This is a genomic window from Nonomuraea sp. GTA35 (genome assembly GCF_041950525.1).
Lineage (GTDB): Bacteria > Actinomycetota > Actinomycetes > Streptosporangiales > Streptosporangiaceae > Nonomuraea.
Genome location: NZ_JBGNUV010000006.1, coordinates 164,964 through 218,733 on the forward strand (window position 1 = coordinate 164,964; position 53,770 = coordinate 218,733).

A 53,770-nucleotide genomic window follows, 5' to 3' on the forward strand; every position below is an offset into this window, starting at 1 on the left:
ACGTCGTCGTGCGGGCCCGCGACCCCGGCACCGGCCGCGAGCGGGAGCTGACGCTGCCCGTCCAGCACATCTTCGAGGCCACCGGGCAGCCGGTCGAGTCGATCGCGCGGGCGGCGATGGAGACGGTGGAGCGCTGCCCGGCCGAGCTGGCCGCCGACCTCGGCGAGCACGGCGCGGTGCTCGTCGGCGGCGGATCGCTGCTGCGCGGGCTCGGGCGGCGGCTGCGGGAGACGCTGGGCATGCCCGTGCGCAGGGCCGAGCGCCCGCTGGAGTGCGTGGCGCTGGGGCTGGGCCGGTGCGTGGACGAGCTGGGCCTGATCGGGAGGCTCCGTGGCGGCCGTACATGATCGACGACCTGTTCCACAGCGGGGTCTCGCTCGCCGACAAGGCCGTCAGGACCGTCGCGGTGTACGTGACCGTGGCGGCGCTGCTGCGCATCGGCGGCAAGCGGGGCATCGCCCAGCTCAACAACTTCGACTTCGTGGTCATGCTGCTGATGAGCAACGTCGTGCAGAACGCGATCATCGGGCCTGACGACTCGCTGGCCGGCGGCCTGGCCGGGCTGGTGATCCTGATGGCGGTGAACGCGGTCGTGGTGCGGCTGGCGGCGACGGTGCCGGCGATCGGCAGGCTGGTCGAGGGCAGCCCGATCGTGCTGGCCCGCGACGGGGGATACGTGCACGCGGCGCTGCGGCGGCTGGGCGTGCGGCAGGCCGATGTCGACGTGGCGATCCAGCTCAGAGGCGGCACGAGCGTGGCCGACACGAGCCTGGTGCGGCTGGAGCCCGGCGGCGCCGTGCTCGTCAGGCTGCGGCCCGACGAGGAGACCGCCGAGCGGGGTGACGTGGCGGAGCTGCGTACCCGGCTCGACCGCATCGAGCGCAAGCTCGACGCCCTGGCCAGAACAGGAGGCAGCGCATGACCGTCCGCGGCATCGACCACGTCGGGGTGACGGTGCCCGACCTCGACGCGGCCACCGAGTTCTTCGCCCGCGCGTTCGGCGCCGAGGTGCTCTACGACACCCTCCCCCGCGCGCAGGGCCCCAAGGGCGGCTGGGCGACCGAGCGGCGGCTCGGGGTGCCGCAGGGCACGGCCGAGGTCGCGGTGCGCATGCTGCGCCTGCCCAACGGGCCGGGGATCGAGCTGTTCGAGTTCAGCGGGCCGCGGCAGGGCGGGGCCGCGCTGCCGTGCGACCTGGGGTGGCAGCACGTCGCCCTGTACGTGGACGACCTGGACGAGGCGTTGCGCCTGGTCGCTGAGGCGGGCGGGGTCCGGCTGTCGGAGCCGGTGCCGCTGCCGGGGCCCGAGGCGGGCGAGCGCAACCGGTTCGCCTACTGCCGGATGCCCTGGGGCGGGACGGTGGAGCTGCTGACGTATCCGGACGCGCAGCCGTACGAGAAGGAGACGGACCAGCGACGGTGGCGGCCCTGACCCAGGGTCAGAGGCGAACGCGCAGGCCGGGAGCCTGCTCCCAGCCGGTCAGGGAGAGGACGCGGCGGACCACGGGCGAGATCGGGTCGAGGATCAGCTCGCGGTCCGCGGGTAATCGCGCGGCGGCGACGATGATGAGGCGCATGCCCGCCACGTCGATGAAGGTCAGGCCGGACAGGTCGAGGCGGATGTCGTGGCTGCCCGCCAGGAGGGCCCAGCCGAGGGCGGCGGCGAGCAGGTGACGGTTGCCGCGGTCGATCTCGCCGGTGATGCGCAGGCCGAAGGGGTGCGGAACGAGGGTGACGCGTGCTCGCTCATCTGTTTCGAAGGTCATCCGGCTCCGGGGGCTGCCTGCCATACAAGGTGGCAATCTGCCCTGAAAGGACCGGTTTATGCCGATGCGAGGTGACACTGCCGTGCTTTTTGCGTGATTCACTCGTTAGCTAGCGGTGATCTTCGATAGGGTCCCCTCGTGCGCGCCCGCCGACACGCCCTGTCCGCGATGCTCTTCTGTGTCGCGGCGGTTACGGCGTGCACGGCCGCGTCCGAGCCGCCCACTCTGGAAGCGGCCAGCAGGCAGCTCGACGCCGACGCCGGTGAGCTGGTCAGGGCCACCGAGCTGCATCTGTCGTCCGTGCGGCGGGCCGATGACGACACCTGCGTCCCTGGGCAGTTACGGCATTTCGTCCAGGCGGAAAGCGACCTGGCCGAAGCGACGGACGGGCTGCTGGAACGGTTGCGGGCACTCGGCTACGACAAGGTCGTCGACGATCTCGACCTGCGGGACCACGACCAGGGCGTGGCGGTGCTGCGCAACCCCCGGACCCGGCTGGAGTTCGAGCTGACCGTGCTCTCCGGGGAGAAGGCCGGGGTCCGGGTGGTGGGCAAGACGACCTGTTACGCGGCCGAGTAGCCGCCCGGGCGGCTACTCGGCTCCCTGCGGCTACGGCGTGGACAGGGCCTCGGTCGGGGACAGGCGGGAGGCGCGGATGGCCGGGTAGAGTCCGGCGACGGCGCCGATGAGCAGGGTCGCGGCCAGGCCGCCGACCGTGGCCCAGGCCGGCACGACCGAGGGCCAGCCGCTGTAGAGCGCGTACCCCATCGTCACCGCCGTCCCCAGCAGGACGCCGCCGGTGCCCCCCAGCGCCGACAGCAGCAGCGACTCGGCCAATAACTGCGTCCTGATCTGCCCCCTGGTCGCCCCGAGCGAGCGGCGCAGGCCGATCTCGGCGCGGCGCTCCAGGACCGAGATGACCATCGTGTTGGCCACGCCGACCCCGCCCACGAGCAGGGCCACCGCGCCCACGCCCAGGAGCAGGTTGGCGAACGCCTGGCTGGTGGCCTGCTTGGCCGCCAGCGCGTCGGACGGGCGGGAGATGTCCACCTCGTTCGGCGCCTCCGGGTTGGCCGTGCCCGCCAGCACCTGGCGTACCGACTCCAGCTTGGCCTCCTCCGAACGCGTGTAGAGCGTGGTCGGGTGGCCGTCGAAGCCCAGCCGCTCCTCCGCCACCGGCCAGCCGACGAGCACGCCGCTGTCCAGCTCCGTGGCCAGCGCCACGGGCTCCAGGACGCCGACGACCGTGAACCGCACGCCGCCGACGACGATCTGGGTGTCCGGGCCCGCCGCGCCGATGCCGAGCCGCTCGGCGGTCAGCGCACCGATCACGGCGGCCGGGTAGCGTTCGGTGGCCGCGTTCAGCCAGGCCCCGCTGCGCAGGGTCGCGCCCACGGTGGCGGGCAGGTCGAGGCGGGCCGCGTACGCGGTGAGCCCGCCGGTCTGCGCCTCCGGGATCTGCTCCGAGCGGTAGACCTTGGCCTCGCCCACCTTGCCGATCGACGAGACCGCCTCCACCGGCCCGATCCGCTCGATCATCGCCTCGGCGTCCTTCGGCATCTGGGCGGCCTCACCCGTGATCGTGGACCCCGAGGAGAGGGTGAGCAGGTTCGTGCCCAGCGCCGACAGCTGGCGGTCGAGCTCGGCCCCCGAGGACGACGAGAGCCCGACCACGCCCACCATGGCCGCGATGCCGATGGCGATGCCCAGCGCCGACAGGAACGCCCGCAGCGGCCGGGTGCGCAGGCCGACCGCGCCCACCCGCATCACGTCGGCCGACCGCATCCGGGCCGGGGACAGCCGGGGCCGCTCGACGGGCCGCTCGACGGGAGGCTCGATGGGCCGCTCGGTGACCGTCATCACGCCACCCCGGATTCCGCGGGCTCTCGCGCCGAGTCGGAGATGATCTCGCCGTCGCGCATCCGTACCTGCCGGGGCAGGCTGGCGGCGATCTCCCGGTCATGCGTGATGATCACGATGGTCGTGCCGCCCGCGTTCAGCTCGTGCAGCAGCTCCATCACCCCCGTGCCCGAGACGGAGTCCAGGGCCCCGGTGGGCTCGTCGGCCAGCAGCAGCGGCGGGTCACCCGCCACCGCCCTGGCGATGGCCACGCGCTGCCGTTCACCACCTGACAGCTCGTGCGGCTCGTGGTCCATGCGATGCTCCAGCCCCACCCTCTTCAGCGCCGCCGCCGCGCGGCGGCGCCGCTCGGCCCTGCTCAGGCCGGTGTAGATCAGGCCGTCCGCCACGTTGTCCAGCGCCGGCACCTTCGCGGCCAGATGGAAGGACTGGAAGACGAACCCGATCGTGGTCGCCCGCAACGCCGACAGCTGGTTGTCCGACAGCTTCGACACGTCGTACCCGTCGATGTGGATCGTCCCCGACGACGGCCGGTCCAGGGTGCCGACGACGTTCAGCATGGTCGACTTGCCCGACCCGGACGGGCCCACGATCGCCACCAGCTCGCCGTGGCCGATCCGCAGCGACACCCCCTTCAGCGCCGCCACCCCGCCCGGATACGTCCTCGACACCTCCTGCAGAGCGATCATGGGATAGCCGGTCATTTCGGCATCCCCACGGTCATGCCCTCACGCAGCCCGTCCCCCGACACCTCGACCTTGCCCCCGGCGAACAGCCCCGTCTCGACCGCGACGTACCGGGACGTGCCACCCTCGACGACCTCCAGGCCGAACCCGCCCTCCTGCAGCGCCACCAGCGCCGCCACCGGCACCGTCAGCACGTTCTTGCGCTGCGAGGCCGTGAACGTCACGTCCACCGACGCCTTGTCCAGCCCCTTGGCCGACTTCGCGTTCCCGATCGAGACCAGCGCCTCCACCCGCGTGTCCGGCTCCTCCTGCCCCTCACCCGGCACGATGACCGTGGCCACCTCGGTGACCTTGCCCTTCACGCTCTTGCCGTCCGGCAGCGTGACCTCGACCCTGGCCCCCTTCCTGGCCATCCGCTGATCCTCGGCCTCCAGCTGCACCGTGATCACCTTGGACGTGCCCGTGTACGTCAGCACCTTCTGACCCGGCTGGGCCGGCTGGCCCTCCTCGGCCTCGATGCTCTCCACCCGCACCTTGCCGGGAGCGAAGACGACCTGGCCCAGCTTGACGACCCCGGTCTCCTCCAGGCCGCGATCCTCCTGCCACTCCACCACGGCCTCGTAGGTGTCGTAGGTGAACTCGTCGTCCACCGTGAAGCCGTCGTAGCCGAGCTTGCTGAGGTTGCGCTCCAGGTTCTCCACGTCCTTGCCCTCCACGCCGATCTTCAGATCGCGGTAGGCGGGCGTGTCGCCGTACATGAGGGTCACGGGGTCGTTGTCGAGCCGGTACAGCGACTTCCCGCGCGTGACCGTCGCGCCGCTCTCGGGCAGCCACGTGATCGTGCCCGGCGCGCGGCTCACGGCCGTGGTCACGGGGCCGTAGCCGAGCTCGCCGTCGGCGTCCCTGGTGTCGTTCAGGGTCTGCCTGGCCACCGTGGCGGTGGCCGGGGGCAGGGCGCTGGCCGATCTGGTCGGGCCGGCGCCGCCCTCCAGCAGGCCGGTGCTGTTGAGCGCGACGAACCCGCCGCCCGCCGCCGCCACTGCGATCAGGAGCCCGGCCACCAGCTTGCCCCTGCCGCGGCGGCGGCGCTGCCGGGGAGGCGTGGCCTCCGGCTCCGCCTTTCCGTCGATGGTGGCCATACCCATCAAGAACCTCCCATGCCGGCCTCAGCGGACTCCTTCTGGCACTTCTCCTGCGCGGCCTTGAAGTCGGGGTCCTCGCCGACCTCGGGGGTGATGCGCATCATGTTGCCCTCGGGGTCGGGGTAGGCCTCGACGCCGTTGTCGCGCATGCACTGGGCGAGCTTGCGCATGTTCTCGGCCTGCTTGGGGTCGCCGCCGCCCTGGCGCGTGCCGCTCGGGGCGTACTGCTTGCACGCCTCCTGGGCCGCCTGGACCTTCTCCTGCGGCGTGTTCTTGTCGAACTTCATCATCACCCTGCCGTCGGGGTCAGGGTCCGGCATGTCGATGCCGTTCTCGCGCATGCACTGGGCGAACTTGAGGCCCTTCGCCTGCGGATCCTCGCTCGGCTTGGCGCTGGCGGCCTGGCTGCCGGTGCCGGTGCCCGTCACCGAGGCCACGTCCGACCCGCCGCCGTCGCCCGAACCGCAGCCGGTCAGGACCAGGGCGAGCGCGAACGGTGCCGTGACCAGCGCGCTGAAGACTCGTCGTCGCATGAAGCTCTCCTCGTCGAATGAACCGTCGGATGAACGTCGTTCGATGGGAGATGCAATAGGGGGCGGTGTTTCCTCAGCGTTTCCACATCCACGGCCGTCGCGGGTTCATGTCGCGGGCTTATTCGGAGCAAATGCCGCCTCCGTCACACTCGGCTCTGTAAGCGGATGGAAAGGCCTGGGGTGCGCGATGCGGGTGCTGGTGGTTGAGGACGAGCCGATGCTCGCCGACGCGATTGCCGAGTGGCTGCGCGAGGAGACGCACGCGGTCGATCTGGCACACGACGGCGAGGCGGCGCTGGAGCGGATCGCGGTCAACGACTACGACGTGGTCGTGCTGGATCGGGACCTGCCGCGCGTGCACGGCGACGAGGTCTGCCGGGAGATGGTGGCCTCCGACTGCGACGCGCGGGTGCTGATGCTCACCGCCGCCGCGCAGCTCGACGACCGGGTCACCGGGCTGTCCATGGGGGCCGACGACTACCTGACCAAGCCGTTCGCCTTCCCCGAACTGGCCGCCAGGGTGCTGGCGCTGGGCCGGCGCTCCCGGCCGGCCGCGCCGCCCGTGCTGCGGCGGGCCGGGATCACCCTCGACCCCGCGCGGCGGGAGGTGTTCAGGAACGGGCGGTTCGTCCCGCTGTCGAAGAAGGAGTTCGCCGTCCTGGCCGAGCTGCTGCGGGCCGACGGCAACGTCGTCTCCGCCGAGCAGCTCCTGGAGAAGGCGTGGGACGAGAACGCCGACCCGTTCACCGGAGCGGTCCGGCTCACCATCCTCAAGCTGCGCCGCAAGCTGGCCGACCCGCCGATCGTGGAGACCGTCGCGGGAGTGGGGTACCGGATCGCGTGAACCTCCTGCCGTCGTCACTGCGCAGCCGGGTGCGGCCCACGCTGCGGCTGCGGCTCACGCTCGTGTACGGGGCCGTCTTCTTCCTGGCCGGGCTGGTGCTGCTCGCTGTCACGTACCTGCTGTTCAACCAGCAGCTCGTACGGACCTTCGACGACCGGTACGCCACCCCGGCGGAGCCCGGCCGGTTCAAGCAGCTCTTCATCAAGCAGGACGGGGTCACGCTGTACGGCGACGCCGCGGTCGAGTGGCTGTGGCAGCAGCAGCAGGAGCTGCGCGACCTCGCCCTGACCTCGCTGCTCGTCCAGGGGGCGATCGCGCTCGTCGTGGTCGGCGGCGCGGCCGTGGCGCTGGGCTGGTGGGTGGCCGGCCGGGTGCTGGCCCCGCTGCACCTGGTCACCGCGACCGCACGCAAGATCGCCGCCGCTCCCATGGCCGAGCGCGGCCTGCACGAACGGATCGCGCTGCGCGGGCCCGCGGACGAGGTCAAGGACCTGGCCGACACGTTCGACACCATGGTGGAGCGGCTCGACCACTCCTTCGACGGGCAGCGCCGCTTCGTGGCCAACGCCTCCCACGAGCTGCGCACGCCGCTGACGCTCAACCGGGCGCTGGTCGAGCTGGCCATGCACCGCCGCACGGCCTCCCATGACGTCAAGGAGCTGGGCGAGAGCCTGCTGGAGATCAACGCCCGCCACGAGCGCCTCATCAGCGGCCTGCTGCTGCTCGCCAGGTCCGAGCAGGAGATCGCCGACCGCTCGCCCGTGGACCTGGCCGACATCGTCACCCACGTGGCCGCCCAGGCCGCCGACCAGGCCGCCGACGCCAAGGTCACCGTGTACGAGGTCGTCGCCCCCGCCCCGACCACCGGCGACGCGCTGCTGCTCGAACGGCTCGTGCACAACCTGGTGGAGAACGGCATCCGGTACAACCTCGACGACGGCACCGGGTGGGTGCGGGTGGTCAGCCGTACCGTGTCGGGGGACAAGGTGGAGGTGGAGGTCAGCAACACCGGGCCGGCCGTGCCGCCGTACGACGTGCCGCTGCTGTTCAAGCCGTTCCACCGGCAGGCGGGCGAGCGCGCCGTGACCGGGACCAGCGCCGGGCTGGGGCTGTCGATCGTGCGGTCGGTGGCCGTCGCCCACGGTGGCGACGTGCGGGCGCGGCCCCGGGAGGGCGGCGGCCTGATCGTGGCCGCGTCGCTGCCCCGGGTCACCGGCCCTTCGTGGTGAGCAGCTCGCGCAGGTCCTCGTGCAGCCGCCCCGGGTCCACGGTGACGATCTCGTACGCCGCCACGCCCGCCACCGCGAACGGGTCACCTGCCGCCACCCGCTCCACCCGCTCCCGCGGTCCGGTGGCCAGGATGACGCCGCCGAGATCGTCGGGAACCGTCTGGCCCGACAGCAGGAACGTGCCGTCGGCGTGGTGCCGCTCCAGGTAGGCCACGTGACCTGGCACGTGCGGGGTCACCTCGTCGGGAGGGGCGGTGTAGCGGACGAGGAGCACGTGCAGCATGTCGTCATTTCTCCTTATATATAGAGGTGGCCGGGAAGGGTCCCGCGCTCGTGCTGGCAGGGTTCGTCGTGACAGACGGTACTCCCATCGATGCGCAGGAGAACGAGGCCATGCATCTCACGCTTTCCTCCCGGTACGGTGCGGCGCTGGTGGGGGTCGGGGCAGGGGTCGTGCTGCTGGTGGCGGGCTGCGGCAGCGGGACGCCGGCGGCATCCACGACGCATCCGCCCTCCACCTCCCGCCCCCCGGCCACCACCACGTCCCCCACCTCCTCCCCCTCCCCCTCCTCCACCTCCTCCCCCTTGACGCCTTCGGCTTCGGCTTCGGCTTCGGCTTCGGCGAGCCCCAAGGTCACGAAGGCCGCGGACGGGCGGAAGCTCTCGGCGTGCCAGGACCTCCGGTGCGAGGTCGAGGTGAAGGGCGGGGACACGATCCGGTTCACCGCCAAGTACGACATCAAGGCGTTCCACGTGCAGCGGGTCGCCAAGCGGACGCTGTACTTCGCCACCGCCGACGGCGACGGCGGGATGCACGGCTACGTGGGCGGCTCAGGATCCGTCAGCACGGCGGACGTCCACATCGAGATGACGCCGCTGGGCAGCAAGCGAATGATCCTCAAGATCCGCCCGAGGTGACCCCGCGCCCGAAGACGGACCCTCTGCCGGAGCCGGTGCGGCCGGTCGGGGGTCCGCGCGGATGCGCCAGACGGACGGCACCGACAGCGTGGCCACGCTCAGCAGCACGGTGAACGCGGCGCACACCACCAGCACGGGGCGGCTGCCGAACGCGGCCGCCGCCGGGCCGGCCAGGCCCATGCCGAGCGGCGCGGCCACCAGCGAGCCGAGCAGCATCACCGACGTCGCCCGCGCAACGAACTCCTCGGGAACGTGCCGCTGGACGACGGTGGTCTGCAGCACGTTGTGGACGACGAGCTGCAGCCCGGCCGCTGCCCCCGCCATCACCAGCAGCCACAGGCCGGCAGGCACGGCCAGCAGCGCCGGAAGCGGCGCCATGAGGAGGAAGAACAGCAGGGCCGCAGCCATGGGACGCGCGGGGCGCCACCGGGCGACGAGCAGGCCCCCGGCCAGCCCGCCCACGGCGTACGCGATGCCGGTCGCCGACCACGCCGGGGCGCCGCCCAGTTGCCGGTCGGCGACGTAGGGGCCGAGCACCAGGATCGGGGAGATCACGATCATGTTGCCCAGGGCCACGTGCACGATCCACACCCACAGCCAGGTCCGCCGGCGTACCTCCGCGAAGCCACCACCGATGCTCGCCAGCAACCCGCCACCCGCCCGCGACCCACCGCCTGACTGCGACCCGCCGTCCGGCTGTGACCCACCGTTCGGCTGTGACCCACCGCGCGACTGCGGCCGGCCGCCGGCGATCGTGCGCGGTAGTAAGCGCAGGTAGCCCGCGCTCACCAGGAACGTCAGCGCGTCGATCAGCACCGCCCAGCCTGCCCCGACCAGCGCCACCAGTGCCCCCGCCACCGCGAGCGCCGCGATCGAGGCGGCGCTGCGGGAGATCGAGATGAGGGAGTTGGCCGCCTGGAGGTGCTCCCTGCCGGCCAGCGAGCCGATGAGCCCCACGGCCGCCGGGTTGAAGAACGCCGACCCCGCGCCGGCGACGAGCTGCAGGACCACGAGCATCCAGATCTCCGCGGCGCCCGTGAGCAGCAGCACCGCCGTGACGCCGTGCGCCGCGAAGCGGAGCAGATCGGCGACCAGCATGATCGTACGCCGCGAGAACCGGTCACCGGCCGCGCCGCCCACCAGGGTCAGCACAATGACGGGCAGCCGGGTGCTGAGCACGACGATCCCGAGGTCCGCCGGGGACCCTGTGAGGTGCAGGACCGCGAACGCGAGCGCGAGCGGCGTCAGCGAATCACCGAACGCGGAGGCCGTCTGTCCCAGGTAGTAGCGGCGGAAATCGCGGATCGTCAGTGGCGAGAAGATGTCGGCACACCCCTTTCCGGCTCGCGGCCTTCCGGCCCACGCCCCTGCGGGAGGGGACGCGGGCCGAAGAAGGCCACCTTGCCAGGAGCCACCGACAGAATCGGCTCACGGGCGGTCACGGACGTAGTAGTGGCCGAGGGTGTCGTCGTAGCGGCCGGTGGGGCGGCAGCAGCGGCGGAAAGCGGCGCCCGGAGCCGCAGGGGCACGGGTCGTTGCCGCCGAGCTTCTCGATCAGTTCCTTGCCGCGGCCGGTGCTGCGGTCGCCGCGCTTGACGTGCGTCTCGCTAAGGGGAACCCCTTGCGGCGCTTGCTGGTCAGCTCAAAAGGACATCTCGTCGCGGTGCATGGCGGGCCTCCTCGGTCCGTGGCGAACGGAGGTCACGATAGGTCGCCGGTGCGCCGGGGCGCGACCGGTTTTTCCGGTGCGTAGTAGGAGTCGACGGCGGGCTGGCCGGTGTAGTTGGGGCCGGCCTGGTCATCGGCGCCGAGGTAGCGGTAGGGGAGGTCGAGGGTGCGGGGGCCGGTGCAGCGGATTCTCTTCGTCCGCGCGTCGTACGCCAGGCCCTGGGAGCGGAGGGCGGAGGTGAGGCGGCGGCCCGCCGGGGTGCCGTCCGCCAGGCGGACGCTGCCGGCGTCGAAGCCGGCGACGAAGAGGCCGTCCTCGGCCAGCCAGGTGGTGATCCTGGCCAGGAGGGTGAGCTTGTCACCGATGTAGTGGAGGCCGTGCACGCAGGTGATGAGGTCGAAGGGGGCGTCCGGGTGCCAGGCGGTGGCGGAGGCCGTGACGAGGCGGAGGCGCGGGGGGTCGGGGCGGCAGGCGAAGAAGCCGACCAGGTCCACGCCGACGATCTCGGCGTCCCGGCCGAGGAGGTGGGTGGCCTCGCCGAGGGCGTACGCGGCGCCGCAGCACAGGTCGAGCCAGCGGGCGGGTCTGGTGGTCGCGGTGCGGTGCAGGACGGCCGGGACGTCGATGCCGAGCTCGCGGTTGTAGCCGGGGAGGCGGCGTTCGCGGTTCATGAGGTTGTTGGCGACCACCGTCGACCGCTCCAGCTCGGCGTCCGTGGTCAGGTGCATTTCTGACTCCTCGCTGCCGAACTACCGGGAGGATTTTGGACAAGTACTCGACTTCACTACAAATCCTGATACGGGTCGCTATCGTACGTAAGATCCACCGCACCCGTCTCAGGAGTCACTTCTCTCATGGCGCATTTGGAACCGCTGCGGGAGGACGACCCGGCGGCGGCAGGGGCCTATCGACTGCTCGGCCGGCTCGGCTCCGGCGGGCAGGGCACCGTCTACCTCGGGCAGGCGCCCGACGGGCGGGCCGTGGCGGTCAAGGTGCTGCGAGAGGGGCAGGCCGGGTTCGGCGAGCGGCTGGCCAAGGAGATCGAGGCGGCCCGGCGGGTGGAGCCGTTCTGCATCGCGCAGGTGCTCGACGCCTCGCTGAGCGGGCCTCGGCCGTACATCGTGACCGAGTACGTCGAAGGGCCGTCCCTCCAGCAGGCCGGCCGGCACACCGGGGCCGACCTGCAACGCCTGGCCGTCGCCACGGCCACCGCGCTGGCCGCCATCCACCAGGCGGGCATCGTGCACCGCGACTTCAAGCCCGCGAACGTGCTGCTAGGGCCCGGCGGCCCGCGCGTCATCGACTTCGGCATCGCCAGGGCCCTGGACGACGGCGTCACGCACACCAGCGGCGTCGTCGGGACACCCGCGTACATGGCGCCCGAGCAGCTCGCGGGACAGCCGGTGGGGCCGGCGGCGGACGTGTTCGCGTGGGCGTCCGTGATGGTGTGGGCGGGCACGGGGACGCCGCCGTTCGGGCAGGACACGTTGCCCGCCATCATCAACCGGATCCTGCACAACGAACCTCAGCTCGGTGAGCTGGCACAGCCGCTCCGGTCGGTCGTGTACGAGTGCCTGGCCAAGGACCCGCACCGGCGTCCGGGCATGCGCGATGTGCTCCTGCGGCTGCTGAGCGGCCAGAACGCGGGCCCTGGGCCTGGGCCGGGGCCGCGGCATCCCGGCGCGGCCTTCGGGGCGGGGCCCGGCTCCGCCGCCGCGGCCGGTCCGGCCGCAGGAGGCCCGCTCGGGCCGACGGGGATGCCTGGGCACGGCTCCGGGTTCCCGCTCGGGCCGACGGGAGCGCCCGCGCAGGGCACCGGGTCCCCACTCGGGCCGACGGGGGTGCACGCTCAGGGACCTGGGCCTGTGCCTGGGTCGATGCGCGAGGCGGGTGCCGGGCCGGGATCCGCGCCGGGTGCCGGCCTGGCGCCGGGACCGCACGCCGGGCCCATGCCGGGACCGCACGCCGGCCCGATGCCGGGACCGTACCCGGGGCCGATGCCGGGTGGCGGCGGGCCGGTGGTGCCCGGGCGGCGACGGCGGGCCTCGCGGGGAGCGCTGGGGCGGATCGGTGTGCCGGTGGCCGTCGGCGTGGCCGTGATCATGGTGGTGGCGCTGGTAGGCGGGGCCATCTGGCTGGCTCCGTGGACGGGCGAGCCGGGCTCCGAGTCGCTCGCCGCCGTCTCCCCCGGCTCGTCCTCCACCGCGAGCTCGTCCCGGAGCCCGTCGGCCTCCCCCACGGAGAAGCCCACGGACCGGCCGTCGACGCCGAGCCCGCGCAGGACCGCCCGCAAGACCCAGGGACCCACCCAGACGCCGAAGAGCACCCCGAAGGCGACGACCGCGCCGACGACGGTCACGAAGAGCCCCACCCCCACCCGCACCACCAAGAGGCCGGTCACCGGCGCCAAGGTCAGCATCCTGGAGATCGAGCTGTTCGGCGGCCCGGGCCAGTCGAACGCCGACGGCTGCTACATGCCGCCGATCCACTTCCAGACCAACGTGGAGTCCACCCGGCCCGGCATCTGGGTCTCCTATGCCTGGGTCGTGGACGGCAAGACCCGCGAGAGCCGCAGATCCTGGGTCCCCGAGGACGACTACACGGCGTTCGTGACGGCCGGCCAGTACATGCTGGACGCGGGCAGCCACACGATCACCCTGCGCGTCACCTCGCCCTCCACCACCAGCAAGAGCATCTCGATCGACATCTGCGACCTGGACGACTACTCATGACGCCCCAGGCCATCGGCCCGTACCGGGTCGTCGAGCTGCTCGGGGAGGGCGGCCAGGGAGTGGTGTACCTGGGCGTGGCCCCCGACGGCACTCGGGTCGCCATCAAGGTGCTGCGCGACGGGGTGACCGGTGACGGGCGGTTCGCCAAGGAGATCGCCGCCGCGCGGCGGGTGGAGCCGTTCTGCATCGCGCAGGTGCTGGACGCCTCGCTGGGCGGGCGGCCGTACATCGTGACCGAGTACGTCGAGGGCCCCTCCCTGGCGAAGGCCGGCGTGCACACCGGTGCGGACCTGCAACGCCTGGCCGTCGCCACGGCCACCGCGCTGGCCGCCATCCACCGGGCCGGGGTCGTGCACCGCGACTTCAAGCCGGCGAACGTGCTGCTCGGCCGTGACGGGCCGCGCGTCATCGACTTCGGCATCGCGCGGGCCATGGACGACGCGGTGACCCGTACCAGCACGATCGTGGGGACGCCCGCGTACATGGCGCCCGAGCAGTTCCTGGGCGCGCCCGCCGGGCCGGCGGTGGACGTGTTCGCGTGGGGCTCGGTGATGGTGTTCGCGGCCACCGGCGCGCCGCCGTTCGGCAACGACTCTCTGCCGTCGGTGCTCAGGAGGATCCAGTACGAGAAGCCGCGCCTGGAGGGCGTGCCGGAGCCGCTGCGCTCGATCGTGTACGCCTGCCTGGCCAAGGACTCCGCCACCCGTCCCGCCATGCAGGACGTCCTGTTCCGCCTCATCGGCGCTCCGGCCCCCGGCCTCGGTGACGTGCCCGCCTCCCACGCCCCCGGCCAGGGTCCCGCCCCGAGCGGCCCAGGCCAGGCAAACCTCCCGGACGGCCCAGGCCACGCGCACATCCCGGGCCGCCCGAACCGGGCGCACGTTCCAGGCGGCGTTCCGCGTGGGTTCTCCGCCGAGTCCACGCAACAGCCCGCCGGCCGGGTGCCGATCTCCCATGCTCCCACCGGCCCGGTCCGCGGGGCGTCCCGCGACCGGCTGATCACCGGGCTCCTGGCCGGCGGCACGGCGGTCGTCGTGACCGGGGGCGCGGCGGCGGCGTGGCTCCTGCTGCCCGGCTCGCCCGTCAACGGCACCAGCACCGCCGCGATCACCACCACGCAGGCCACCCCCACCACCCCGCACCCGGCCGGCAAGGCAAAGAAGTCGGCCAAGCCCCTGCGTCCCAGCAAGACGGCGACGCGCCCCGCCCCCACCGCCTCCGTACGCACGAAGAGCCCCACCACGGAGCCCGCGCGGACACCCACGACGACCAGGCCGGCCACCACCAAGCCGACGACCGGCGGCGCGGGCGGCGTGAAGTCGGTGGCGTTCACCTTCGAGGGCATCAGGCTGGGCGACTGCTGGCGATCCGACACGAACATCTGGGCCAAGGTCACCGCCTCGGGCACCTACAGCTACCGCTGGCTGGTCAACGGCCAGAACCAGGGCAGGCGGCAGGGCACCTCCGCCGACAGGCCCCTCCTCCCGTCGATCACCTGGAAGCAGGCAGGCACGTACCAGGTGGTCTTCGAGGTCGTCACCCCCAACCCCAGCCGCAAGAGCACCACGGTCAGGATCTGCGACTTCGACGAGGGCTGGTGACGGGGCGGGCGGCGTACGGGTGCGCGCTCCCGGGTACTCAAGTGATCACCGACCCGGAAGGACCCCGCATGGAACTCCCCCGCTTCCACCTCGCCGTCCCCGTGGACGACCTGGACGCCGCCCGCCACTTCTACGGCGACCTGATCGGCTGCGCCCAGGGCCGCAGCTCCGACCGCTGGATCGACTGGAACCTGCACGGCCACCAGTTCGTCACCCACCTCGCCCCGGCGCGCGCCGAGCGGGTGCACAACCCGGTGGACGGCCACGACGTGCCGGTCCCGCATTTCGGCCTGATCCTGACGATTCCCGAATTTCATGAGCTGGCCGACCGGTTCCGCGCGGCCGGCACCGCGTTCGTCATCGAGCCGTACCTGCGCTTCGAGGGGCTGCCGGGCGAGCAGTGGACGATGTTCCTGCTGGACCCGGCGGGCAACGCGCTGGAGTTCAAGGCGTTCGCGGATGATTCGCAGGTGTTCGCCGTCTAGGATTTCGGGCCCATGCGGATGGCCGCCCGGCCGCATGTCGTCGCGGCGCATGACTCGAAGAATCGATCCCGATAAATCAGGAAAATGACCCTGTTGCGAGTAGTTCCGCAAAGCTGGTGGCCGGATGTCCGGTGAGCGCCGGAACATCGCCGCTGACCCCTTCGAGCTCCCCGGCCGCGATCGCGAGATACGTCGACACCCACGCCTCCACCTGCCATCCGGGCGCGCCGTAGATCTCGCGGGACGCGTAGGCCTCCGGCACCGTCTCGGCGTGGTAGGTGACGTCCCGCCCCGTCGCCGCGCTGATCAGGGCGGCGACCTCGTCCAAGGTCAGCGCCTGCGGCCCGGTGAGGTCGTAGGTGGCCCCTGCGTGCTCCTCCGGCGCCAGCAGCACGTTGGCCGCCGCCTGGGCGATGTCGTCCTGCGCCACGGCCGCCACCCGCCCCTGCCCGGCCGGCCCCCTGATCACGCCGTCGCTGCCCGCCATGCCGGGCAGGAAGTCGGCGTACAGGTTGTCGCGCAGGAAGGTGAAGGTCAGGCCGCTGTCGCGGATGTACTGCTCGGTCGCCCAGTGGTCGCGTGCCAGCGTGAACGTCGCGTCGGGGGCCGCGCCGTAGAACGAGACGTACACGAGGTGGGAGACGCGGGCGTCGCGGGCGGCGTCCACGAACGTACGGTGCTGGCCGAGGCGGTCCTCGCTCTCCGACGCCGACACGAACAGCACGGTCGAGGCCCCGTCGAGCGCCTCCCGCATCGCCGCACGGTCACCGTACGAGGCGCCGGCGGCCGTGGCGCGGTCGAGACGCGGGGCGCGGTCGGCGGCATGCCGGGAGACGAGCCGCTGCTCGGCACCGGCGGCGGCGAGCAGCGCGGCGACCCGGCCGCCCAGCCGCCCGGTGGCACCGGTGGTGACGATGAACGACATACCGGCACCCTAGCCGGAGCGCCACCCGGCGCCCGAACGCCGCACGTCCACCGGCGGGGCGCCACCCAGCGCCGGGACGCCGCGCGACCTCCGGCAGGACGCCGCTCAGAGGCCGAACGCCGCGCGCGTCCACCGGTACTGGGCGTCCAGCAGCTCGCCCAGCAGGTCGTACAGCGTTCCTTCCGGGGACTCGCCCACCCGCTCCGGCCGGGCGTGCTCGCCGGCGGGGCCGCGTTCGGCCATGAGGATCACCCGGTCGTTCTCCCGATCCACCCCCAGCCCCACCAGCGCCTCCCGCGCGCCCGCGCACGCCTCCGCATCGCCCTCGCGGTAGTAACCCTCGGCGAGGTTCTCCCACAGGGCGCGGGCGGGCGGGCTCTGCTCGGGGCTGAAGGCCCGGCCCGAGAAGACGATCACCATGGCGTCCACCCGCAGCACGGCCGCGCTGCGCCGGTGCGCGTCGTCGTACGTGCCTTCCGGAGGCACCGGCTGCGCCCGGAAGGACTCGGCGAGGAAGCGCAGCATGGAGGCGAGGTCGTACTCCGCCATCCTGGGGTCCATCTCGTACTCGATGAACCCCGCGAGCGGGAACGGCGGGTCCGGCAGCGTGTTGTAGCCGAGGAAGAGCCTGGGCCGGCCAGGCGCCTCGCGAGAGTCGAGCGGTGCCGTCAGCGCTCCGTGCGCCACCCTGCCGAGCGCGCCGCACCCGTGATCGGGCAGGCCCGCGGCCGACCGAAACATACTCATGCACAAAGTGTGGCAGTCACTTTACTCACCGTACAGGTGTCGGCAGGAAACCCGTAGCCGCTCCCCTCCCGCCGGTCATGACCCAGCGATCACCGCCACCGCCTCGACCTCGACGAGCTGGTCGTTGTAGCCGAGCACGGTGACGCCGAGCAGCGTGCTCGGGACGTCGTGCTCCCCCATGTACTCCCGGTACACCTCCCAGGCCGTCACCAGGTCGGCCTGGCGGGTGGAGGCCACGTACACGGTGGTCTTGACGACGTCGGTCAGCGAGGCTCCCGCCCCGTCGAGGGCCGTGACGAGGTTGCGCATCACCTGATGGGCCTGCCCGGCGTAGTCGCCGACGGCCACCGTCTTGCCGTCGAGGTCGAGGGGGCAGGCGCCCGCGACCCAGATCGAGCGTACGGGGGCGTCCACGGTGGCGGCATATGCGTAGTCGACCTGCTGCGTGAGCTGGTCGTTGCGAATAAGTCGAACACCTGATGTCATGACTGTTCTTCCTATCACTCGGCAAGCTGGGAAGCTTCCGAATTTTTCGCCACTTCCGCCGGCGCCGATACCATCCTTCAGGCACCGTCAGCTCAAGGGAGAGTCGCCGTGCGTGTCCACCTGGCCGTCTTAGCCGCCGCCACGATCCTCCCGTTCGCCGCCGCACCGGCCGCGGCGGCCGCCCCCGTGGTGTACGAGTGCACCACCGCCGCCACGGGCGAGAAGCAGGAGGTCAGCCTCGACGTCGAGCTGACCGTGCCCGCCCAGGCCACCGCGGGCCAGCCGATGACGATCGGGTGGAGCGGCGTGTTCGTCACGGGCAAGGAGCTGCTGGCCCCCGCCACGGGCATGGAGGGCGAGCTCAACATGTACGTGTACGCCGGGATCAGCGGCATCGACGACCTGACCTCGGCCACCGGCGTCGCCGAGATCGGCACGGTCATCCCCGGCGAGCCCGTCCCGATCCCCCCGACGGCCACGATGACGACCACCCCGCGCAAGGCCGGCACCGGCACGGTGCACGCGGCCTCCGTCAACTTCGGCCTGACGCCCCAGGACCGCCTCGTCGAGTGCGAGGTGAGGGGCTCACGGACGGAGTACCCGCTCACCGTCACCGGCGCCGACGGCTCGGCCGGCCCCGACCCCTCCGGCAGCGCCACTCCCGACGCCGGGAACGACACCGGGGACGACGGCTCGGACGAGGACACGAACGGCGGCGGCAGCGAGCCGGACAGCACCGTCACGGTCACCTCCACCGACATCCCGTCCGGCGGGGTCGACACCGGGGCCGGAGGGATGGCGGGCCCGGACGGGCGGGCGCTGATGCTGACCGGCCTCGTGATCATGCTCGCCGCCGTCGTCGGCCTCCGCCTGCGCAGACCCCGCCGCCAGGCGTAGGAGGCTTCCGCACCGCGGCGAGCAGGGCCCCGGCGCCGGTCAAACCATTGAACTCTGACGTCGCCGGCGTTACGGTGCCACAGAAGTGACTTTCCGGCTTCTGTAATATTGTATCGATTGCCCTTAACGAGGTCTGCTTCAGCATGCCAAGAAAAGCGATGATCCCCCTGCTGGCAGCGGCTCTGGCGACCGGCGTCGGCGCGCACCCGGCCGCCGCCGCCCCACCCGCCAAGAACGTCGTGTACGTCGCCAAGAACGGCGACGACGGCGCGACCGGAACGGAGAAAGCCCCGTTCGCCACGATTGAACGCGCCCGCGACGCGCTCGCGGGCAGGACGAGCGCACGCAATCCCGGAACCGTCTACATCCGCGAAGGCGTGTACCGGACGTCCAGGACGATCGAGGTGACCGGCGCGGACCAGTCGTACGTCACCTACGCCGCCTACCCCGGCGAGCAGGTGGAGCTGGCCGGCGTCACCACCCTCGCGCCGGACCGGTTCCGCAGGCTCGGCGACGTCCCGGCGGGCGAGGCCAAGTGGTCGTCGAAGTCCCGCGTCCCGGCCGCCGCGGCCGCCGGCGTCTTCGTGTACGACTTGGGCGCGGAGGGCATCCCCGCCGGAACGCTCAACAAGAACGGCTTCAACTGGAAACCGCAGCCCTTCGCCCCCGCACTGATCACCGACGACGTCACGCAGACCCTCGCGCAGTATCCCAACGGTGACGCGAAACTCGACCGCGACCACCTCACCGTGAAGGAAGCCCCCAAGGGCGCCCGCGACTACTTCTCGGACAAGACCGCCGACGGCACGACCATGCCGTACGAGGACATGCTCAAGCTCCCCGGCCCCGTCTACACGGTCAAGGACCCGGAGCTGGCCGCCCGCTACGAGAAGTGGGCCGGAGCGACCGGCACGACCGGCACCGACAACACGGCCCGCGAAACCGACGGCTGGCTGTCCGGCTACTTCGGCAACAACTACGCCAACGACCGCCTGCGCATCGACTCGGTCGGCGGCGGCGACATCAGGACCGGTTACCCGACCATGTACGTCGCCACCGACAAGTGGTCGTCGTTCGTGGCCCAGAACGTGCTGAGCGAGCTGGACGCCGAAGGCGAGTACTACATCGACCGCCACCAGGGCCACAACACGCTCTACTACTACCCGCCGGGCGGCACCGTCGAAGGCAAGGAGATCAGCCTCACCTCCTTCGACGCCCCGTTCTTCACCCTGGAGAACGTCAGGAACGTCACCCTCAAGGGCCTGAGGCTGAACGGCACGACCGGCACCGGCGTGCGCCTGCTGGACGCGGAGTCGTGCACCATCGACGGCCTGGAGATCCTCAACGTCAGCATGGACGCGGTGGCGATCGGCCAGGCCAACGACGCGATCACGGCCATCGCCGAGTACCGCACCAGCCGGGGCGGTCACCGCAACCGCGTCGTCAACAGCAGGCTGCACGACCTGGGCGGCGGCGGCGTCTTCACGGCCGGAGGCGACCGCGACTCGCTCGAACGCGGCAACCACGTCGTCGAGCACAACGAGATCTACGACTTCTCGAAGCTGGCCACCTACACGCCCGCCGGCTACATGTACGGCGTCGGCAACACCTTCCGGTACAACCACGTCCATGACGCGCCGCACATGGCCATCCAGATCATGGGCAACGACATGGAGATCAGCCACAACAGGTTCGAGCGGCTCGTGACGCACGCCTCGGACCAGGGGGTGATCTATTCGGGCCGGGACTACACGTACTTGAACAACGTGGTGGCGTACAACCTGTTCAAGGACGTCGGCGCGGACGGCAACCAGGCCATCTACATGGACGACGGGATGACCGGCATGGTCGTCCACCACAACGTCTTCGACAACGTCCAGCACGGCCTGTTCTACCAGTCCGGTCACAGCAACGTCGCCTCGGACAACGTGTTCAAGGACGTCACGTACATCGGCCACGACAAGCTCTACCACGAGGGCGGCAAGCGGCTGCCCGTGGCCAACCAGAAGGTCGTGGTCGAGCGCTTCAACGACATGCTGAAGGCCGGCGACGGCACCGGGTTCACCAACACCCGGGAGAACGTCGAGAAGTGGCACCGCCGTTACGGCAAGCAGTACCCGAACATCCGCGACTGGTACGTCCCCGTCGATGCGCGGGGGCAGGCGTGCACGGCGGTCGGCACCACGGAGTGCACCGACGAGTACGTGTGGAGCAATCCGAACTCCGTGTACGTCCCGGCGAACAACGTGCTGACGCGGTCGGTGAGCATCGGCACGGGCGACTTCGCCTACACCGACGACGCGGGCGGGCTGAGCAACAAGACCTTCAACCCGGACTTCGACTCCTACAACGTGAAGAGGGCCACTCCCGCCGAGTTCGCCTTCGACCCGGCCACCGGCAGGTTCGACGAGCGTGCCACGCCGCTGAGCTCGGCGGAGGGCTTCGGCCGCGCGTGGGTGAAGGAGTGGAACAGGAACTTCACCCTGGAAGGGATCGGCCCTCGCAGGTGAGGTGTCCCGCCGGCGGGTAGGCGTGCCGGCGCCCGCAAACGACTTCGGGCACCCTCACCGAGGGTGCCCGATCGTGGAGTGCGCCGCCAGGGACTCGAACCCCGGACCCGCTGATTAAGAGTCAGCTGCTCTGACCAACTGAGCTAGCGGCGCGCTGGCAGAAAGGAATATACCGGTGATCCGCATCCTGGTCGAATCGGTATCCGGGGCACATCACCGGCTAGAATAAAGTTCGGCTCACAGCCACAGGCTCACAGGCTCCGGCAGACAGGATCATGCATGTTCGACTCGCCCGCCGACGTGACGGAGCGGCTCGCCGCCGTGGACTACCTCTCCGACGACGCCATCTCCACCTCGGTGTTCCTGGCCGCGGCGCTGGGCAAGCCGCTGCTGGTCGAGGGCCCGGCGGGAGTCGGGAAGACGCAGCTCGCCAAGGCGGTGGCCCGCACGACCGGGGCCGAGCTGATCAGGCTGCAGTGTTACGAGGGGCTCGACGAGGCCAGGGCCCTGTACGAGTGGAACTACAAGAAGCAACTCCTCAGGATCCAGGCCACCAGCGACGACGACGACATCTTCACCGAGGAGTTCCTGCTGGAGCGGCCCCTGCTCAAGGCCATCAGGGCCGACGGGCCGACCGTGCTGCTCATCGACGAGACCGACAAGGCCGACGTCGAGGTGGAGGGGCTGCTGCTGGAGCTGCTGTCCGACTTCCAGGTGACGATCCCCGAGCTGGGCACGATCGCCGCCACGCGCAGGCCGTACGTGGTGCTGACCTCCAACGCGACCCGCGAGCTGTCGGAGGCGCTCAAGCGGCGCTGCCTCTACCTGCACATCGAGTACCCCACGCCCGAGCGCGAGCGGGACATCGTGCTGGCCCAGGTGCCGGACATCCGGGCCGAGCTGGCCGAGCAGCTCGCCAGGACGGTGGCGACGCTGCGGGCGCTGGAGCTGAAGAAGGCGCCGTCCGTGGCCGAGACCGTCGACTGGGCCAACACGCTGCTGGCGCTGGGGCGGGAGGAGCTGGACGAGGCGACCGTGGCCGGGACGCTGGGCGTGGTGCTCAAGCACGCCTCCGACCACGAGCGCGCGGCCAAGGAGCTGGGGCTCCCGGATGCCTGAGCCGCGGGGGTCGCTCGTCGACCGGCATGTCGGGTTCGTGCACGCGTTGCGGGCGGCGGGCGTGCCGGTGTCGGTGGCCGAGGGGCTGGACGCGGCCAACGCGATGCGGGTGATCGAGCTGGCCGACCGCGAGTCGCTGCGGGCCGCGTACGCGGCGACGCTGGTGAAGAAGCCGGCGTACCGGCCGGGGTTCGACGTGCTGTTCGACCTGTGGTTCCCGGCCTCGACCACCGGCCTGTCCGCCGTCCGCGCCGGGGGCCACGTCGATCCGGGGACGGCGGACCTCAAGGAGCTGCGCGAGCACCTCGCCGGCCTGCTGACCAGCTCGACCGACCAGGAGATGCGCGAGTTCGCGCAGGCCGTGGTGGAGCGTTTCGGCAGGCAGGAGGCGGGGCCCGGCCGGCAGAACTGGTTCTCCTACAGCGTCATGCGCGCCCTGTCTCCCGAGACGCTGATGGCCTCCATCCTGCGCAACGTCCTGCAGGGCCGCGAGCGCGGCGGGCTGGCGGAGAAGACCGTGCGCCAGCAGGTCAGCGCCGGGATCAGGCGCTTCGAGGAGGCCGTGGCCACCGACGTGCGCCGCCGCATCGCCGAGGAGTCCGGGATCGAGCGGATCGCCCGCTCGGCCGTGCGCCCGCCGCTCGACCAGATCGACTTCCTGCGCATCACCAAGGCCGACCTGGCCGCGCTGCGCAGGGAGGTGTACCCGCTGGCCAGGCGGCTGGCCGCGCGCCTGACGATCAAGCACCGCAAGGGCAGGCGGGGCAGGCTCGACTTCCGCAGGACCGTACGGGCCTCGCTGCAGAGCGGCGGCGTGCCGCTGACCACCCACTTCAAGCCGCCCCGCCCGCACAAGCCCGAACTGGTCATCCTCTGCGACACCAGCGACTCGGTCTCGTCGTTCGCGCACTTCACGCTGCTGCTGACGTACGCGCTGCGCGAGCAGTTCACGAAGGTGCGGGCGTTCGGGTTCGTGGACACGGTGGACGAGATCACCCGGTTCTTCCTGCCGGGCTCCGACGTGGTCGAGGCCATGACCAGGCTGGTGAACGAGGCGGACATGGTGCGCTTCGGCCGCACCAACTACGGGCACAGCCTGGAGCGCTTCGCCGAGCGGTACGCCGACGCGCTCGGCCCGAAGACGTCCCTGCTGATCCTGGGCGACGCCCGCTCCAACTACCAGCCACCCGCCCTGGACGTGCTCAAGTCGCTGGTGTCGAGGACCCGTTCCGCCTACTGGCTCAACCCCGAGCCGCGCCCGCAGTGGGACACGGGCGACTCGGTCGCCGGCGAGTACGGCACGGTCGTCCCCATGTCGGAGTGCCGGAACGTCGCCCAGCTCGCCGCGTTCATCGAGACGCTGGCCTGACCCTCAGACGCGCTGGAGCTCCCGGGCCGCGGTACGGGCCAGCAGCTCGATCTGCGAGTCGTTCAGCACGCCCGTGTCGGCCGCCTTGATCAGGCGGGCCGCCGTGCGCGGCCTGAGCAGGGTGAGGCCCTCGGCGGCCACCACGCCGTTCCTGGGCAGGACCCCGCAGTGGACCGCGATCATGGGGTTGATCGTCACCGGGACGCCGGTCTCGCGCGTGAGCAGGTCGGCGAACGCCTCGGCCTTCTCCACCAGCGCCTTGGCGGTCTTGCTGCCGTACTTCTCGCCGAAGAACAGCCGGCCCACGTAGCACGCGATCTCGATGTCCGGCGCCCAGGACTCGTTGTCGACGATCCACACGCCGCCCGGGCCGATCACGAGGTGGTCGATGGAGGCCTGGCCGCGGATGGCCCGGCCGTCCAGGACCTGGTAGCCGTGGCGGCGCAGCGAGCGGCGCAGGACGCGACCGGTGATCACCTCGCCACGCCTGGCCCCGCGCCACACGGCCGTGCGATGGAAGGAGTACCAGTCGAGGAACCAGTCCCCGCCGTAGACGAGCCCCGCGAGCAGCAGGCCGGTCAGCGCGGAGACGCCCGAGAGGTCGAACCTCAGGCCGAGCGCCACGCCGACGATGAATCCCACTCCGGCCTTGACATAACGGTACTTACGCCGGTTCGGCGCGTCCTCGCGCCAGAACTTCTCGTACCACCACTGCGGGGAAGACCCTGTGTACTTCTCGTTGGGCTGCACGTAGATAGAGCCACCGGGCACGGCAAACTCCCCGAATGAGTAGATGTTGTGCAGGATCTGCCACGCCGAAGATCCCTCGCCGGTCAAGAGATACCCGCTCTCCAACCAAGGCGAGCCTAAGGTGACGGAATTAGTACCCGCAAGACCATCAACCGACCAGTCGGTATGCTAAGGCGGTGACCAAGGGGGACGATGTGAAAGACGAACCGGTCAGGCAGCGCCTGCTGGCCGAGGCGACCAGGCTGTTCGCCGAGCGGGGCTTCGAGAGCACGTCCGTACAGGAGATCGTAGTGGCAGCAGGTGTCACCAAGGGCGCCATGTACCACTATTTCGACTCCAAGGATGATCTGCTCCACGAGATCTACGCCCGGGTGCTCCGCATGCAGATGGACCGGCTGACGCAGATCGCCGACGGCCCCGGCACGATCCAGCAGCGGCTGCACAGGGCCGCGGCCGACGTCGTGGAGACGACGGCCGCCAACCTCGACGACTCGAAGATCTTCTTCAGGTCGATCCACCTGCTCGCGCCCGAGACGCAGAAGACCGTGCGCGCCGAGCGCCGCCGCTACCACGAGCGCTTCCGCGGGCTCGTGGCCGAGGGGCAGCGCACCGGCGTCTTCAGCGACCGCGTCCCGGCGGAGCTGGTCGTGGACTTCTTCTTCGGCTCGGTGCACCACCTCGGCTCCTGGTTCCACGCGGAAGGCCCGCTGACTGGCGCCCAGGTGGGCAAGCACTTCGCCGACCTGCTGCTGACCTCCCTCGACGCCCCGCTGTCAGGAGGGCCCGGGCACGTCGACGAGTGAGGCCAGCGCCTCCCGGTGGTCGCCGGGCGTGCCCAGCGCGATCTCCGTCGCCTTGGCCCGCTTGAGATACAGGTGCACGGGGTGCTCCCAGGTCATCCCGATGCCGCCGTGCAACTGCAGGGCCTCCTCGGCCGCGTGCACGGCCACCCCCGCGTTCCACGACTGCGCCACGGCCACGGAGATGGACGAGGCGTCGGCCACCGCGTTCCTGGCCGCAGCCCTGGCCCGCACCACGTCCAGCCACAGATCGGCCAGCCGGTGCTTGATCGACTGGAACGAGCCGACCGGCCTGGCGAACTGGTGCCGCTCCTTAACGTAGGCCAGCGTCGTCTCCAGGCACCACTCGGCCACCCCGAGCTGCTCGGAGGCGAGCAGCCCCGCCCCGAACCTGAGCACCGCCGCCAGGTCGCACCCGCCGACGCGCCGCCCCTGCGCCTTGGCGAACGTGACCGTGGCCACCGGCCTGGTCAGGTCCAGCGAGGGCCCGACCTCGACCGAGGCGCCCTCCACCGCGTACAGGTCGCCGCCGACCGGCACCAGCAGCACGTCGGCCACCTCCGCCCCGGCCACGCCGGTGACGGTCCCGGACAGCCGCCCGCCGCCGTCCACGGTCACGGACGAGCCGCGCTCGGGCGCGTACGGGGAGGCGGCGAACGACACGGCCAGCGCCGCCGTCCGCCGCCCCTCGGCCAGCTCGCCGAGCAGCGCGTCACGGGTCGGCAGCAGCGCCTGCGTGGCCAGCACCGAGCTGGTGAAGAACGGCACCGGCGCCACCGTCCTGCCCAGCTCCTCCAGCACCACGGCCACCTCGCTGGCCGACGCGCCCGCGCCGCCCAGCTCCTCGGGGATCAGCAGCCCGGCCACGCCGATCTCGCCGGCCAGCGTCTTCCACAGGTCCAGGTCGTAGGGCTCGGACTCGATGCGCTTGAGCACCGCCGCAGGCGGGCAGCGGTCGGCGAGCAGCCCGCGTACGGAGGACCTGAGCTCCTCCTCGACCTCGGAGTACAGCAGGGTCATCGCGGCAGGTCCTTCCAGGGCACGTCCTTGTCGACACGGGGTTCGGAGGGCAGGCCGAGCACGCGCTCGGAGATGATGTTGCGCAGGATCTCGGAGGTGCCGCCCTCGATGGAGTTGCCCTTGGCCCGCAGGTAGCGGTAGCCGGGGCCGCGGCCGTAGAAGTCGACGTCCTCCGAGCGGCGGAACGTCCAGTCGTCGTAGCTCAGGTCGCGCCGCAGCTCGACGTCCAGCCCGGTCAGCGCCTGGTTGAGCCGGGCGAACGAGAGCTTCATCCCCGACCCCTCGGGGCCGGGCTGCCCGGCGGCGAGCTGCTCGCGCAGGCGCGCCCCCGACAGGCGGGTCACCTCGGCCTCCACCCACAGCGACAACAACCGCTGGTGCAGGTCGTGGGTGCGCAGCTCGGGCTGCTCGCGCCAGGCCGACAGCACGGTGGCCAGCACACCGCCCCCGCGCCGCGTGGGCGCCCCGCCGATGGCGACGCGCTCGTTCATCAGCGTGGTCTGCGCGACCCGCCAGCCGTCGCCGACCTCGCCCAGCCGCAGGTCGTCGGAGAGCCGCACGCCGGTCAGGAACACCTCGTTGAACTCGGCCTCACCGGTGATCTGCCGCAGCGGCCGCACCTCGACGCCCGGCGCCTGCATGTCGCACACGAAGTACGTCAGGCCGCGGTGCTTGGGCACGTCCGGGTCGGTACGGGCGACGAGGATGGCCCACCGGGAGTGGTGCGCGCCGGACGTCCACACCTTCTGGCCGTCCACCACCCACTCGTCGCCGTCCCTGACGGCCCGCGTCGCCAGCGTGGCCAGGTCGGAGCCGGCGCCGGGCTCGCTGAAGAGCTGGCACCAGATCTCCTCCCCCGTCCACAGCGGCCGCAGGAACCGGCGCTTCTGCTCCCCGGTCCCGAACGCCAGGATCGTCGGCGCCGCCATGCCCAGGCCGATGCCCTGCTTGCCGCCGCTGATCTGCGGCGTGTCGGCCAGCTCCCGCTCGACGACCTGCTGCAGCTCGCGAGGAGCCGCCAGCCCGCCGAGCCCTTCGGGGAACCACACCCACGCCAGCCCGGCGTCGAACCTGGCCCGCAGGAACTCCAGCCGGTCCCCGCTCGGGTCGTGCTCGCCGAGGAACGCGGCCACGCGCTCCTTGATCTCCGCTTCGTTCACATCCACCTCTTCAGCTCGCGATAGGCCAGCGACCGCTTGTGCACCTCGTCGGGGCCGTCGGCCAGGCGCAGGGAGCGGGCGCCGGCCCAGAGGCCGGCCAGGGGGAAGTCCTGGGAGACGCCGCCCGCGCCGTGCACCTGCACGGCCTTGTCGAGGATCCACTCCACGGTGATGGGAGTGGAGATCTTGATGGCCTGGATCTCGGTGTGGGCGCCCTGGTTGCCCACCGTGTCCATGAGCCAGGCCGTCTTCAGCACGAGCAGGCGCGCCTGCTCGATCCTGATCCGGGACTCGGCGATCCAGTCCTGCACGACGCCCTGCTGCGCGACGGGCTTGCCGAACGTCGTCCTGGCCAGGGCCCGCTTGCACATCATCTCGACCGCGCGCTCGGCCATGCCGATCAGGCGCATGCAGTGGTGGATGCGGCCGGGGCCGAGGCGGGCCTGGGCGATGGCGAAGCCGCCGCCCTCCTCGCCGATGAGGTTGCCGGCCGGGACGCGGACGTCCTCGAACACGATCTCGGCATGGCCCCCGTGGTCGGCGTCGGTGTAGCCGAAGACGTGCATGCCGCGCTTGATGTGCAGGCCGGGGGTGTCGCGGGGGACGAGGATCATGCTCTGCTGTCGGTGCTTGGGCGCCTCCGGGTTCGTCTTGCCCATGACGATGAAGATCTTGCAGTCGGGGTTCATGGCGCCGGAGATGAACCACTTGCGGCCATTGATGACGTACTCGTCGCCGTCGCGGGTGATGGAGGTGGCGATGTTGGTGGCGTCGGAGGAGGCCACGTCGGGCTCGGTCATCGCGAACGCGGAGCGGATCTCGCCGTCGAGCAGCGGCTGGAGCCACTCCTTGCGCTGCCACTCGTTGCCGAACATGGACAGCACTTCCATGTTGCCCGTGTCCGGGGCCGCGCAGTTGGTGGCGACGGGGGCGATGGAGGGACTCCGGCCCATGATCTCGGCCAGGGGGGCGTACTGGAGGTTCGTCAGGCCGGCGCCGTGCTCGCCGGGCAGGAACAGGTTCCACAGGCCGCGCTTCCTGGCCTCGTCCTTGAGGTCGCTCAGCAGGGGCGGCGGGCTCCAGCCGCTGGTCTGGGCCTGTTCCTCGAAGGCGGGCTCTGCCGGATAGACGCATTCGTCCATGAAGCGGAGCAGGCGCTCGCGCAGGTCCTCGGTGACTGTGTCAAAGGCGAAGTCCATGGGCGTGAGCCTACCGACCGGCCGGTATGAGTGTCGACAGGTGGTTCCCCGCAAAAAGGGGCATGTGGCCATAAAAGTGGCACATGGGTTCTCATAAGGTCTTCGCATGACCGCGAAGCTGCCTGCGCCTGTGGTGCTCGAGAACGGCGTCGTCCGCCTCGAGCCCCTCACCATGGATCACGTACCCGACCTGTTCGCCGCCGGTGGCGGTGACGAGGAGCTGTGGCGCTGGCTGCCCATCGACGCCCCGCGCACCGAGGAGGAGCTGGGCAAGGTCGCCAGGAAGCTGATCGACGACGACGTGCACGTGCCGCACGCCGTGGTGCTGAAGGAGAGCGGGCGGGCCGTCGGCTGGACCACCTACGCCGACGTGCCCGGCTTCGAGGCGAGCGTCGAGATCGGCTGGACCTGGTACGGCAGGGCCGTCTGGCGCACGGCCGTGAACACGAGCTGCAAGCTGCTGCTGATCGACCACGCCTTCTCCCTGGGCTACAACCGCGTCCTGCTCAAGACCGACAACCTCAACCTCCGCTCGCAGAACGCCATCAAGCGCATCGGCGGCGTGCACGAGGGCACCCTGCGCCGCCACCGCAAGCGGTCGGACGGCACCTGGCGCGACACCGTCTGTTTCGGCATCCTCGAAGAGGAATGGCCGCAGCACCGGGATAGGCTGGCGGCCCGCTTGAACCTTTCCTAGAAGGGCGGCGTCTCACCCCGCATGACCGACCGGCTGGGGGGCTACTGGCTCGGCGCCCGGCTCGACGGCGGCGGGCAGGTCGTCGTGCGCGAGGCGTACGACGAGGCGGGCGTCCGCCACGCGCTGGGAGTGCCGTGCCTGGCCGACGCCGGCGCGCGGGCCAGGCTGGCCGCCTCGGCCGGGGCGGCGGAGCACGTCCGCTCGCTGTCGGTGGCCAAGCTGACCGCGGTCTGCCTGGACGGCGAGCCGCCCTACCTGGTCAGCGAGTACATCGAGGGCCCGACGCTGCGCCAGGTCGTGGAGCGGCACGGCCCGTACGCGGGCGACGACCTCTACCGGCTGGCCGCCGCCACGGCCACCGCGCTGGCGGCGGTGCACGAGGCGGGCGCGGTGCACGGGGCGCTCACGCCGGAGAAGGTCGTCCTGGGCTCGGAGGGGCCCCGGCTGGTCGGGCTGGGGCTGGCCGGCGACGGCGGCGGGCCGGCCGCGGACGTGGCCGCCTGGGGCCGGCTGCTGGTCTTCGCCGCCTACGGGCCCGGCGACCGGCCGCACGACCCGCGCTCGAAGGGCCCCCGCTCGAACGGCCCGCGATCGAACGAGGACCGATTAGACGACCCGCGATCGAACGGCGACCGGTCAGACGGCCCGCGATCGAAGGACGACCGATTAGACGGCGTGCAAGCGGACCGGGGCGAGCGTTTCGACCGGCCGTTACGCGGCCTCGTGGCCGCCGCGCTGCACCGGGACCCCGACCGCCGCCCGAGCGCCCGCCAGCTCCTGATGTCCCTCCTGGACGCACCCCAGTCGCAGCAGGGCCGCCTGCTGCCTCCCGAGCCCATCGACGACCCGCCGCTCGGAGCCCGCGCCGAGGCCGTCTACGCCAAGCTCAGCCCGGCCGAGCAGGACCTGGTGCCGGACGTGTTCCTGCGGCTGGTGGGCCTCGACTCCGAGGGCGCCGACGCCGTCGTGAGCGCCGGCAGGGACGAGCTGGTCGCCGGGCGCGGGCCCGACGAGGTCGCGGCGATCGACGGGGTGCTGGCGGCGTACGGGGCGGCCGGGCTGATCGGGGAGCCTCCGGCGATCGCGCACGGCGCGCTGTTGCGGGCCTGGCCGCGGCTGCGGGAATGGCTGGACGGCGAGCGGGCCGGGCTCGCCGTGCACAGGGAGCTGGCGGAGGCGGCGCGGCGATGGCAGGCGGGCGGGCGCCGGGAGTCGCTGCTCTTCCAGGGCGAGCCGCTGGACAGGGCGCTGGCGTGGGCGGCCGGCGGGCGGCGGCGGGTGACGCTGAGCGCGGGCGAGCAGACCTTCCTGGACGAGGCGCTCACGCACGCCCGAAGGCACGCCCTCCGGCGCGCCCGCAGGCGGAGAACGCTCATGGCGGGACTGCTGTCGGTCGCCGTGGTGGCCGTGCTGCTCGCGCTCTGGCAGCGCGGCGCGGCCGACGGGCGGCTGGACGAGGCGATGGCCAGGGTGGCGGCCTCGCGGGCCGAGGCGCTGCGGGTGGCCGACCCGGTGACCGCGCGCAAGCTGGGCCTGGCCGCGTGGTTGCTGGCGCCGATCCCCGAGAGCAGGCGGGCGCTGACGGCGCACGACCCGGCGGTGGAGGTGTTCGCCGACCCGTACGCGGGACCCCACACGCTGTACGCCATCACCGCCGACGGGGCCACGCTGGCCGCCCTGGACGAGGGCACGCTGCGGCTGTACGACCTGGCCTCCGGCGGCCGGCCGGCGGCCACCACGACAGGTCCCCCGCAGAGCGTGCGGGCGATGGCCTGGTCGCCGGACGGCCGGACGCTGGCGCTGGTCGGGGTGGACCGCTCGTACCTGTACGACGCGCGTACCGGCGCCATGGGCCGTCCCTTCGGCCGCGGGCTGGGCGCGCCGGGTGAGCAGTCGGCCTGGTTCAGCCCGGGAGGCGGGCTGCTGTTCGCGGCGGCCAGGCAGTCGGGCGAGCGGTGGGCGTGGGACCTGCGGGCGGGGCGGGCCGTGCACGTGGGCGAGTACGCGGTGATCGGCCCCGGCGACCGGGTGGCGCTGGTGTTCGACGGGAAACGCTCGCAGATCAGGCGGGCCGGCCGGTCGTCGCCCGCGCCGTGGCTGGACAGGATGCCGTGGGAGTACACGACGTTCGCGCCCGACGGCGTGCGGGTGGCGATCGCCGAGGAGACCGGCATCCAGATCTACGGGCTGGACGGCGTGCCCACCCACAACAGCCGCTACCGCCCCTCCCCCGGCCACCTGCGGTTCAGCTGGGACGGGCGGCTGCTGGTCAGCACCGGAAGCGACCGCGTGCGGGTCTGGCGGCTGGACCACGGCACCCAGATCGCCGACCGGCAGGTGCCGGCCGCCGCCGACCGGCCCGCGCAGGCGGCGATCTCCGCGGACGGCCGCTGGCTGCGCGTGCTCGCCGGGCGCGGCACGGTCCTGACCATCGACCTGGCGGCGCCGTCCGCCCCCGCGCAGCCGCAGGCGTGGGTGTGCGAGCGGTACGGCCCGCTCTCGGCCGAGGAGTGGCGGCGGCACCTGCCCGAGATGCCCTACCGGGAGACGTGCTGAGGCGCGGCCGGGGACGAGACGGCGCGGTGCCGCCGGGGATGATCGGGTGCCGGCGAAGGACCTACTCCTCCGCCGACTTCATCAGCTTCGCGTAGGCGAGCTGCAGCCAGTCCGAGACCGCCACCGCCGTCATCGTCGCCCCCACGAGCCTGGTCACCCGGGGAGCCAGGACGAGCCCGGCCGCGTACGCGGTGGCCACCCACTGGGCCAGGCAGAACGGGCAGGCGAGCAGCTCGCCGAGCGCCCCGCGCGGCTTCTCCTGCACCTCCGACGGGCCGCCCTGCCCCTCGTACTGCGTGAACGGGGCGCGCAGCGGGCTGGTGACGGGATCCTTGGCCAGGCGACGCGACACCTTGTGCGTGCAGGCCGCCATCACCGCCAGGTCCATCACGCCGACGTGCTCGGGGGCCTTCCGCCCTGCCAGCATCGCCGCGACGGCGGCCACGGCGACCGTTCCGCCGTACGCGCTGAGGAGACCGACGTAGCCTCCCAGCGGCCGGTCGTGCCCGTTCTCGTAGGCCCGTTCCGTCTTTTCCAGAATGTCGGTCATAGCTCCCCGCGCTACCCGGAACCCCTGACATCCAACGTCTAGTTGACGATCGTTTGGGTAGCCCGTTCGCATGAGTAGCCACGGTCACGCGGTCACCGACGCCATCCTCGACACGCTCAAGCGTGCCAGCTCGGGGCTGAAAGAGGCCGGAGTGAAGTTCGCGCTGGCCGGCGGATGCGCGGCGTACGCGCGTGGCGCCGCCCCCTCGCTGCATGACGTGGATTTCGTCCTCACCGAGCACGACGTGCCCGCCGCGCTGGAGGCGCTGCGCGGGATAGGTTTCCAGACGGCCAAACCGCCGGAGGACTGGCTGGTCAAGGCGTACGACGACGGCCGGCTGGTGGATCTGATCTTCCGGGTCTCCGACCTGGCGATCACCGACGCGCTGCTCGACCGGGCGGAGCCGCTGAAGGCGTCCGCGGTGATCGTCCCCGTGCTGGAGGCCACCGACCTGGTCATCTCCTGGCTGCTGCCGCTGTCGGAGCACGCCTGCGACTACGGCGCCCTGCTGGCGCAGGTACGGGCGCTGCGCGAGCAGGTGGACTGGCCGCGCGTGGCCGCCGTGACGGCCGACTCGCCGTACGCGACCACGTTCATCACCCTGCTGGAGCGGCTGGGCGTGCTGACCGGGCCGGTCGTGCCGTCCGGCGACCCCAAGTGGCCCTGATCCCTGGCGGGCCGGTCAGCCGCGCCGGGTGGCCGCCGTGACCCGCTTGAGGATGCGGTCCCACTCGGTGCCGAACGGGTTGTCCTGCACCAGGTACGTCCACGTCGCCGTGGGCCGCTTCAGGTCCGGCTCCGGCGCCTCGAACGCCTCCAGCGAGCGCTTCTCCACCTCGGCCAGCAGCGACTTGTACTCCGCCACCGCCTCCCGGTGGAACTCGTCGATGGGGCTCATCCGGCCCAGCGCCCGCAGGTGGATGCCCTCGCGCAGGTCCGTCAGGAACGCCAGGTGCTCGGTCCAGCAGCGGTCGATGGCGTACAGCACGATCTGGCGGGCCGTCTCGTCCCTGGTCTCCTCGGGCATCGCCGCCCAGCGCTCGGGGTCGGCCTCGGCCAGCGCCTTGGCGGCGGCGTCGCCGTGCAGCACCTTGTCGCGCCACTCCAGGATGAGCTCGCGCTGGTGCTCCAGCAGCCGAGTGTAGCGCCACGTGTTGCGGTGGATCTCCAGGTTGACGCCCTCGGCGACGCGCTGCGCGTGACCCACGAGGTACGCGCCGCGCCGGTGGCGTACGACACCGTCGGCGTCGGCGGCGGGCGGGCGCTCGTCGGGGACGAACTGGGTGATCAGGTCGTCCTTCATGCTGACGAAGAAGACCGAGCCGCCGGGATCGCCCTGGCGGCCCGCGCGGCCACGGAGCTGGTCGTCGAGGCGGCTGCTGGCGTGCCGGCCCGAGCCGATCACGTAGAGGCCGCCGAGCTCGGCCACGCCGTCGCCGAGGCGGATGTCGGTGCCGCGGCCGGCCATCTGGGTGGAGACGGTGATGGCGGCGCGCTCGCCCGCCCTGGCGATGATCGCGGCCTCTTCCGCGTCGTTCTTGGCGTTGAGCACGACCGGCTCCAGGCCGCGCCGCTGCAGCAGCTTGGCCAGGTTCTCCGACTCGGCCACGTCGAGCGTGCCGATGAGGATCGGCCGGCCGCTCTCGTGGACCGACTGGATCTCCTCCACCAGCGCCGCGTCCTTGTCGGGCGCGGTCGGGTAGATGCGGTCGGGCTCGTCCACGCGCACGCACGGCCGGTTCGGCGGGATCACCGCGACCTTGAGCCCGTAGAACTCGCCGAGCTGCTCGCTGACGGCCACGGCGGTGCCCGTCATGCCGCAGATCTGCGGGTAGCGGCGGATCAGGCCCTGCACGGTGATCGAGTCGAGGATCTCGCCCTTCTCGCTGGGCGCCAGCGCCTCCTTGGCCTCCACGGCCGCCTGCAGGCCGTTGGGCCAGCGCTGGAGCAGCGCCACCCGGCCGCGGGAGGGGTTGATGAGCTGCACCTTGCCGTCGCGCACGATGTAGTCGACGTCGCGGGTCAGCAGCGCGTGGGCGTGCAGGGCCAGGTTGAGCTCGATGAGCGCGCCGGGCTCGTGCTCGTCGTAGAGGTCGAGGCCGAGCAGGTTCTCGACGCTGTCGGCGCCCTTGGGGGTGAGGTAGACGTTGCGGGCCTGCTCGTCGATCTCGTAGTGGTAGCCCCGCACGAGCTGCCGCACCAGCGCCGCCATCTCCGGCACCGCGTTGCCGGGGTCGGCCGCCCCGGCCATGACCAGCGGCACGCGGGCCTCGTCCACGAGCACGGAGTCGGCCTCGTCGATCAGGGCCACCTCGGGCGCGGGCACGATGATCTCGCTCGCGTCCGTGCGCAGGCGGTCGCGCAGCACGTCGAACCCGATCTCGCTGACCGGCCCGTACGTCACGTCCTTGGCGTAGGCCGCGCGCCGCTCCTCCGGCGTGGAGTTCTGGTCGATCCAGCCCACGCTGACGCCGAGCGCCTCGTAGAAGGGGCCCATCCACTCGGCGTCGCGCTTGGCCAGGTAGTCGTTGACCGAGATGACGTGCACGCGCTTGCCCTGCAACGCGTAGCCCGCCGCCGCCATGGCCCCGGACAGGGTCTTGCCCTCACCGGTGGCCATCTCGGCGACCTTGCCGTCGAGCAGGGCGAGCGTGCCCAGCAACTGCACGTCGTACGGCCGCAGCCCCAACGTCCGGTCGGCGGCCTCGCGCGCGACGGCACAGAACTCGGCCAGATCGCTCATGCCGGGCCTGGGCAGCTCGTCGAGCTTGCGAACCTGCTCCGCCCGGCCGTCGGCCGCTTTCACGATCTTCTGGTAGGGCGTCAGAGGGACGCCTCCCGGACGGTCCAGGAGGTTCCTCAGTATTCCCTTAAACGAGGCCACAGTTCCTCCAACGCACGCTTCGCCGACACCGTTCCCTTCATTCGTCGGGGCCCGTCGCTTGGCCTTGGGCCGGGGAGCGGAGCGACGATTCGGCAAGCGTCGCCGTACCGGACCTTAACTCATCCGGCGGCCCGGACCGTCACATCACGCGGTTTCCGCTCGTGCGGCGAGCACCGTGACGGCGGCCAGCAGCAGCACGCAGCCCGACCAGGCCAGGGGCGTGAGCCGCTCGCCGAACAGCAACACGCCGAGCAGCGCCGCGCCCACCGCCTCGCCGAGCGAGATGATCGACACGGTGGTGGCGCGCAGGGCGGTCAGGGCCCGGAAGAACAGGCCGTAGGCGAGCGCGGTCGGCACCGCGCCCAGATAGACCAGCAGCGCCACAGAAGACCAGCTCACCTCGGGCACCACCCCTTCCGCCAGCGCGAACGGCGCCAGGCACACCGCGCCGACCACGAACCCGCCGACCGCCGCGGCCCGCGTGTCGTCGTCCCTGCCCTGCCGGGACAGCAGCGTGACCCCGGCGTACCCGGCGGCCGAGGCCAGCGCGAAGGCGATGCCGGCGGACGAGCGGGCCTGCAGCACGGCCTCACCGGTGAGCAGGAGCAGCCCGGCCAGCGCGGCGGCCAGGGCGCACAGCGCGAGCCTGCCGAGCCGCTCACGCAGCAGGAAGCGGCTGCCCAGGGCGGTGAAGATCGGGCTGGCGCCCATGGTGATGACGGTCGCCACGGCCACGCCGGAGTGGGCGATCGCGGCGAAGTACGCGGTCTGGTAGACGGCCATCCCGGCGCCGACGAGCACGGTCCTGCCGTTCCACGCGAGCGGGGCGCTTCTGGTGAGCAGGAGGAGGAAGGCGGCGCCGAGGAGGTAGCGCCACAGGGAGACGCCGACGGGGCCGAGGCCGCCGGTGTCGAAGAGGAGGGATCCGGCTGCGCCGCCGGTGCCCCAGGCGGTCGCGGCCACGGAGACGTACAGGGCGCCCCGCCGGGCGGAGACATGGGTCATGACAGGAGTTCTCCGGGTGGAGTGGTCGGAATGGGCCCGGTGTGCGGGCAGCAACCACCCCCGGATCGCTGGGACCCGGAGAGCTCAGTGAACGCCGCCCGCTAGCGGGCGGGGGGCGGGGAACAGATCAGACGTCTCGGCACGGGTCACAGCTTACGGGCGCTCGTGAGCCTGTCTCCCACCGGGATCACGGCTTGCGGGCGACGCCGCCCAGCAGCAGTTCCTCCCAGGGCGCGAGCGGGCCGGGGAGGCGCTCGTCCGGATGCCACTCGGGGAAGTGCACCAGGCCGGGCTCCACCAGTTCCAGCCCGTCGAAGAAGCGCGCGATGGCCGGACGGTCGCGGAAGTAGCCGGTGCCCATCGTGGCCTGGAGCATCACCTCCAGCGCCTTGGCCTGGGGGCTCTCGGAGGCCAGGAAGTTGGAGACGGCCAGGTAGCTGCCGGGCGGCAGCGCGTCCGCGTAGGCCCTGATCAGCGCGTGCGGGTTCTCCTGGTCGGAGAACAGGTGCAGCAGCCCGATGGCCATGACCGCCGTGGGCTGCGACAGGTCGATCAGGCGGCGCACCGCCGGGTGGCCGAGCACGCCCGCCACGTCGCGGGCGTCGGCGGTGATGGCGTCGGCGCAGGGGTTGCCGTTGAGTATCGCGCGGGCGTGCGGCTCGACCATGGGGTCGAGGTCCACGTACACCACCCTGGACGCGGGGTGGGCGAACTGCGCGACCTCGTGGGTGTTCTCCACCGTGGGCAGCCCGGAGCCGAGGTCGATGATCTGCCTGATGCCCGCCTCCCTGACCAGGAAGTCGACGACCCGCCCGATGAAGGCGCGGTTGCACCAGACGAGGTCCACCACCTCGGGCACCGCGGTCCTGAGCTTGCGCGCCACCGAGCGGTCGGAGGCGAAGTTCTCCATGCCGCCCAGCAGCGCGTCGTGCACCCGCGCCACGCTCGGCCGCTCCGGATCCACCCCTGGAGGCGCCCACTCACCGCTCATCCGACCTCCTCGCGCGGATCGTATCCGCACCCGGGGCTCCAGCGCCCCGGATGGCGGGCGGTTGTCAGGAGAGTCAGATCAGCGTGTCGGCCACCCGTCAAGGATCGCCCCAGGCATGGCCACGGGTTTACGGAACAACAGCCGGGTAGGTGAGGGCTTGCCCGAGAAGACGGAAGAAGAGAGGAAGAGAGCCCAATGGAGCTCTGGGACTATCGACCTGACGTCTACGACCGCGGGCAGGCTCTGGACCTGGTCGGTTACCACGTCCAAGCCACCGACGGGAAGATCGGGTCCGTCGACGAGGCGACGTACGAGGTCGGCGAGAGCTACATCATCGTCGACACCGGTCCGTGGATCTTCGGTAAGAAGGTCATGCTCCCGGCACGAGTGGTCACGCGCATCGATCCCCAGGAACGCAACGTGTTCGTGGCCCGCACCAAGGCCGAGATCAAGGACGCGCCCGAGTTCGACGAGGGCACGTTCAAGGAGCCCGAGTACCGGACGCGGCTGGGGGACTACTACGGCCGCCTCCCCGGGTGACTTGACGCCGTAAGCGGAGGGCCGCGCCGAGAAGGTGCGGCCCTCTGGCGTACCTGACAGTAGGTGGCAGGTACGCCTGGAAGGCTGGTCCGCATGACGACGAGAGCAAGCCTCCTGGCCTTCACCATCGACTGCGACGACCCCAGGGCGCTGGCCGCGTTCTACCACGAGGTGACCGGGATGGAGGTCACGTACGCGGAGGACGAGTACGCCGCGATCTCCGACGGCACCGTCAACATCTACTTCGGCCGCGTCCCCGACCGCAAGCCGGTCCAGTGGCCGAGCCCCGACAAGCAGTTCCACCTCGACCTCCAGGTGCCGGACGTGGAACGGGCCGCCGCGGAGTACGTCGAGCTCGGCGCCACCAGGCCCGAGTTCCAGCCCGGCGTCACCGAGGAGGGCACGCGGTGGATCGTGCTGCGGGACCCGCAGGGACACCTGTTCTGCGTCTGCCGCACGTCGTAGCCCCGCCCTCCGCGGGTCCTGGAGCAGGGCCGCCGGCCCACCGCCGGCTCAAGGATGCGCCACATGTTCGTGCAGGTCGGAAGCAACATATGCCCATTTTTCAGCCGAAAGGATGATTCTAGAGGTTCTGCTGCCTCTTAAGCTGGAGCAATGCTCCTGAAAGGACCCCTGCTCCTGCGCGGGCCGCGATGACCTGGGTCGGCATGCTGATCGCCCTGGCCGGAGCGCTGGGATACGCGCTCGGCGCGGCGATGCAACAGTTCGAGGTCGTGGCCGAGGGCGCCTCGCTCAGCCTGGTGAGACGCCCTCGCTGGTGGGTCGGCGGCATCATCTCCTTCAGCGGTGCCTGCCTGCACGCCGTGGCCCTGAGCTTCGCGCCGCTGGTCGCCGTGCAGCCGATCAGCGTCGCCACGCTGGTGTTCGCCGTGCCGCTGGCCGCGTTCATGTACGGCCGCAGGCCGTACCGCGCCGAGATCCTCGGCTCGATCGCGGTGGCCGTGGGCCTGCTCTGGCTCATGCTGCTGGTGCCCGCGCACAACGTGACGCCCGTGCTGGGTGACGGCGCGGCGCTGGCCTTCATCGCGGTGATCGCGGCGATCGCGCTGGTCACGCAGCTCATCGCGAGCCGGGTGCACGGGCCGGCGAAGGCCATGCTGCTCTCCGTGGGGGCGGGGGTCGTGACGGCGAGCGTGTCCACGTTCGTGCGGGTGGTCGGCGGCGGGATGGAGGGCGACTGGGGGCGGTTGATCCACTGGTTCAGCCTGGCCGTGCCCGTGCTGCTGGTCTGCGCTGTGGTGCTGCTGCAGCGCTCGTACGCCGTGGGCTACTTCGGCATCGCCTACGCCGGAGTGCAGGTCATCGATCCCATCACCTCCGTGCTGGCCGGCGCGATCCTGCTCGGCGAGCCGCTGCCGACGTCCCCCTCGACGGCCGTGCCCGCCGTGCTGGCCGCCGCGCTGACCATCGCCGGCACGATCACGCTCGGCCGGCTCGCGCCCGACCACCACGCCAAGCCGGCCGCCGCGGCGCCGGCCGCCGCGGCGCCGGCCGCCGAGGCCGAGGCCGTGCAGGCTCCGGTCCCGCTGGAGCTCCCGGTGGCGGCGCCGGTCGTCGTGCAGACGTCGGTCACCGTCCAGCCTCAGCCGGTGGACGCCAGCTCAGCACCTCGTCCATCGACCGCAACATCAGATCTGGGCTGAGCCGCGTGGCGGCCGACAGCCCGAAGTCGCGCAGCCCCACCGCCAGCGGATTGCGGAGCTTGCTCATGCGGCACAGGCTCCAGGAGCGCTGGACGATCTTCGCGGTCCGCTCCACGCGCGCGGCGCTGTAGGCCGCCAGCGCCCCGTCGGGCAGCACACTGCCGCCTCCCGGTGAGGCGTGGCCGGCGTGATGCGCCAGGACCACCCCGTCCTCGATCGCCTGGCAGGCGCCCTGCCCGAGGTTCGGCGTCATCGCGTGCGCGGCGTCGCCGACCAGGGCGGCCCTCCCCCGGTGGAAGGCGGGCAGCGGCTCGGCGTTGTAGTAGACGTCGTTGCGGATGACGCGGGCGGGATCGGCCGCCCGCAGCAGCGCCGGGATCGGGTCGTGCCAGTCGCCGAACCTGCGCAGCAGCTCCGCGCGCTCGTCCGCGTGCACGGTGCCGGCGGGCAGCACGTCGGTGGCGTAGACGTAGACGACGTCGCCGGCCAGCAGGTGAATGCCGAACACCGTGCCCCGGCCCCAGCTCTCGCAGCGCGGGACCTGGAGCCCGTCGCGCGGGACGAGCCCGCGCCAGGCCGTCACCCCGGAGTACACCGGCCCCGGGTGCGCGGGAAAGAGCGCGCGCCGGGTGGCCGAGTTGATCCCGTCGGCGCCCACGACGAGGTCGGCCTCCAGCTCGCCCGCGTCGGTCCGGACGAGGCCCTTGTCGGCGTCCACCTCCGAGACGGTCGTGCCCAGGCGCAGGTGCTCGCGGCCGAGCGCGTCCGTGAGCACCTCCATCAGCGTGGCCCTCAACATGACCACCACCGAGTCGCCGTACTTGGCGTCCGCGACGGCCTCCGTGGTGTGCGTCAGCCACCTCCCGTCCGCCCGGCGCAGGCCGAGCCGGCCCTCCACGGTGGCCAGCTCCCTGACCCGGTCCCCGACGCCGAGGACGTCGAGCGCCTTGAGCGCGTTGGCGGCGATCGCCAGCCCGGACCCGACCGGCTCGATCACGGGAGCGCGCTCCAGCACGGTCACCTCCCACCCCTTGCGCCGCAGCGCCGCCCCGGCGGCCAGCCCGCCGACGCCTCCGCCGATCACCACAGCCCTCGCCATCACGGCCTCCCCTTCACTACGTCTGTAGTGTCACCATACTACGTCTGTAGTTTCCGGTCACTACCGCTGTAGTATCGGGTTCCGTGAAACGCTCCGACCTCGTCGCCGACACGGCCATCACCCTGCTCGCCGAGCGGGGCATGCGCGGGCTGACCCACCGGGCCGTCGACGAGGCGGCGGACCTGCCGCCCGGCTCCACGTCCAACCTCGCCCGCACCCGCGCGGCGCTGCTGGAGCTGACGTTGTCACGGCTCACCGAGCTGGAGATGCGGGCCCTGGCGGGGGCGTACGACAGCGACCCGGACGAGCTGGAGCGCCTGCCCGCGCGCATGGCGCAGGCGCTGCACGTCCAGCTCATGGACCGGCGCCGCACGCTGGCCCGCTACGAGCTGGCCCTGGAGGCCACCAGGCGGCCGGAGCTGCGCAGGATCTACGACCAGGCCGGGCGGCGCTTCCGCGACCCGGCCGTCACCATGCTGGCGGCCCTGGGCTCCGCCGACCCGGTGACGCACGCGCGCAACCTGGTGGCGTTCGGGGAGGGGCTGATGTTCGACGCCATCGCCGGCGCGGGCAGCGTGCCCACACCGGCGGAGCTCGAGGCCGCGCTGGACGACCTGCTGGCGGGCATGCTGCGACCCGGAGGTCAGCGGACCAGCGGCAGGACCTCGCGCTCGTAGAAGCCGAAGAACGCGTCCTGCTCGGGGCCGATCTGGTTGACGTAGACCTCGTCGAACCCGGCGTCCACGTACTGCCTGATGGCCTGGGCGTGCACCTCGGGGTCGGGGCCGACCGGGCTGCCGGCGACGGCCTCGTCCTCCGTCACCATCCCGGCGAGCTGCTCGAAGTGCCGGGGCAGCGGCAGGAGCTGCGCGGCCTCGCCCTTGACGCCCTGCGTGGGCCACAGGCGGTGCACGGTCTTGCGGGCCGCCGCCTCGTCGGTGGCGTAGCAGGCCTTGAGCCCGCCGAGCGCGGGCTTGCCGGCGCCGCCCGCGTCGCGGAAGGCGCGTACGGCGTCGGCGTCCGGCGCGACCGAGATGTACCCGTCGCCCAGCCGCCCGGCCAGCGCCGTGGACTTCTTGCCCAGCCCCGACACCAGGATGGGCGCCGGCTCGTCGGGCAGCGTGTAGAGCCTGGCGGTGTCCACGCGGTAGTGGCGGCCCCGGTGCGTGACCAGCTTGCCCGTGAACAGCTCCCGCATCAGCTCGATCGCCTCTTCCAGCATCTCCAGCCGCTCGCTCAGCGGCGGCCAGCGCGACTCGATCACGTGCTCGTTGAGCGCCTCGCCGGTGCCCACGCCGAGCCGGAACCGGCCGCCGGTGAGCGCGGCCGTGGTGGCCGTGGCGTGGGCGATCACCACCGGGTGCGTACGGACCAGGGGACAGGTCACGGCGGTGGTGATGGGCAGGGACGTGGCCTCGGCCAGCGCGCCGATCACCGACCAGACGAACGGGGACTGCCCCTGCTCGTCCAGCCAGGGATGGAAGTGGTCGGAGATCCACAGAGCCTCGAAACCGGCGCGTTCGGCGGCCTTGGCCTGGCGAATCAGCTCCTTTGGGCCGTGCTCCTCGCACGACAGGAAATAACCGAAGGTCGTCATAAAGTTTTTCCCTGCCCCGACGCCTCATGTTATGCGGCCCTTCCTCAGGGCAGATGCCAGCGCATGGCTACTTTGCTCTGGATCATCGCAGTAATTCTCGTCATCTCCGGGATCTATGTGATCCTGGCCCGGCGCGACCTGCTCTGGGGAATCGTGCTCATCGTCCTCGGTTTCCTGGTCGGGCCTGGCGGGGTCAGCATCTTCAATGTGTAGGGGCGACGTTCGACTCGTTCATCGCCCCAACCCCACCGCTGGGCCGATCCCCGAGAACGGTCCAGCGGTCTCTACGTTTTGCTGAAATATCGACAGTGACGCTCCTCGATTCCCGCGCGGCGGGCATGAGGAGCGTGTGAGTAGATTTCCGCCGTTCAGCCGATACGAGTCCGGGGCTGTCTCGGCGAGGGTTCGTGACCTGCTCGTACGGCTGCGCCTGCACATGCGTGACCAGGCCATCCTCGACGAGGCCATCGCCCGGCTCGCCACGGAGCTGAACGTGCGGCCGGGCGAGGCGGCCGATCAGCTCACGAGGATGGCCCGGCACAGCGGCCTGGCGCCCGTCGAGGTGGCCAAGGGCATCGAGCGTCCCCCTGACGAGCCCAGGCAGCCGGTCGACGTGCCCGTCTGGGTGACCGGCATGCTGGAGGCCGTCCACGCCTCCGCGCTCTACCTGACCCCCGTCAAGGACGCCACGGGCCGCGTCGTGGACTTCCTGATCCTCGCCGCCAACCGGCACGCCAGGACGGTGGCCGGGCGTGCCGCCGCGGAGCTGATCGGGTACCGGCTCATGACGGCCAGCCCCGGCGTGGCCGGCTCGGGGTTGCTGGACGACTACATCGGCGTCTTCGAGACCGGCGAGCCCATCCACCGGGAGGGGCTGGAGTTCGTGGAGGTGCTCGACTACCTGCTCTGGCCGGCCACGCTGAGCGTGCGCGCGGCCCGCGTGGACGACGGGCTGCTGGTGAGCTGGCGCACCATGGACGACGAGGAAATGCTCGTCTCCGGCTGGGAGCGCGCGCAGCGCCTGGCCGAGCTGGGCTGGGGCGAGTGGAACCTGGCCACGCAGCGCACGCTGTGGACTCCCCAGATGTATGAGATGTTCGGCCGCGAACGCGACGAGGGGCCGATGTCGCTGGAGGAGCTGCCGGCCGTGGTGGTGCCGGAGGACCTGCCGATCGTCGAGGACCAGGTGCGTTCCCTGCTGGAGCACAGGGAGGCGGTCGAGACCGAGTTCAGGATCCAGCAGCGGCACGGGGTGCGCCACCTGAGCGTGTTCAGCGAGCCGATACTCGACGCGGACGGCGTGCCGGTCAAGGTGCGCTGCCTGGCCCAGGACGTGACGAAGAACCGGCGCAGGGAGCGTGCCCTGGCCGTGGCGCACGAGCAGGCGCACCGGCAGCGTCAGCGGGCCGAGGAGGAGCACCGGGTCACCGTCCAGCTCCAGAACACGATCCTGCCGATCCGCCGCGGCCTCATCCACCTGCCGGGGCTGACCGTCGGCGTGCGTTACCTGCCCGGCGAGGAGCTCATCCGGCTCGGCGGCGACTGGTTCAAGGCCCGCCTCATCCCCGACGGCAGGGTGCTGCTCGCCATCGGCGACGCCATGGGGCACGGGCTGACCGCTGCCAGCATCATGCTGCAGATGCGCTCGGGGCTGGCCGGGCTGGCCTACACGCAGGCGCCCGCCGACCGGCTCGCCACCTGGCTGAACGACCTGATCGTGCACTCCAACGAGGGCGTCACCGTGACCGGGACCGCCGTCATCGGCCACTTCGACCCGGGGGACTGCACGTTCCGCTGGACGAACGCCGGCCACCTGGCGCCCCTGCTGATCAGGGACGGCCGGGCCGTGCCGATCGACGGCACGCAGGGGATGATGCTCGGCGCGTTCGACGTGACCGAGTACCGGATGACGGCCACGCAGCTCCAGCCGGGCGACGTCCTGCTGCTCTACACCGACGGGATCGTCGAGCGGCGCGGGCAGGACCTGGAGGCGGGCATGGAGGCGCTGCTCCAGGCCGCGCACCTCTGCACCGGGGACGACCCCGAGCAAATGATCAACTGCCTGCTCGACCGGCTGGGCGGTGACAAGGCCGAGGACGACGTGTGCGTGCTCGCCGTACGGGTGCTCTAGCGGGCCGGCGCTCGCGTGGCTGCGGGTGTCGTCCGGCGCTCGCGTGGCTGCGGATGTCGTCCGGCGTCCGGCCCTCGCGTGGCGGCGGGCCGTCCGGCTAGTGCTCGTGCAGCTGCATGTCGTCGGCGCAGTTGAGGCAGTACACGGAGTACGCCCTGCCGAGCACCGGCAGCGCCACGTTGCGCACCCGGATGCCGCCCGGCGTCATGCCCTTCTCGCTGCCCTTGTGCGCGTGCCCGTGCAGGATCAGGTCGGCGCCGGCCGTGTCCACCGCCTCCGCCAGGAGGTAGCTGCCGAGGAAGGGGTAGATCTCGTGCGGCTCGCCCTCCAGCGTCTCCTTGATCGGGGAGTAGTGCGACAGCACCACGCGGTGGTCGGCGACGATCTCCTTCAGCGCCACCTTCCACGCCTCGGCGATGTAGCGCGTGTGGGAGACGAAGTTCTTGATCTCGCGCTCGCCGAACTCGCTGGCGCACTTGCCCGCGAACCCGCCGCCGAACCCCTTCCCGCCGACCACGCCCAGCTTCTTGTCACCGCACTGCACCACGACGCCGTCGTCGTCGAGCACGATGACGCCGGCGTCACGAAGCTCGCCGGCGATCTCGTACTGCAGGTCGGAATGGTAATCGTGGTTGCCGAGCACCGCGACGGCGGGGATCGGCAGGCCGCGCAGCTCGTCGGCCACCACCTTGCCCTCCTCCAGCGTGCCGTGCCGGGTGAGGTCCCCGGCCAGCATGAACACGTCCGCGCGGTCCTCGATGCCGTCGAGCTTCTTCCTGTACTGGCCTCTGACGTCCTCGCCTAGGTGGATGTCCCCCACGGCGGCTATACGCAGGTCAGTCAAGATGCTCATCCTCCCCCGGCGCGTTCGCCTCAACGACGTTGATCTCGTTGTGCACATGGAGCTCGGGCGCGACCTCGTGCGCCACCTGGCCGAGCCGCTCCCGCTGCTCGGCCCCGCTCACCTGTCCGCGCAGGAAAAGCTGGTCGCCTCTGATGTCGACGCGAATTCCGAGCTCGTGCGTGCGTCCGTCCTCGGCCAGCGCCTGCTGGACACGGGCCGCGACGTACTGCGGAGCTTCCATCGCTCGCCTCCTTCTTCTGTCGGCGCATGCCCGGTTGCGAACCGCTCAAACGGCTCGAATCAGCTCAATGACCGCCCGTTCGACGGGGCCCGCCGTGGCGAGCTGCCCGAAATCCGCGTCCGCCCCGAGCTCGGTCAGCGCCGCCGCGATCGTTCTGTCCTGGTCGTACGCCTCCACCACGCGCGGGTCCACGTAGGACGCCCGCGCCACGGTCGGGGTGTTGCCCAGGTACTCCGCGACCTCGCGCATCACCCGCGTGACGGCGCGCTTCTTGCTGGTGACGCCCGTGCGCGCGGGCCTGGACACCGCCAGGCCCACCGCCGCCAGGACGGTGGCGTGCCAGGTGCGGAAGTCCTTGGCCGTGACCTCGTAGCCGATGATCTCGCGCAGGTACTCGTTGATGTCCTCGCTCCTGATGTCGCTCCAGCCGCCCCGGTGCCGGTAACGCAGCAGCTCGCCGTCCGCGCCCAGCGCCTTGAGCGAGCGCAGCACCTTGCACGCGGCCGGGTCGGCCACCTCGACCTCGCGCGGCACGTCGCCCTTGGCCTGGTAGGAGCAGGTGACCACGCCGCCGGAGCAGGTGACGTGCTCCATCCTGAGCGTGGCCAGGCCGTAGGTGTCGTAGCTCTCGCCGCCGATGCGGAAGAAGCCGATGTCGAGCAGCCTGGCCGCGGCGGCCAGCACCCGCTGCCTGGTCAGCCCGCGCCCCTGGAGCTGGTCGTCCACGGCCTTCCTGAACGCGGGCAGCCGCTCGGCCACCTCCAGCACCCGGTCGAACTTGGCCCGGTCCTGCTGCTCGCGCCACAGGTCGTGGTAGCGGTACTGGCGCCGGCCCGCGGAGTCCGTGCCGACGGCCTGCAGGTGCCCCCTGGGTGACGTGCAGATCCACACGTCCTGCCAGGCAGGGGGGATGGCCAGCGCCCTGATCCGGGCGAGCGTGGCCGGGTCGCGCACCGGGCGGCCGTCGGGGCCCTCGTAGCTGAACCCGCGCCCGCGCCGCCGCCGCACGATGCCCGGCTCGCTCTGGTCGCTGGGGTGCAACTCGTCGGTACGTTGATCTCGCTCGGGCACGCAGGCGGGCTACCCCGGACGTTAGGCGGCAAACGGGACGGGCAGGTGAGCCGCATGTCTGACAACGGAGAATGGCACGAGGAACGGGACCGCAGAGGCCATGCCATGGTGCCCGCCACCCCGCGCGACATCATGCACGTCAGGGTGGGCTCCTTCATCCTGGTGTTCCTGTTCGCGTTCGCGGTGCTGGGACTCCTCACCGGCGCTTACCTCATCACGGGCGTCGCGGTCGTGCTGGCCATCGCCACGGCGGTCGACATCACGTTGGCCATACGGCGGCAGAAGCAGCAGCAAGGACCGGACAGAGAGGCGGGCTGATCACGACATGGCACCACTTCGTGGACGCGTGGTAGTGGTGACGGGCGCGAGCGGCGGGGTCGGGCGCGCGGTGGTGCGCGAGCTCGGCGCGCAGGGCGCCAAGGTGGCGCTGATCGCCCGCGGCACGGCCGGCCTGGGCGCCGCCGCCGTGGACGTGGGGGTGGAGGGCGGCACGGGGCAGGTGTACGAGGCGGACGTGGCCGACTACGAGCAGCTACGGGCGGCGGCGGAGCGCATCGAGAAGGAGATGGGCCCGATCTCCGTCTGGATAAACACCGCCTTCTCCTCCGTCTTCGCCAAATTCACCGATATTTCCCCAGACGAGTACGAGCGCACCACCGCGGTGACGTACCTGGGCTACGTCTGGGGCACCAAGGTCGCCCTCGACCTGATGCGCCCCCGCAACGCCGGCGCCATCGTCCAGACCGGGTCCGCCCTGTCACAGCGCGGCATCCCGCTGCAGTCCGCCTACTGCGGGGCCAAGCACGCCATCAAGGGCTTCACGGAGTCGGTGCGTACCGAGCTCATGTCCGACGGCAGCAACGTGCACGTCACCCTCGTCCAGCTTCCGGCCGTCAACACCCCCCAGTTCGACTGGGTGCTGTCCAAGCTGCGCCGCCATCCGCAGCCCGTCCCCCCGATCTACCAGCCGGAGGTGGCCGCGCGGGCGATCGTGCACGCCGCCTCGCATCCGGAGCGCAAGGAGTACTGGGTCGGCACCAGCACCGTCGCCACCATGCTCGCTCAGCGCGTCGCGCCTGCCCTGGTGGACCGCTACCTTGCCAGGACGGGCGCGCAGTCGCAGGTGACGGACGAGAAGGCGCCCACCGGGGTGGCGAACCTGTGGGAGCCCGCCGACGAGAACAGCGACTACGGGGCGCACGGCTCGTTCGACCACCGCTCGCACAAGCGCAGCCCCCAACTGTGGCTCTCCCAGCACCGCGGCCCCGTCCTGCTCACCCTCGCGGGCACCGCCGCCGCCGCGGCCCTCGCCGCCGTACGGCGTACGCGGCGCGGCTGACCCACCCGCCCTTCCCCTGAGAGGACCCCGGCCGGAGCGCGGCGGCCGGGGGCGCGGGCGCTTGTGCCGAGTTAAGCGGCGACGCCGGGGTAGGCGGGGCGGAAACCATCTCAGGGGAGGTCATGATGCCTGACCGCGATCTTCAGTACCTGGCAGAGCTGGCGGCGCAGTTGCGGGTGGACTCCGTGCGGGCGGCGGCGGAGGCCGGTTCCGGCCATCCGACCTCGTCCATGTCCGCGGCCGACCTGATGGCCGTGCTGTTCGCGTGCCACCTGCGCTACGACTTCGACAACCCGGGCAACCCGGCCAACGACCACCTGATCTTCTCCAAGGGACACGCCTCTCCCCTGCTCTACTCGCTCTACAAGGCGGCCGGGGTGATCAGCGACGAGGAGTTGCTGTCGTTCAGGCGAAGAGGCAGCCGGTTGGAGGGGCATCCCACGCCCCGGCTGCCCTGGGTGGACGTCGCCACCGGGTCGCTGGGACAGGGGCTGCCCGTGGGGGTGGGGGTGGCGATGGCCGGGCGGCTGGAGCGGGTGCCGTACCGGGTGTGGGTGTTGTGCGGCGACAGCGAGCTGGCCGAGGGCTCCATCTGGGAGGCGGCCGAGCACGCCGGCAGCGAGGGGCTGGCGAACCTGACCGCGATCGTGGACGTGAACCGGCTCGGCCAGCGCGGCCCCACCAGGCACGGCTGGGACACCGGGGCGTACGCGCGCAGGTTCGGGGCGTTCGGCTGGCACACGATCGAGATCGACGGGCACGACCCCGGCCAGATCGACTACGCGCTGAGCGACGCCCGCAACACGCGGCGGCGGCCGACCGTGATCCTGGCCAAGACCCGCAAGGGCGAAGGGGTCCTGGAGGTCGAGAACCGCGAGGGCGCCCACGGCAAGGCGCTGAAGGACCCGGGCAAGGCCGTCGAGGAGCTGGGCGGGCCCAGGAGCGTGCGGGTCGAGGTGCACAAGCCGGAGGTGGACGCGGCGCCGTTCCGGTTCGGCAGCAACGGGATGGCCCTGCCCTCGTACCCGGTGGGTGAGAAGGTGGCGACACGGACGGCGTACGGGGCGGCGCTGGCGGCGCTCGGCTCGGCCCGCGGGGACGTGGTGGCGCTGGACGGCGAGGTGGCGGACTCGACGAAGACGGAGACGTTCGGCAAGGAGCATCCCGAGCGGTTCTTCGAGATGTACATCGCCGAGCAGCAGCTCGTCGCGGCGGCCGTCGGGCTGCAGGTGCGCGGGTGGAAGCCGTACGCGGCCACCTTCGCGGCGTTCCTGACCAGGGCGCACGACTTCATCAGGATGGCGGGTGTGAGCCGGGCGGACATCCGGCTGGTCGGCTCGCACGCCGGGGTGGCCATCGGCGAGGACGGGCCCTCGCAGATGGGCCTGGAGGACCTGGCGATGATGCGGACCGTGCACGGCAGCACCGTGCTGTACCCGTGCGACGCCAACCAGACGGCGGCCCTGATCGCCGAGATGGCGGACCTGGAGGGCGTGTCCTACCTGCGCACCACGCGGGGCGACACGCCGGTGATCTACCAGCCGGGTGAGCGGTTCCCCGTGGGCGGGTCGCGGGTGCTGCGGCAATCGCCCGGCGACCGGGCCACGATCGTGGCGGCGGGCGTCACCGTGCACGAGGCGCTGGCGGCGGCCGACGACCTCCAGGCGGACGGCGTCCGCGTGGGGGTGATCGACCTGTACTCGATCAAGCCCGTCGACACGGCCGCGCTGGTCGAGGCGGCGACCACCACCGGCAATCTGATCACGGTGGAGGACCACCGGGTCGAGGGCGGCCTGGGTGACGCGGTGATGGACGCGGTGAGCGAGCTGGGGCCGCGCGTGGTGAAGCTGGCCGTGACCGATCTGCCCGGGTCGGCGACGCCGCAGGAGCAGCTCGCCGACGCCCGGATCGACCGTCACGCCATCGCCGACGCGGTGAAGCGGCTGCTGTGAGCGGGGCGGCTGCGGGCGGGCATGAGTGAGGGCCGGCGATCCATCGAGATCGGCGGCCCTCTGGTCGGTCTGCCCAGTGGCGCAGGTACGCCCCGCTCAGTCAGCGGGACTTCTTCGCCGTGGAGCTCTTCTTGGCAGCGGTCTTCGTCCTGGACGTCGACTTGGACGTCGTCGACTTGGGCCCCGACTTCACCTTGGACGTCGTCCTGGGGCCGGACTTCGAGGAGGAAGCCGCCTTCGTGCTGGTGGACTTGGCACCGGACTTCGTGCTGCTGGACTTCGTGCCGGTGGACTTCGTGCCGGTGGACTTCGTCGTGCTGCTGGACTTCGCGCCGTTGGACTTGGTCGCGCCGTTGGACTTCGCGCCCGGGCGGGACTTGGCCGTGGCCGTCCTGTTGGCCTTCTTGATGGCGCCGACCAGCTCCTGCTTGGTCATCTTCGACCGGCCGGTCACTCCCAGCTTCGCGGCCACCTTCTGCAGGTGTTCCTTGCTGGCGTTGGCGTCCACGCCTTCGGCCGTCCGGCCGGAGCGGTCGGTGGCGCCCTTGTCGGAAGGGCCCTTGCCGTTCTTCGCCTCCCAGTGGTCGCCCACCTTCTCGAAGGAATGTTTCAGCGCGGCGAACGCGGTCATGTGGGCGCGCCGCCCCTCGCCGTACTCCTTGACGGCCGAGTCGTGCGCCTTGATCCACGTGTTCTGCGCCTTTTTCGGAGAACGCTTGATGGTCGACGGCAGCTCTTCAACGGCTGGCATGTCGATTCACCTCCTACAGCGGTGGTTCGTCGTAGTGGCGACGCTCCTCGTAGACCGTGGTCCTGCGCGTCTCGGGCTCCTCGTAGATCTCGTGACGGTGCACCGGCTCGTCGATCGGGCCGACCGCGCGGCGCGTGACGGTGATCCTGTATATGCCGAACAGGAGCCCGACCAGGCCACCGAGCATGAGGATGACGCCCACTACGTTGATGTCGAGGCCGGCGAGGTCGAACTCGACGGCCCAGGTGAGGATCGCACCGAGCATGATGAGGATGATGCTTCCGGCGATGGTCATCAGATTTACCTCCTTGACACGAAGGAACCTCTATCCACATGTCGAAAAACAAACCAGTCGTGATGATCGGGCTCATGGGCGCGGGTAAGACGACCGCCGGCCGCTTGATCGCTGAGGCGCTCGGGCTGCCCTTCACCGACAGCGATCAGTACCTCCAGGACAAGCACGGCGCCACCTCCGCGCCGATCGCCGCCCGCGAGGGCAAGCAGGCGCTGCACCGGTACGAGGCCGAGCACGTGCTGGAGTCGCTGGCGGGTGAGCCGAAGGTGATCGCCGCGGCGGCCAGCGTGCTGGAGAACGCCCAGGTGCGCGCGGCGATGCGCGCGGCGTTCGTGGTCTGGGTGGACGCCGACGACGCGGTGCTGGCCGAGCGCATGCGCACCAGCAAGCACCGCCCCGACTACGACCCGCGGGAGATGCGGGCCCGCCGCGAGGTGTACTTCCGCGAGGTGGCGGACCTGATCTGCGACGTCGGCGTGCTCACCCCCGAGCAGGTGCGGGACACGGTGCTCGGGAAAATGGGTTTGCCCGGTGTTGATCGCGACTGATAGCCAGAAGGGATGTTCGCCGAGAAACCCACGCTGAAGGGTGCGCGCGTGACGCTGCGCCCGGTCGGTCCCGAGCACGTCGAGGGCCTGCTGGAACTGGTCTCCGACCCCGACGTGCGCAAGCTGACGGGCTCGCACGCCGAGTTCGACGCCGAGGGCCTGCGCCTGTGGTACGCCACGCGCGGCGACCATCCCGACCGCCTCGACCTGGCCATCATGGCGGACGGCGAGTACGTCGGCGAGGTGGTGCTCAACGAGCTCGACACCGCCAACCTGGCGTGCAACCTGCGCATCGGGCTGATCGGCCCCCGCGTGTTCGGCAAGGGCTACGGCACCGAGGCCATCGAGCTGGTGCTCCGCCACGCCTTCACCACCACGCCGCTGCACCGGATCAGGCTGGGCGTCTACGCCTTCAACGAGCGGGCGCGGCACGTCTACAAGAAGCTCGGCTTCGTCGAGGAGGGCGTCGAGCGCGACGCGCTCCTGTGGGACGGGGAGTGGCACGACTGCGTGCTCATGGCCGTCCTGCGGCACGAGTGGCAGGCCGGATCGCGAAGCCTGGCATAATGATCATGACGCATGGGTCCCCCGAGGCGCGCGGGGGACCTGTGGCGTCCCTCCCGGTTACGTGGTCCCGGACAACCAATGGGCGGTGTCGTGCATCTAAGCTCCAGTGACGATGCGCTTGGTGCCCGGTGACCCAGAAAGGCTTGGCGGCTATTGGCTGGCTGCCAGGCTGGGCGCGGGCGGGCGCGGGGTCGTCTACGACGCCTACGACGACGAGGGCCGCAGGTTCGCGGTCACGGTGCCGCGGGGCGAGGTCGGACGTCGGTACGAGCGGGTGACCTGCCGCCATCTGGCGGAGGTGGTCGCCGTCGGGTCCGACGAAGGCGTCCCGTACGTGGTGAGCGAGTTCGTGAACGGGCCCGACCTGCGGCAGGCCGTCGCGCTGCGGGGGCCGTACGCGGGTGACGAGCTGGTCGCGCTGGCCGGGGCGCTGGCGGAGGTGCTGCGCGCGCTGCACGACGCGGGGCTGACCCACCGGGGGCTGAACCCGGAGAGCGTGCTGCTGGCCGACGACGGCCCCAAGGTGATCGAGCTGGGGCTGCCGGTCTCCGGGCCGGTGGGCGGGTACACCTACCAGGCGCCCGAGGTGCTCACCGGCCAGGCGGCCGAGGCGGCGGCGGACGTGTTCGCGTGGGGCGCGGTGGTGGTGTTCGCCGCGACCGGGCACGATCCGTTCCGCGGGGAGAGCCTCGGCGGCGTCATGCGCCGGCTGCTGACCGTCGATCCCGACCTGAGCTGCCTGCCCGACTCCCTGTGCGAGCTGGTCGGGCGGGCGCTGGCCAAGGACCCCGCCGACCGTCCCACGGCGGCCGAGCTGCTGGTGGACGGCGTGGCGGAGCTGCGCCCGCCGCAGGCGTACGTGCGGCAGCGGTCGCTGGGCGAGCTGGCCGAGGAGGTGTACGCCGGGCTCACGCCCGCCCAGCAGCAGGAGGTGCCCGGCCTGCTGCTGCGCCTGCTCGACGGCGACACGCCGCACGACGAGGGCGACGTGCTGCGGCCGCTCATGGAGGCCGGCCTGCTGGTACGCCGCAGCGTACGCGTGACGGGCGTCGAGACCTCCGTCGGCAAGCTCGTCGCCGTCAGCGACGACCGGGTCGCCCCGGCCAGCGCCGCGCTCTACCGGGCCTGGCCGCGGCTGCGCGGATGGGTGGCCGACGAGCGCGAGGGCATGCTGGTGCACCGCCGCATCCGCCAGGCCGCCAGGCACTGGTCCGAGCACCGGCGCGGGCGCGGCCACCTGCTGCGCGGGCAGGAGCTCGACACGGCGCTCGGCTGGGCCGCGACCAAGCGCCGCCACGTGCGGCTGAACCAGCTCGAACGCGACTTCATCAACGACAGCGTGGCCCTGTCCAAGCAGCGCAGGAAGCTGCTGGTGCCCTCCCTGACGACGGTGGCGGCGGTGCTGGCGGTGGCGGTCACGATGACCGTCGTGTCCGTTCACGGCCAGAACGACCTGCGCGAGCGCCTCATCGAGGCCGACGCCCGCGCCGTGGCCGCCAGGGCGGAGGCCCTGCGCACCTCCGACCCGCGTACGGCGATGCGGCTGAGCGTGGCCGCGTGGCGGCTGGCGCCGGTCTTCGAGGCGCGGGCGGCGCTGCAGACCTCGCTGGTGCAGCCGGAGCTGGCCGTGTTCACCGATCCCGAGGCCGATGCGCGGGCCCGTTACCTGCTGCGCGGCGACGCGCTGGTCAGGTGGGACACCGGTGCGCTCACCGTCTGGGACGTGCCGTCGAGGCGGCGGGCGGCGTCGTACGCGCTGCCTGCCGGGGCCACGGCGCTGAGCGACGACGGCCGGTACGCGGAGGGGGGCGGCGGGCCGATCGACGTGACCACCGGGCGCCCGCCCGCCGCCGCCGTCTACGCGATCAGCAGGGGGAACAGGACACGGGTCTACCGGGGGACACGCGTGCTGCTCGACGTGCCGGACGCGAAGGTGGCGCTGTCGCCCGACGGGACTCGGGCGGCCGTCTCGCGGTTGAGCGGGCGGGTCGAGCTGTGGGAC

General features: G+C 71.7%; 56 protein-coding genes, 1 tRNA gene and 1 pseudogene (2 of these 58 only partly in view). 30 read left to right on the forward strand and 28 right to left on the reverse strand.

The genetic code is table 11. The features are described from left to right. The 3 genes in view from ACBJ32_RS27320 to ACBJ32_RS27330 are tightly spaced (each overlapping or abutting the next) and all read left to right on the forward strand, a layout consistent with a single transcriptional unit that may run on beyond the window. Positions 1-347 carry the 3' end of a rod shape-determining protein gene (locus ACBJ32_RS27320; RefSeq protein WP_375129131.1) on the forward strand. Its footprint begins 628 nt before the window's first position, so 347 of the gene's 975 nt are visible here — the last part of the coding sequence; its start codon lies beyond the left edge, outside the window; the stop codon is at positions 345-347. Then, the gene (locus ACBJ32_RS27325) at positions 344-922 is read left to right on the forward strand and encodes a YetF domain-containing protein (protein WP_357872706.1); all 579 of its coding nucleotides are present in this window, start codon (positions 344-346) and stop codon (positions 920-922) included. The genes ACBJ32_RS27320 and ACBJ32_RS27325 overlap by 4 nt, the downstream gene beginning before the upstream one ends. Next, positions 919-1,431, forward strand: a complete 513-nt coding sequence (locus ACBJ32_RS27330; protein ID WP_375129132.1) for a VOC family protein — start codon at positions 919-921, stop codon at positions 1,429-1,431. Before ACBJ32_RS27325 ends, ACBJ32_RS27330 begins: the two co-directional genes overlap by 4 nt. A 7-nt stretch (positions 1,432-1,438) precedes the next feature. Here the strand turns inward: ACBJ32_RS27330 and ACBJ32_RS27335 are convergent, their stop codons facing one another. Beyond that, complete coding sequence (locus ACBJ32_RS27335) at positions 1,439-1,765, reverse strand: STAS domain-containing protein (protein WP_375129133.1); 327 nt, start codon at positions 1,763-1,765, stop codon at positions 1,439-1,441. 138 nt (positions 1,766-1,903) lie between these two features. On the opposite strand from ACBJ32_RS27335, the gene ACBJ32_RS27340 reads away from it, so the two are divergent. Then, the gene (locus tag ACBJ32_RS27340; protein ID WP_357872697.1) at positions 1,904-2,344 is read left to right on the forward strand and encodes a hypothetical protein; all 441 of its coding nucleotides are present in this window, start codon (positions 1,904-1,906) and stop codon (positions 2,342-2,344) included. A gap of 30 nt (positions 2,345-2,374) precedes the next feature. On the opposite strand, the gene ACBJ32_RS27345 is transcribed toward ACBJ32_RS27340, so the two are convergent. The 4 genes from ACBJ32_RS27345 to ACBJ32_RS27360 all read right to left on the reverse strand — a co-directional run bounded on the left by ACBJ32_RS27345 (position 2,375) and on the right by ACBJ32_RS27360 (position 5,986). Then, the gene (locus ACBJ32_RS27345) at positions 2,375-3,550 is read right to left on the reverse strand and encodes an ABC transporter permease (protein WP_375129438.1); all 1,176 of its coding nucleotides are present in this window, start codon (positions 3,548-3,550) and stop codon (positions 2,375-2,377) included. A 74-nt stretch (positions 3,551-3,624) separates the two neighbouring features. Then, a complete protein-coding gene (locus ACBJ32_RS27350) occupies positions 3,625-4,329 on the reverse strand; it encodes an ABC transporter ATP-binding protein (RefSeq protein ID WP_357872694.1) in 705 nt (234 codons plus the stop codon). Continuing rightward, the gene (locus tag ACBJ32_RS27355; protein ID WP_375129134.1) at positions 4,326-5,450 is read right to left on the reverse strand and encodes an efflux RND transporter periplasmic adaptor subunit; all 1,125 of its coding nucleotides are present in this window, start codon (positions 5,448-5,450) and stop codon (positions 4,326-4,328) included. Before ACBJ32_RS27355 ends, ACBJ32_RS27350 begins: the two co-directional genes overlap by 4 nt. 5 nt (positions 5,451-5,455) lie before the next feature. Continuing rightward, on the reverse strand, positions 5,456-5,986 hold the full coding sequence (locus ACBJ32_RS27360; protein WP_375129135.1) for a hypothetical protein: 531 nt from the start codon (positions 5,984-5,986) through the stop codon (positions 5,456-5,458). Between the two features lie 187 nt (positions 5,987-6,173). Between ACBJ32_RS27360 and ACBJ32_RS27365 the strand changes: the two genes are divergently transcribed. Together ACBJ32_RS27365 and ACBJ32_RS27370 are read left to right on the forward strand one after the other, a co-directional pair. Then, positions 6,174-6,830, forward strand: a complete 657-nt coding sequence (locus ACBJ32_RS27365) for a response regulator transcription factor (RefSeq protein ID WP_357872686.1) — start codon at positions 6,174-6,176, stop codon at positions 6,828-6,830. Next, positions 6,827-8,059 (forward strand): sensor histidine kinase, encoded by a 1,233-nt coding sequence (locus ACBJ32_RS27370; RefSeq protein WP_375129136.1) that lies wholly within the window; start codon positions 6,827-6,829, stop codon positions 8,057-8,059. Before ACBJ32_RS27365 ends, ACBJ32_RS27370 begins: the two co-directional genes overlap by 4 nt. On the opposite strand, the gene ACBJ32_RS27375 is transcribed toward ACBJ32_RS27370, so the two are convergent. Then, on the reverse strand, positions 8,040-8,342 hold the full coding sequence (locus tag ACBJ32_RS27375; RefSeq protein WP_357872681.1) for a YciI family protein: 303 nt from the start codon (positions 8,340-8,342) through the stop codon (positions 8,040-8,042). The genes ACBJ32_RS27370 and ACBJ32_RS27375 overlap by 20 nt on opposite strands. A 110-nt stretch (positions 8,343-8,452) precedes the next feature. Here ACBJ32_RS27375 and ACBJ32_RS27380 point away from each other — a divergent pair, with 110 nt between their 5' ends. Beyond that, positions 8,453-8,977, forward strand: coding sequence for a hypothetical protein (locus ACBJ32_RS27380; protein WP_375129137.1), 525 nt, complete (start codon positions 8,453-8,455; stop codon positions 8,975-8,977). Here ACBJ32_RS27380 and ACBJ32_RS27385 read toward each other — a convergent pair. The 3 genes from ACBJ32_RS27385 to ACBJ32_RS27395 form a co-directional block, all read right to left on the reverse strand. Further along, entirely contained in the window at positions 8,891-10,300 is a 1,410-nt protein-coding gene (locus tag ACBJ32_RS27385; RefSeq protein ID WP_375129439.1) for an MFS transporter, read from the reverse strand. The two genes, ACBJ32_RS27380 and ACBJ32_RS27385, sit on opposite strands and share 87 nt — an antisense overlap. Before the next feature lie 115 nt (positions 10,301-10,415). Beyond that, positions 10,416-10,535, reverse strand: a complete 120-nt coding sequence (locus ACBJ32_RS27390; protein ID WP_375129440.1) for an SEC-C metal-binding domain-containing protein — start codon at positions 10,533-10,535, stop codon at positions 10,416-10,418. 143 nt (positions 10,536-10,678) lie between these two features. Beyond that, positions 10,679-11,374 carry a class I SAM-dependent methyltransferase gene (locus ACBJ32_RS27395; protein ID WP_375129138.1) on the reverse strand — a complete coding sequence of 232 codons (696 nt, stop codon included), beginning with the start codon at positions 11,372-11,374 and terminating at the stop codon, positions 10,679-10,681. A 126-nt stretch (positions 11,375-11,500) separates the two neighbouring features. On the opposite strand from ACBJ32_RS27395, the gene ACBJ32_RS27400 reads away from it, so the two are divergent. The 3 genes from ACBJ32_RS27400 (at position 11,501) to ACBJ32_RS27410 (ending at position 15,464) form a co-directional block, all read left to right on the forward strand. After that, positions 11,501-13,378: a serine/threonine-protein kinase gene (locus ACBJ32_RS27400; RefSeq protein ID WP_375129139.1), complete on the forward strand. Its 1,878-nt coding sequence runs from the start codon at positions 11,501-11,503 to the stop codon at positions 13,376-13,378. After that, positions 13,375-14,979 carry a serine/threonine protein kinase gene (locus ACBJ32_RS27405; RefSeq protein WP_375129140.1) on the forward strand — a complete coding sequence of 535 codons (1,605 nt, stop codon included), beginning with the start codon at positions 13,375-13,377 and terminating at the stop codon, positions 14,977-14,979. The genes ACBJ32_RS27400 and ACBJ32_RS27405 overlap by 4 nt, the downstream gene beginning before the upstream one ends. A 68-nt stretch (positions 14,980-15,047) precedes the next feature. Next, a complete protein-coding gene (locus ACBJ32_RS27410; RefSeq protein WP_375129141.1) occupies positions 15,048-15,464 on the forward strand; it encodes a VOC family protein in 417 nt (138 codons plus the stop codon). 76 nt (positions 15,465-15,540) lie between these two features. Here the strand turns inward: ACBJ32_RS27410 and ACBJ32_RS27415 are convergent, their stop codons facing one another. The 3 genes from ACBJ32_RS27415 to ACBJ32_RS27425 form a co-directional block, all read right to left on the reverse strand. Beyond that, a complete protein-coding gene (locus ACBJ32_RS27415; RefSeq protein WP_375129142.1) occupies positions 15,541-16,389 on the reverse strand; it encodes an SDR family oxidoreductase in 849 nt (282 codons plus the stop codon). A gap of 105 nt (positions 16,390-16,494) precedes the next feature. Then, entirely contained in the window at positions 16,495-17,136 is a 642-nt protein-coding gene (locus ACBJ32_RS27420) for a hypothetical protein (RefSeq protein WP_375129143.1), read from the reverse strand. A gap of 75 nt (positions 17,137-17,211) precedes the next feature. Then, positions 17,212-17,622 carry a RidA family protein gene (locus tag ACBJ32_RS27425; protein ID WP_375129144.1) on the reverse strand — a complete coding sequence of 137 codons (411 nt, stop codon included), beginning with the start codon at positions 17,620-17,622 and terminating at the stop codon, positions 17,212-17,214. Positions 17,623-17,730: 108 nt separating this feature from the next. Between ACBJ32_RS27425 and ACBJ32_RS27430 the strand changes: the two genes are divergently transcribed. Both ACBJ32_RS27430 and ACBJ32_RS27435 read left to right on the forward strand, forming a co-directional pair. After that, positions 17,731-18,519 (forward strand): hypothetical protein, encoded by a 789-nt coding sequence (locus ACBJ32_RS27430; RefSeq protein ID WP_375129145.1) that lies wholly within the window; start codon positions 17,731-17,733, stop codon positions 18,517-18,519. Between the two features lie 143 nt (positions 18,520-18,662). Beyond that, positions 18,663-21,029, forward strand: a complete 2,367-nt coding sequence (locus ACBJ32_RS27435; protein WP_375129146.1) for a right-handed parallel beta-helix repeat-containing protein — start codon at positions 18,663-18,665, stop codon at positions 21,027-21,029. A 79-nt stretch (positions 21,030-21,108) separates the two neighbouring features. Here the strand turns inward: ACBJ32_RS27435 and ACBJ32_RS27440 are convergent. Next, positions 21,109-21,182, reverse strand: a tRNA-Lys gene (locus ACBJ32_RS27440). Between the two features lie 126 nt (positions 21,183-21,308). Between ACBJ32_RS27440 and ACBJ32_RS27445 the strand changes: the two genes are divergently transcribed. Both ACBJ32_RS27445 and ACBJ32_RS27450 read left to right on the forward strand, forming a co-directional pair. Then, a complete protein-coding gene (locus tag ACBJ32_RS27445; RefSeq protein WP_357872649.1) occupies positions 21,309-22,148 on the forward strand; it encodes a MoxR family ATPase in 840 nt (279 codons plus the stop codon). Next, positions 22,141-23,517: a VWA domain-containing protein gene (locus tag ACBJ32_RS27450; protein WP_375129147.1), complete on the forward strand. Its 1,377-nt coding sequence runs from the start codon at positions 22,141-22,143 to the stop codon at positions 23,515-23,517. Before ACBJ32_RS27445 ends, ACBJ32_RS27450 begins: the two co-directional genes overlap by 8 nt. 3 nt (positions 23,518-23,520) lie before the next feature. Here ACBJ32_RS27450 and ACBJ32_RS27455 read toward each other — a convergent pair whose 3' ends face one another. Further along, positions 23,521-24,288 carry a nuclease-related domain-containing protein gene (locus tag ACBJ32_RS27455; protein WP_375129148.1) on the reverse strand — a complete coding sequence of 256 codons (768 nt, stop codon included), beginning with the start codon at positions 24,286-24,288 and terminating at the stop codon, positions 23,521-23,523. Positions 24,289-24,461: 173 nt separating this feature from the next. Here ACBJ32_RS27455 and ACBJ32_RS27460 point away from each other — a divergent pair, with 173 nt between their 5' ends. Continuing rightward, entirely contained in the window at positions 24,462-25,070 is a 609-nt protein-coding gene (locus ACBJ32_RS27460) for a TetR/AcrR family transcriptional regulator (RefSeq protein ID WP_375129149.1), read from the forward strand. On the opposite strand, the gene ACBJ32_RS27465 is transcribed toward ACBJ32_RS27460, so the two are convergent. Genes ACBJ32_RS27465 through ACBJ32_RS27475 form a run of 3 tightly spaced genes read right to left on the reverse strand, consistent with a single transcriptional unit; the run spans position 25,041 to position 28,446 of the window. Continuing rightward, positions 25,041-26,087, reverse strand: coding sequence for an acyl-CoA dehydrogenase family protein (locus tag ACBJ32_RS27465; RefSeq protein WP_375129150.1), 1,047 nt, complete (start codon positions 26,085-26,087; stop codon positions 25,041-25,043). The genes ACBJ32_RS27460 and ACBJ32_RS27465 overlap by 30 nt on opposite strands. Beyond that, entirely contained in the window at positions 26,084-27,247 is a 1,164-nt protein-coding gene (locus ACBJ32_RS27470; RefSeq protein ID WP_375129151.1) for an acyl-CoA dehydrogenase family protein, read from the reverse strand. Before ACBJ32_RS27470 ends, ACBJ32_RS27465 begins: the two co-directional genes overlap by 4 nt. Continuing rightward, positions 27,244-28,446, reverse strand: coding sequence for an acyl-CoA dehydrogenase family protein (locus tag ACBJ32_RS27475; RefSeq protein WP_357872632.1), 1,203 nt, complete (start codon positions 28,444-28,446; stop codon positions 27,244-27,246). Before ACBJ32_RS27475 ends, ACBJ32_RS27470 begins: the two co-directional genes overlap by 4 nt. A gap of 106 nt (positions 28,447-28,552) precedes the next feature. Here ACBJ32_RS27475 and ACBJ32_RS27480 point away from each other — a divergent pair, with 106 nt between their 5' ends. Continuing rightward, the gene (locus ACBJ32_RS27480) at positions 28,553-29,143 is read left to right on the forward strand and encodes a GNAT family protein (protein WP_357872631.1); all 591 of its coding nucleotides are present in this window, start codon (positions 28,553-28,555) and stop codon (positions 29,141-29,143) included. Between the two features lie 21 nt (positions 29,144-29,164). After that, complete coding sequence (locus tag ACBJ32_RS27485) at positions 29,165-31,699, forward strand: protein kinase (RefSeq protein WP_375129152.1); 2,535 nt, start codon at positions 29,165-29,167, stop codon at positions 31,697-31,699. Between the two features lie 61 nt (positions 31,700-31,760). Here the strand turns inward: ACBJ32_RS27485 and ACBJ32_RS27490 are convergent, their stop codons facing one another. Next, positions 31,761-32,249, reverse strand: coding sequence for a DUF1360 domain-containing protein (locus tag ACBJ32_RS27490; RefSeq protein ID WP_375129153.1), 489 nt, complete (start codon positions 32,247-32,249; stop codon positions 31,761-31,763). A 70-nt stretch (positions 32,250-32,319) separates the two neighbouring features. On the opposite strand from ACBJ32_RS27490, the gene ACBJ32_RS27495 reads away from it, so the two are divergent. Next, positions 32,320-32,916, forward strand: a complete 597-nt coding sequence (locus ACBJ32_RS27495; protein ID WP_357872622.1) for a nucleotidyltransferase — start codon at positions 32,320-32,322, stop codon at positions 32,914-32,916. A gap of 15 nt (positions 32,917-32,931) precedes the next feature. Here the strand turns inward: ACBJ32_RS27495 and secA2 are convergent, their stop codons facing one another. The 3 genes from secA2 to ACBJ32_RS27510 form a co-directional block, all read right to left on the reverse strand. Further along, on the reverse strand, positions 32,932-35,133 hold the full coding sequence (gene secA2, locus ACBJ32_RS27500) for an accessory Sec system translocase SecA2 (protein WP_375129154.1): 2,202 nt from the start codon (positions 35,131-35,133) through the stop codon (positions 32,932-32,934). 144 nt (positions 35,134-35,277) lie between these two features. Further along, complete coding sequence (locus ACBJ32_RS27505) at positions 35,278-36,138, reverse strand: DMT family transporter (RefSeq protein ID WP_375129155.1); 861 nt, start codon at positions 36,136-36,138, stop codon at positions 35,278-35,280. A gap of 187 nt (positions 36,139-36,325) precedes the next feature. Then, positions 36,326-37,129, reverse strand: coding sequence for an SAM-dependent methyltransferase (locus tag ACBJ32_RS27510; RefSeq protein WP_375129156.1), 804 nt, complete (start codon positions 37,127-37,129; stop codon positions 36,326-36,328). Positions 37,130-37,324: 195 nt separating this feature from the next. Here ACBJ32_RS27510 and ACBJ32_RS27515 point away from each other — a divergent pair, with 195 nt between their 5' ends. The 3 genes from ACBJ32_RS27515 to ACBJ32_RS27525 all read left to right on the forward strand — a co-directional run bounded on the left by ACBJ32_RS27515 (position 37,325) and on the right by ACBJ32_RS27525 (position 39,333). After that, on the forward strand, positions 37,325-37,669 hold the full coding sequence (locus ACBJ32_RS27515; protein WP_375129157.1) for a PRC-barrel domain containing protein: 345 nt from the start codon (positions 37,325-37,327) through the stop codon (positions 37,667-37,669). Positions 37,670-37,762: 93 nt separating this feature from the next. Then, complete coding sequence (locus ACBJ32_RS27520) at positions 37,763-38,134, forward strand: VOC family protein (protein WP_357872609.1); 372 nt, start codon at positions 37,763-37,765, stop codon at positions 38,132-38,134. Between the two features lie 188 nt (positions 38,135-38,322). After that, positions 38,323-39,333 (forward strand): DMT family transporter, encoded by a 1,011-nt coding sequence (locus tag ACBJ32_RS27525; RefSeq protein ID WP_375129158.1) that lies wholly within the window; start codon positions 38,323-38,325, stop codon positions 39,331-39,333. Here the strand turns inward: ACBJ32_RS27525 and ACBJ32_RS27530 are convergent. Further along, positions 39,260-40,432 (reverse strand): FAD-dependent monooxygenase, encoded by a 1,173-nt coding sequence (locus ACBJ32_RS27530; protein WP_375129159.1) that lies wholly within the window; start codon positions 40,430-40,432, stop codon positions 39,260-39,262. The two genes, ACBJ32_RS27525 and ACBJ32_RS27530, sit on opposite strands and share 74 nt — an antisense overlap. Positions 40,433-40,515: 83 nt before the next feature. On the opposite strand from ACBJ32_RS27530, the gene ACBJ32_RS27535 reads away from it, so the two are divergent. Continuing rightward, positions 40,516-41,109: a TetR/AcrR family transcriptional regulator gene (locus tag ACBJ32_RS27535; protein ID WP_375129160.1), complete on the forward strand. Its 594-nt coding sequence runs from the start codon at positions 40,516-40,518 to the stop codon at positions 41,107-41,109. On the opposite strand, the gene ACBJ32_RS27540 is transcribed toward ACBJ32_RS27535, so the two are convergent. Next, a complete protein-coding gene (locus ACBJ32_RS27540) occupies positions 41,076-42,029 on the reverse strand; it encodes a TIGR03557 family F420-dependent LLM class oxidoreductase (RefSeq protein WP_375129161.1) in 954 nt (317 codons plus the stop codon). The genes ACBJ32_RS27535 and ACBJ32_RS27540 overlap by 34 nt on opposite strands. Positions 42,030-42,092: 63 nt before the next feature. Between ACBJ32_RS27540 and ACBJ32_RS27545 the strand changes: the two genes are divergently transcribed. After that, positions 42,093-42,242 (forward strand): GPGG-motif small membrane protein, encoded by a 150-nt coding sequence (locus ACBJ32_RS27545; protein WP_165959640.1) that lies wholly within the window; start codon positions 42,093-42,095, stop codon positions 42,240-42,242. A 136-nt stretch (positions 42,243-42,378) separates the two neighbouring features. Beyond that, positions 42,379-44,160 carry a PP2C family protein-serine/threonine phosphatase gene (locus tag ACBJ32_RS27550; RefSeq protein ID WP_375129162.1) on the forward strand — a complete coding sequence of 594 codons (1,782 nt, stop codon included), beginning with the start codon at positions 42,379-42,381 and terminating at the stop codon, positions 44,158-44,160. Between the two features lie 97 nt (positions 44,161-44,257). Here ACBJ32_RS27550 and ACBJ32_RS27555 read toward each other — a convergent pair whose 3' ends face one another. Genes ACBJ32_RS27555 through ACBJ32_RS27565 form a run of 3 tightly spaced genes read right to left on the reverse strand, consistent with a single transcriptional unit; the run spans position 44,258 to position 46,316 of the window. Further along, entirely contained in the window at positions 44,258-45,004 is a 747-nt protein-coding gene (locus tag ACBJ32_RS27555) for a metallophosphoesterase (RefSeq protein WP_375129163.1), read from the reverse strand. Beyond that, positions 44,997-45,245 (reverse strand): BON domain-containing protein, encoded by a 249-nt coding sequence (locus ACBJ32_RS27560; RefSeq protein WP_148442239.1) that lies wholly within the window; start codon positions 45,243-45,245, stop codon positions 44,997-44,999. The genes ACBJ32_RS27555 and ACBJ32_RS27560 overlap by 8 nt, the downstream gene beginning before the upstream one ends. Before the next feature lie 45 nt (positions 45,246-45,290). Next, a complete protein-coding gene (locus ACBJ32_RS27565; protein ID WP_375129164.1) occupies positions 45,291-46,316 on the reverse strand; it encodes a DNA topoisomerase IB in 1,026 nt (341 codons plus the stop codon). A 54-nt stretch (positions 46,317-46,370) separates the two neighbouring features. Between ACBJ32_RS27565 and ACBJ32_RS27570 the strand changes: the two genes are divergently transcribed. The 3 genes from ACBJ32_RS27570 to ACBJ32_RS27580 all read left to right on the forward strand — a co-directional run bounded on the left by ACBJ32_RS27570 (position 46,371) and on the right by ACBJ32_RS27580 (position 49,607). Beyond that, positions 46,371-46,634, forward strand: a complete 264-nt coding sequence (locus ACBJ32_RS27570) for a hypothetical protein (protein WP_375129165.1) — start codon at positions 46,371-46,373, stop codon at positions 46,632-46,634. Between the two features lie 7 nt (positions 46,635-46,641). Next, entirely contained in the window at positions 46,642-47,655 is a 1,014-nt protein-coding gene (locus ACBJ32_RS27575; protein WP_375129166.1) for an SDR family oxidoreductase, read from the forward strand. 122 nt (positions 47,656-47,777) lie between these two features. After that, the gene (locus ACBJ32_RS27580; protein ID WP_375129167.1) at positions 47,778-49,607 is read left to right on the forward strand and encodes a transketolase; all 1,830 of its coding nucleotides are present in this window, start codon (positions 47,778-47,780) and stop codon (positions 49,605-49,607) included. 370 nt (positions 49,608-49,977) lie between these two features. Here the strand turns inward: ACBJ32_RS27580 and ACBJ32_RS27585 are convergent. Next, positions 49,978-50,358, reverse strand: a pseudogene (locus tag ACBJ32_RS27585) (ChaB family protein); the annotation flags it as partial. Between the two features lie 13 nt (positions 50,359-50,371). Continuing rightward, positions 50,372-50,653, reverse strand: coding sequence for a hypothetical protein (locus ACBJ32_RS27590; protein WP_080045654.1), 282 nt, complete (start codon positions 50,651-50,653; stop codon positions 50,372-50,374). A 62-nt stretch (positions 50,654-50,715) separates the two neighbouring features. On the opposite strand from ACBJ32_RS27590, the gene ACBJ32_RS27595 reads away from it, so the two are divergent. From ACBJ32_RS27595 to ACBJ32_RS27605, 3 genes are all read left to right on the forward strand, one after another. Beyond that, entirely contained in the window at positions 50,716-51,201 is a 486-nt protein-coding gene (locus ACBJ32_RS27595; RefSeq protein ID WP_375129441.1) for a shikimate kinase, read from the forward strand. 48 nt (positions 51,202-51,249) lie between these two features. Next, positions 51,250-51,768, forward strand: a complete 519-nt coding sequence (locus tag ACBJ32_RS27600; protein ID WP_375129168.1) for a GNAT family N-acetyltransferase — start codon at positions 51,250-51,252, stop codon at positions 51,766-51,768. Between the two features lie 121 nt (positions 51,769-51,889). Then, positions 51,890-53,770 carry the 5' end (the start) of a protein kinase gene (locus ACBJ32_RS27605; RefSeq protein WP_375129169.1) on the forward strand. Its footprint extends 2,037 nt past the window's final position, so the window shows 1,881 of its 3,918 coding nt (coding positions 1-1,881); the start codon lies at positions 51,890-51,892; its stop codon lies off the right edge, out of view.

Excerpts from the sequence above, each read along its gene's own strand:
- ACBJ32_RS27360 (WP_375129135.1), bottom strand. The coding sequence starts at position 5,986 with ATGCGACGACGAGTCTTCAGCGCGCTGGTCACGGCACCGTTCGCGCTC.
- ACBJ32_RS27510 (WP_375129156.1), bottom strand. The coding sequence starts at position 37,129 with ATGAGCGGTGAGTGGGCGCCTCCAGGGGTGGATCCGGAGCGGCCGAGC.
- ACBJ32_RS27450 (WP_375129147.1), top strand. The coding sequence starts at position 22,141 with ATGCCTGAGCCGCGGGGGTCGCTCGTCGACCGGCATGTCGGGTTCGTG.
- ACBJ32_RS27435 (WP_375129146.1), top strand. The coding sequence starts at position 18,663 with ATGCCAAGAAAAGCGATGATCCCCCTGCTGGCAGCGGCTCTGGCGACC.
- ACBJ32_RS27480 (WP_357872631.1), top strand. The coding sequence starts at position 28,553 with ATGACCGCGAAGCTGCCTGCGCCTGTGGTGCTCGAGAACGGCGTCGTC.
- ACBJ32_RS27525 (WP_375129158.1), top strand. The coding sequence starts at position 38,323 with ATGACCTGGGTCGGCATGCTGATCGCCCTGGCCGGAGCGCTGGGATAC.
- ACBJ32_RS27540 (WP_375129161.1), bottom strand. The coding sequence starts at position 42,029 with ATGACGACCTTCGGTTATTTCCTGTCGTGCGAGGAGCACGGCCCAAAG.
- ACBJ32_RS27465 (WP_375129150.1), bottom strand. The coding sequence starts at position 26,087 with ATGACCCTGCTGTACTCCGAGGTCGAGGAGGAGCTCAGGTCCTCCGTA.
- ACBJ32_RS27345 (WP_375129438.1), bottom strand. The coding sequence starts at position 3,550 with ATGCGGTCGGCCGACGTGATGCGGGTGGGCGCGGTCGGCCTGCGCACC.
- ACBJ32_RS27520 (WP_357872609.1), top strand. The coding sequence starts at position 37,763 with ATGACGACGAGAGCAAGCCTCCTGGCCTTCACCATCGACTGCGACGAC.
- ACBJ32_RS27490 (WP_375129153.1), bottom strand. The coding sequence starts at position 32,249 with ATGACCGACATTCTGGAAAAGACGGAACGGGCCTACGAGAACGGGCAC.
- ACBJ32_RS27410 (WP_375129141.1), top strand. The coding sequence starts at position 15,048 with ATGGAACTCCCCCGCTTCCACCTCGCCGTCCCCGTGGACGACCTGGAC.
- ACBJ32_RS27530 (WP_375129159.1), bottom strand. The coding sequence starts at position 40,432 with ATGGCGAGGGCTGTGGTGATCGGCGGAGGCGTCGGCGGGCTGGCCGCC.
- ACBJ32_RS27325 (WP_357872706.1), top strand. The coding sequence starts at position 344 with ATGATCGACGACCTGTTCCACAGCGGGGTCTCGCTCGCCGACAAGGCC.
- ACBJ32_RS27445 (WP_357872649.1), top strand. The coding sequence starts at position 21,309 with ATGTTCGACTCGCCCGCCGACGTGACGGAGCGGCTCGCCGCCGTGGAC.
- ACBJ32_RS27330 (WP_375129132.1), top strand. The coding sequence starts at position 919 with ATGACCGTCCGCGGCATCGACCACGTCGGGGTGACGGTGCCCGACCTC.
- ACBJ32_RS27575 (WP_375129166.1), top strand. The coding sequence starts at position 46,642 with ATGGCACCACTTCGTGGACGCGTGGTAGTGGTGACGGGCGCGAGCGGC.
- ACBJ32_RS27335 (WP_375129133.1), bottom strand. The coding sequence starts at position 1,765 with ATGACCTTCGAAACAGATGAGCGAGCACGCGTCACCCTCGTTCCGCAC.
- ACBJ32_RS27405 (WP_375129140.1), top strand. The coding sequence starts at position 13,375 with ATGACGCCCCAGGCCATCGGCCCGTACCGGGTCGTCGAGCTGCTCGGG.
- ACBJ32_RS27595 (WP_375129441.1), top strand. The coding sequence starts at position 50,716 with ATGATCGGGCTCATGGGCGCGGGTAAGACGACCGCCGGCCGCTTGATC.
- ACBJ32_RS27545 (WP_165959640.1), top strand. The coding sequence starts at position 42,093 with ATGGCTACTTTGCTCTGGATCATCGCAGTAATTCTCGTCATCTCCGGG.
- ACBJ32_RS27420 (WP_375129143.1), bottom strand. The coding sequence starts at position 17,136 with ATGAGTATGTTTCGGTCGGCCGCGGGCCTGCCCGATCACGGGTGCGGC.
- ACBJ32_RS27475 (WP_357872632.1), bottom strand. The coding sequence starts at position 28,446 with ATGGACTTCGCCTTTGACACAGTCACCGAGGACCTGCGCGAGCGCCTG.
- ACBJ32_RS27425 (WP_375129144.1), bottom strand. The coding sequence starts at position 17,622 with ATGACATCAGGTGTTCGACTTATTCGCAACGACCAGCTCACGCAGCAG.
- ACBJ32_RS27395 (WP_375129138.1), bottom strand. The coding sequence starts at position 11,374 with ATGCACCTGACCACGGACGCCGAGCTGGAGCGGTCGACGGTGGTCGCC.
- ACBJ32_RS27590 (WP_080045654.1), bottom strand. The coding sequence starts at position 50,653 with ATGACCATCGCCGGAAGCATCATCCTCATCATGCTCGGTGCGATCCTC.
- ACBJ32_RS27375 (WP_357872681.1), bottom strand. The coding sequence starts at position 8,342 with ATGCTGCACGTGCTCCTCGTCCGCTACACCGCCCCTCCCGACGAGGTG.
- ACBJ32_RS27515 (WP_375129157.1), top strand. The coding sequence starts at position 37,325 with ATGGAGCTCTGGGACTATCGACCTGACGTCTACGACCGCGGGCAGGCT.
- ACBJ32_RS27415 (WP_375129142.1), bottom strand. The coding sequence starts at position 16,389 with ATGTCGTTCATCGTCACCACCGGTGCCACCGGGCGGCTGGGCGGCCGG.
- ACBJ32_RS27485 (WP_375129152.1), top strand. The coding sequence starts at position 29,165 with ATGACCGACCGGCTGGGGGGCTACTGGCTCGGCGCCCGGCTCGACGGC.
- ACBJ32_RS27350 (WP_357872694.1), bottom strand. The coding sequence starts at position 4,329 with ATGACCGGCTATCCCATGATCGCTCTGCAGGAGGTGTCGAGGACGTAT.
- ACBJ32_RS27495 (WP_357872622.1), top strand. The coding sequence starts at position 32,320 with ATGAGTAGCCACGGTCACGCGGTCACCGACGCCATCCTCGACACGCTC.
- ACBJ32_RS27355 (WP_375129134.1), bottom strand. The coding sequence starts at position 5,450 with ATGGCCACCATCGACGGAAAGGCGGAGCCGGAGGCCACGCCTCCCCGG.
- ACBJ32_RS27570 (WP_375129165.1), top strand. The coding sequence starts at position 46,371 with ATGTCTGACAACGGAGAATGGCACGAGGAACGGGACCGCAGAGGCCAT.
- ACBJ32_RS27380 (WP_375129137.1), top strand. The coding sequence starts at position 8,453 with ATGCATCTCACGCTTTCCTCCCGGTACGGTGCGGCGCTGGTGGGGGTC.
- ACBJ32_RS27560 (WP_148442239.1), bottom strand. The coding sequence starts at position 45,245 with ATGGAAGCTCCGCAGTACGTCGCGGCCCGTGTCCAGCAGGCGCTGGCC.
- ACBJ32_RS27365 (WP_357872686.1), top strand. The coding sequence starts at position 6,174 with ATGCGGGTGCTGGTGGTTGAGGACGAGCCGATGCTCGCCGACGCGATT.
- ACBJ32_RS27580 (WP_375129167.1), top strand. The coding sequence starts at position 47,778 with ATGATGCCTGACCGCGATCTTCAGTACCTGGCAGAGCTGGCGGCGCAG.
- ACBJ32_RS27505 (WP_375129155.1), bottom strand. The coding sequence starts at position 36,138 with ATGACCCATGTCTCCGCCCGGCGGGGCGCCCTGTACGTCTCCGTGGCC.
- ACBJ32_RS27400 (WP_375129139.1), top strand. The coding sequence starts at position 11,501 with ATGGCGCATTTGGAACCGCTGCGGGAGGACGACCCGGCGGCGGCAGGG.